Below are 52,792 nucleotides of genomic sequence, written 5' to 3'. Positions count from 1 at the left end.
CGGAGGGGAAACCGACGAGCGCCACCGTTGCGTCCCCGTGCTGCTTCACGGAGTACCCGCCACCGCCGCCCGACCCGGACTGCTGGGCTTCCAGTTTCTCCTTCTTGTCCGCGAGCTTCGACTTCAGGCGGCCGATGTGGGCTTCAGTGGACTTGTTGTACGGAGTGTTGGCTATCTCTTCCTCCAACTCATCGATCTCCTCCTCCAGTCCCATTACGCCGCCCTACGCCTGTCCCGCCTTTATTCCTGTTCATAAGGCCCGCCACCGCCGACCTCGCGTGGTTTCGACACGTTAAAGCCCCCAACTCCTGCATGTCCGCGTGATGCCCGACCCCGAGAGTCTGCGCGACAGCACCCAGATCGTCCTCCCCGCGGACGACCTCCGGGAGCACCGCGCGGACGTCGAGGAACGGTTCGTCGTCACGGTCGTGGACGACTCCGGTGTCGCCCGCATCATCGGCAGCCCCGTCGAAATCAAGGCTGTCAACGACTACCTCTCCCGGCAGGGACTGAGCCTCCCCTGAAAGGTAATCCTTAAAACTGCGGCGACAGTTCGGATAGGTATGGCTGAGACTATCGAAGTGCTCGTACCCGGCGGTCAGGCCAACCCCGGCCCGCCGCTCGGTCCCGAGCTCGGGCCGACGCCCGTCGACGTGCAGGCAGTCGTCGAACAGATTAACGACCAGACCGCCGCGTTCGACGGGACGGAAGTCCCTGTCACCATCGAGTACGAGGAGGACGGCTCCTTCAGCATCGAAGTCGGTGTCCCGCCGACGGCGGAGCTCATCAAGGACGAGGCCGGCTTCGAGACCGGGAGCGGCGAACCCCAGACGGACTTCGTCGCCGACCTCTCCATCGAACAGCTCAAGAGCATCGCGAAGCAGAAGAAGTCCGACCTCCTCTCGTACGACACGAAGAACGCCGCGAAGGAAGTCGCCGGCACGTGCGCCAGCCTCGGTGTCACCATCGAAGGCGAGGACGCACGCGGCTTCAAGAAGCGTGTCGACAGCGGCGAGTTCGACGACGCGCTGGCTGAAGCGTAAGCGAAGCCAGCGGCAGCAAATCTCTGATTTGCGCTGCCCTCGCCGAGGCGTAACGGGGCGAGAGCGAGCGAATCTTCGATTCGCCCCCGCGCTGGCTGAAGCGTAACTCTCGGACGCGTACTCCGAGGAATACTGACTTCCGTTCTTCCGTTCTCCCGGTCAGTAGCCGAGTCTGTCGAGTCTGTTTTCGGCCCAGTTGTCGTAGTCTTCACTCGGGAAGTGGTAGGCGTGGTCGAGGGCGAAGTAGAGTTCGTAGAGGGGGCGGCGGTCCTCGAACGCGGGGTCGATGTCGCGGACGGTCTCGTAGCCGTCTCGGAATGCGTTCCCCAGACCGCACCAGTCGGCGTAGGCGAGTTCGACTTCGTGGTGGCCGTACCAGGGCGCGGGGTCGATGAGCGCGCGCACGTCGGTTTCGCCGGGGACAGCGTTGTTCTGCCAGAGGTCGCCGTGGAGGAGGCGGGGCGTGGGCGCGTCGGGGAGGAGTGCGTGGGTGTCGTCGGCGAGCGCGTGGACGCGCGCTCGGGTGTCGGTGGTGACGGCGTCGTTGCGGTGGGCGGCGTCGGCGACGGCGCGGAGGCGGTAGTCGCCGAAGAACGTCGGCCAGTCGTCAGTGCGGGGGTTCGGCTGTTCGAACCGTCCCTTCCACGTGGGTTCGGGCCAGCCGTAAGCCTCGTGCGTGTGGTCGTGGAGGCGAGCGGTCAGGCGGCCGAGCGCGCGTTCGATGGAGGGCGTCCAGTCGGCTCCGGGGACGTATTCGAGGACGAGCACGTCCTCGGTGGCGGCGAGAACGGTCGGAACGGGGAGGCCGTGGTCGGCGAGCACGCGGAGGCTTCGCGCCTCGACGTTGAGCGGTGCGGGGCCGGTCTTCACGGCGACGGCGCGACCGGAGTCCAGGCCGGCTCGCCACACCCGGCCGATTTCGCCGCCCGAGAGCTCGGTGAGGCGGACGACGATGGCGTCGGTCGCGGCCTCGACGCACTCCGTTGGAAACTCGCTCACGGGCCCGTTCGGCGTTCCGCACGGGTGAATCCTCCGCCTGCTTCTCGCGTAACGACGGCCTTAAGTGCGGCATGGTCGTTTTTCGAGACGAGACAGGCGTAGCCTGTTTCACTGACCCGTAGGAGCTCCCCGAGAGGGGGCACGTACACTACGGAGGTGAAAGATGGCAGATGACATAGACGAGGCAGTCTCTCAAGCGATCGACGAGGCCCCTGAGCGGAATTTCCGCGAGACGGTGGACCTCGCCGTGAACCTTCGAGACCTAGACCTCAACGACCCGTCGAATCGTGTCGACGAGAGCGTCGTGCTGCCGTCGGGAACCGGACAGGAGACACAGATCGTGGTATTCGCCGAGGGCGAGACCGCCGTTCGCGCCGAGGACGTCGCCGACGACGTGCTCAGCGGGGACGAGCTCTCCGACCTCGGGGACGACGATGACGCTGCGAAGGACCTCGCCGACGAAACCGACTTCTTCGTCGCCGAAGCGTCCATGATGCAGGACATCGGTCGCTACCTCGGTACTGTGCTCGGTCCGCGCGGGAAGATGCCGACCCCGCTTCAGCCCGACGACGACGTTGTCGAGACCGTAAATCGCATGAAGAACACCGTGCAGCTGCGTTCGCGCGACCGGCGCACCTTCCACACCCGCGTGGGTGCCGAGGATATGACGCCGGAAGACATCGCGGACAACATCGACGTTATCGTGCGTCGACTGCACGCAACGCTCGAGAAAGGCCCACTGAACGTGGACTCCATCTACGTGAAGACCACGATGGGGCCGTCCGTCGAGGTGGCCTAAATGTCCGCAGAAACTGAGCGAACCACGGACAAGGTTCCGGAGTGGAAGCAGGAAGAGGTCGACGCGCTCGTCGACCTCATCGAGTCCTACGACAGCATCGGCGTCGTGAACGTCGCCGGTATCCCGAGCCGACAGCTCCAGGACATGCGTCGCGCGCTCCACGGGAGCGCCGAACTCCGCATGAGCCGGAACACCTTGCTCGTGCGTGCGCTCGACGAGGTGGACAGCGGCCTCGAAGACCTCACGGAGTACGTGAGCAATCAGGTCGGGCTCGTCGGAACGAACGACAACCCGTTCGGGCTGTTCAAGCAGCTCGAAGCCTCGAAGACCCCCGCGCCCATCAACGCTGGCGAAGTCGCGCCGAACGACATCGTCATCCCGGAGGGCGACACGGGCGTCGACCCGGGTCCGTTCGTCGGCGAACTCCAGCAGATTGGTGCCGACGCGCGGATTCAGGAGGGCTCCATTCAGGTGCTCTCCGACTCCGTGGTCGTGGAGGAAGGCGAGGTCGTCAGCGACGACGTCGCGAACGTCCTCTCCGAGCTCGGTATCGAGCCGAAGGAAGTCGGTCTCGACCTCCGCGCGGTGTACTCCGAGGGCGTGCTGTTCATGCCCGACGAGCTCGCCATCGACGTGGACGAGTACCGCGCGGACATCCAGTCCGCCGCGGCCGCCGCTCGGAACCTCTCCATCAACGCGGAGTACCCGACGGCGCAGACCGCGCCGACGATGCTCGCGAAGGCCGCCGGCGAGGCGAAGAGCCTCGGCATCCACGCGGCCGTCGAGAGCCCCGAGCTCGCGGACGACCTCGTCGCGAAGGCGGACGCACAGGTGCGTGCGCTCGCGGCGCAGATCGACGACGACGAGGCGCTCCCGGAGGAACTCCGTGGCGTCGAAGTCGAGCAGTCCACGGTCGAGGAGACCGAGGACGAAGACGAGGACGAACAGGCTACTGAAGAAGCGGAATCCGAGGAAGGCGACTCCAGCGAGGACGAGGACGACGAGTCCGGCGCCGAAGGTCTCGGAAACATGTTTGGTGACTAATAATGGAGTACGTTTACGCAGCACTCATCCTGAACGAATCGGGCGAGGAGATCAACGAAGACAACCTCACGTCGGTCCTCGAAGCGGCCGGCGTCGACGTCGAGGAATCCCGCGTTAAGGCGCTCGTCGCCGCGCTGGAGGACGTCGACATCGAGGAAGCCATCGAGACGGCCGCCGCAGCGCCCGCCGCGGGCGGCGCGGCCGCCGGTGGATCCGACGAGAGTAGCGCGGACGAGGACGAGTCCGAGGAGGAGGCCGACGAGGCCGAGGCCGAGGAAGACGAAGCGGAAGAAGAGGACGAAGAGGCCAGCGGCGAGGGTCTCGGCGACCTCTTCGGCTAAGTTCGTCCCGTAACTCACGTTCTTTCTTTCGACGCACGCCGGAGAGCCGCGCGTAGGTTCAAGTACGAACGGGCGGCCAGCGGTGGGTGATGCTGGAAGGCTTGCGTGTGCTCGTCGACCCTGCGCTCGCCGGGAGCGTGCTCGCCGCCGCGCTCTGCGGCGTCCTCCTCGGCACGCTCTCGGGGTTGACGCCGGGCTTGCACGTGAACACGCTCGCCGTCTTGCTCGCAGCGCTCGCGAGCGAAGTCCCGGGCGACCCGGTGCTCGTCGGTGTGGTCGTGCTCGCGGCGGGCGTGACGCACTCCTTCCTCGACATCGTGCCGGCGCTCGCGCTCGGCGTGCCGGACGCCGCGATGGCCGTCACCGCACTCCCGGGACATCGTCTCGTGCTCGCGGGCCGCGGCCGCGAAGCACTCCGGTTGTCCGCGCTCGGGAGCGCGACCGCGGTCGCGCTCGCGTTCGTGCTCGGCGTCCCGGTGACGATGGGGATGCGGTACGTCAGTCCGTGGCTGGACGCGCACCTGCCGCTCGTGCTCGCTGGGGTCGCGTGCGCGCTCGTCGCGAGCGAACGCACGCCTCTCGCGCGGGTCGGCGCTGCGCTCGGCGTTACGCTGTCCGGCCTGCTGGGGGTTCTCGTGCTGGACGCCACGCTCGCCGCGCCGCTCGGCGACGGCGACGTGCTCCTCCCGCTCTTCGCGGGGTTGTTCGGCGTGCCGGTGTTGCTCGCCGCGCTCCACGGCGCGGGCGTCCCCGAACAGGGTGACGCGATTGTCGAGTCGACGCCGCGCAACGTCGGCGTGTCCGCGCTCGCAGGCTCACTCGCGGGCGCGGCGGTCGCGTACGTCTCTGGCGTGTCGAGCGCCATCGCCGCCACCGCCGCGCTCGGCGTGCTCCCGCGCCGCGAGAACCCGGACCGCGCGTACGTCGTCGCCACCAGCGGCGTCAACACCTCGAACACCATCTTTGCTCTCTACGCGTTCGTGTCGCTCGGCGCGCCGCACACGGGCGTGCTGGTGGCGCTCGACCGGTCGGGCGCACCGCTCGACCTTCCCGTGTTCCTGCTCGCGGTCGCGCTCGCGGCCGCTATCGCGGTCTGTCTCGTCGTCACGGTCGGCGATACCTACCTCCGCGTGGTCGGGGATATGGACCACCGGCGCGTCGTCGCCGCCGTTCTCGTGCTCGTCGCGTCGCTTACGTACGTGCTCTCGGGCGCGTTCGGCGTGGCCGTACTCGCGGCTGCAAGTCTGCTCGGACATCTGCCCGTATGGTTCGGCGCGCGCCGCACGTGCCTGATGGGCGTGCTGCTCGTTCCGCTCGCCCTATAGCCAGTCCTGCTCGCGGAAGTACCAGACGAGGATGACGGAGAGCAAGCCCATACCGAGGAGGGTCGCGTGGTAGGCGTACGGCCAGCCGAGTTCGGGCATCGTCTCGAAGTTCATGCCGTAGACGCCGACGACGAACGTCAGGGGGAGGACGATGGTCGCGACGACGGTGAGTCGTTTCATCACCTCGTTCGTCGACTGGCTGAGCGCGTTCAGGTAGATGTCGCGCGAGCTCGACGCGAGGTCGCGGTAGGTCTCCACGAGATCGACTTGCTGGACAACGTGGTCGTACACGTCCCGGTAGTACTTCTCGGTCTCCACGGCGACTTCGGGCGGGTCGCCGCGCGCGAACCCGCTGATGGCGTCCCGGGTCGGCCAGAGGAGTTTCCGGACGGCGAGAAGTTCACGGCGCACCTCGTTGATATCTTCGAGGAGGTCGCTGCGGGCGGCTTCGACGATTTCGCCCTCGATGGCTTCGATGCGGTCCTCGATGCCGTCGAGCAGCGCGAAGTAGTCGTCGACGACGCGGTCGAGCACGCGGTACGCCGTGAAATCGGGGCCGCGGCCGAGAATTCGGCCGTCCTCGCGCTGGACGGCGTCCCAGGTGGCGTCGATGGCGTCGACGTCGCCGTTGGTGAGCGTCACCACCCAGTCGGTGCCGACGAACACGCCGACGGGTCGGGTGTCGAGTTCCTGGTCGAACGTCGTCTCGCCCGCGCGGAACCGGGCGTCCGTGACGAGGAGGAACGTGTGCGTGTCGAACTCCTCCGTCTTCGGGCGGACGCCGTTCTGCACGTCCTCGACGGCGAGCGAGTGAATCCCGCAGGCCTCCCGGACGGCGTCGAGTTCGTCGGGGGCGGGGCTGTCGGCGCGAATCCACGTCGTTCCCTGCGCGGCCTTCGCGGTCTCGATGTCGTCGTAGGCGGTGACGCCCGCGTCCGTGTAGACGATGGCGTTCACGGTCACGGCGACTCACCCCGGGTCGGGCGGCCGACGGCGGCGAGCGTCACGCCGACCATCACGCCGGTGATGGAGAGGGCGCGTCCCGGATACGGCTGGAGGACGCCGACTACGTACGCGAGGAGGGAGAGAGCGGTCAGCAGACTCCCGGCCGTGCGAACGCTGTCCATACCGACTCGTCTCGGGATGTCGAAAAAAGCCTTCGCGTTAGGAGGCGTGTTCGAGGTTCTGGAGGAGCGTCACCACGTGCTCTTCCTCGCCGTCCAACTGCTGGGGGTAGACGCCGACTGCGGCGACGATGTCACCGCCGTCGTTCACCTTCGTGACGTGCACGAACACGTCGATGCTCTGCCCGTCGAAGTTCGCCGTGCCGGAGAACTTCGTCACGGTCGTGCTGTGCCCGAGCACGCTCAGCGTCGTGTTCGACACCGCCGTGAGGTCGCTGATGGTGCCGTACTGCTGCTGGATGAGCTGAACGAGTTCGCGGTTGTCGTAGTCGTTGAGGGGATTGAAGCTCTGCCCGAGCACGCTCACCTCGGGCGAGGAGAACGTCCCGAACACGGCGGCGCGTCGTTCGACGCCGAGCACGCTCACCTGTTTCTCGTACTGGGCGACCCAGTTCGTTATCTCGACGGTCTTCGACTGGCCGGCCGCTTCGAAGGTCCGGTTCACCTGCATCTCCTCGACGCTGACTTCCTCGTAGCCGGAGGATTCGAGCGTCGAGTCCTCGACCGTGACCTGGTTCGCGCTGAACGTCACGGGTCCGCTGAGGAATCCGAGACAGCCGCTCGCGAGCACGAGCGCGGCGAGCGCGACTGCGACCGCTGTTCGTCGTGACATAGGGTTCCGTTGGCTCGAAGACGGGATAAAGACGGTGGCTACGTGTCAGAGACGGTACGTGGGGCCGTCGTCGGTGTCCTCGACGGTGACGCCGAGCGCTTCGAGGCCGTCCCGGAGGGCGTCCGCGCGTTCGTACTCGCCAGTCTCGCGTGCGTCCTCGCGGAGGTCGAGGACGAGTTCGACGAGGTCGCCGGCGAGGTCTGCGTTCCCGGCGGTAACGGTCTCGAACTGGAGGCCGAGCACGCCGCCGCCGAGGTCGTCGAACGCCTCGATGGCCTCGCGGAGGCCCGCGTAGTCGTACTCGTCGGTGGCGTCCACGTGGGCGTTCACGGCGGACGCCACGTCGCCGAGCGCGCTCAGCGCCTCCCGGGTGTTGAAGTCGTCATTCATCGCCGCCGCGAAGTCCTCACGCGCGGTCTCGACGGCGTTCCGGAGGTTTTCGTCTGTCCGCGTCGCGTACGCGTCCGGGCTGTCCGCGGCGTCGACAGCGCGGTCGTACGCCCGGGAGAGGCGCTCCCAGCGCTCCTCCGCCTCGTCGATGGCGGCCTCGCTGTACGTCTGTCGACTGTTGTAGGTGCCGGAGACGAGGAACGTCCGCACCACGTTCGCGCCGAAGCGCTCGATGGCGTCCGCGGCGGTGATGAAGTTCCGGAGGCTCGAACTCATCTTCTCGTCGCCGATTTCGAAGAGCGCGCAGTGCAGCCAGTAGTTCGCGAACTGCTCGCCCGTCGCGGCTTCCGACTGCGCGATCTCGTTCTCGTGGTGGGGGAACACCAAATCGCGGCCGCCGACGTGGAGGTCGAGCGTCTCGCCGAGGTGGGTCATGCTCATCGCGGAGCACTCGATGTGCCAGCCGGGACGCCCCTCGCTCCACGGCGACTCCCACGTCTGTCCCTCGGGGTGCGCGGGCGTGCCCGAGTGCTCGTCCCCGCGGTGTTCGGCGACCGCGTCCGCGGAGACGCCGCCCGCCTTCCAGAGCGCGAAGTCCGCCGGATGCCGTTTCTCCGACAGCTCGTCCTCCTGGCCCTGTTCCTCGATGTCGTCCAGTCGCTGGTTGGAGAGTTTCCCGTACTCCTCGAACGAGGTCACGTCGAAGTAGACGGAGCCGTTCGACTCGTACGCGTACCCTCGCTCGACGAGCGTCTCCACGAGGTCGACGATTTCGGGGACGTGTTCGGAGACCCGGGGGTAGACTTCGGCGCGCTTGAGGTTCAGGCCGCGCATCGACTCGATTATCTCCCGGATGTAGTGGGTCGCTACGTCGTTCTCGTCGTCGCCCTGCTCGCCGACCCGCGCGACGATTTTCTCGTTCACGTCCGTGAAGTTCTCGACGTGTCGCACGTCGTAACCGAGGTGTTCGAGCCAGCGGTGCATCACGTCGACGTGCACCCACGAGCGCGCGTGCCCGAGGTGCGGCGGGTCCGACGTGGTGAGTCCGCAGTAGTAGAGAAGCACGTCCTCGGGGTCCTGAGGTTCGAATTCTTCTTTCTCCCCGGAGAGCGTGTTCGTCACGTGGAGCGTCATGCACGGGCGTACGCCGGCCCCGGTCTTAAATCACCGAATACGCGTCAGGCGTTGTCAGAACCCGCGCGCGCGACCGCGTCGAGCGCGCCCTCCACCGCCCGGAGCGCGTTCGGGCCGTCCCGGCGGTCGACCACGACGACGAGCGAGTGAGTGGTGTAGCCGGCGGCCTCGGGCGCGATACCCGCGGCGTCGAGGCGTCCGATCACCGACGCGAGCGCGCGGGCGTCCACGTCCCCGGTGGCGACGACGCCGGTCAGCGACCCCGCGCCCGACGCGTACGCAGTGTCGTTCACCGAGAGCAATCCCGTGTCGCTCTCGCCGAGGCCGCTCTCCATCGTCACCGTCGCGTCGGCGCGCGTCGTCTCGTACGTGATGTCGTCGGCGTGCCGGCGGAGCGCGGTCGCCACGGCGTCCTCCTCGCCGTCCACGTCGAGCAGGCGGGCGGCGGCGGCGTAGTTCACCACGCCGGCCGCAAGCGCCGTCCGGAGGAACGGACGCGCGTCCACCGCGTCCCGGGTTCGTTCCGCGAGCGAAGCCATCGAGCGAGGGGAGTCGCGGCGCGACGAAAAGCCTTCCCGTGTCTCGGGAACGCCCGACGGTTGCGAAGTCACTAAGGTCGACGCGGCCCTGTCTTCGTGTATGAGTCAGGCGCTCGTCATCGTCGGTCACGGCTCGCACCTGAACCCGGGGTCGAGCGAACCCGCGTTCACGCACGCGGACACGATTCGCGCGACCGGAGCGTTCGACGAGGTCCGTGAGGCGTTCTGGAAGGAGGAACCGTCCTTCCGGGAGGTCCTGCGGACGCTCGAATCCGATGAGGTGTTCGTCGTTCCGTTGTTCGTGAGCGAGGGGTACTTCACGGAGCAAGTGATTCCGCGCGAACTCCGTCTGGACGACTGGAGCGTCGAGGACTGGGAGTCGGACGGGACGGACGCCGACTACGTCACGCTCGAAGCGACCGACGTGGGGAAGACGATTCACTACTGCGGGCCGGTGGGGACGCACGATTCGATGAGCGACGTCATCGTGCAGCGCGCGAAGTCCGTCACCGGCAACGACGACGTGGGCGAAGGGTTCGGGCTCGCGGTCGTCGGGCACGGAACGGAGCGCAACGAGAACTCGGCGAAGGCCATCTACTACCACGCCGACCGCATCCGCGAGATGGGGCGGTTCGACGACGTGCAGGCGGTGTTCATGGACGAAGACCCGGAAGTTGACGACGTGACTGAGTTCTTCGACGCGCCCGACATCGTCGTCGTCCCGCTGTTCGTCGCGGACGGCTTCCACACGCAGGAGGACATCCCGGAGGACATGGGCATCACCGAGGACTACCGGACCGGCTGGGAGGTGCCCGAGACCGTGGACGGCCACCGCATCTGGTACGCGGGCGCGGTCGGCACGGAACCCCTAGTGGCGGACGTACTCTTGGAGCGCGCGGGCGAGGCCGGCGCGGACGTCGAGCGCGCCATCGCGGTCGTGCGCGAGGAGACGGGTGGCGTGAACGCGGTGAGCGACTAGTGAGCGAGACCGTGCAGGTCGCGGCGCTCATCGACGCCGCCACCGAGGGCGTCGCGTTCGACGGCCTCCACGTCGAGGACACGACGTACGGCTATCGGTTCGAGACGCCGGCGGAGAGCCACCGCGGGCTGTCGACGGACGAACTCGGGGACGTGGCGACCGGCAACGAATACGTCGCGAACTGGCACTACTGGCAGCACGAGGTCGCGGGCGAGGACACGCCGCGGCGGGCGTTCCTCCGGTGGGTCGAGCACGCGGACGGCGACGACACCGTCCCCGAACGCCTCGACGCGCTCCGCGGCGACGGCCTCACGCGGGAGTGGGGCGAACTCCTCGTTACCGCGCGTCTCCGCGGCGGCGAGCACGTCTACGAGGTCCGCCACCACGAGGACGCCGAAGAGGACGACTTGGAGGCGTACACGAACCCGCTGGACGCCCGCCAGCTGGTGAAGCACGACGACGACGACCGATACCGGCCGCTCTCCACGGCGCCGAGCCTCCCGCACGGCTGGGTGTTCACGGGGCTGTCCGGCGAGGAGCTGATGCGGACGGTGGACTTCGTGTATCCGGCGACAGTGGCGAACTGGCACCGCGAGCGCGAGGGCGAACTGGACGTGACGCACTACCGGGAGGCGGCGGAGCGCCAATCCGGTATCTACAGCATCGTGAGCCAGCTCACGCCCGAACAACTGGAGTGGGCGACCGAAGCATGTTGCGTGGACTCGCAGTGCCTGAAGCGCCGGGAGTGGGAGTACGACGAGGACACGGATATCGACACGCCGGCTGGTGAGGGCGCGTTCCCGTGCCGGGAGCCGTGCTCGCTGTTCGTCGCGGCGGCGCGGAAGTTCGTCACGCTCGAACGCGACGAGGAGCAGGAGTACACGTTCGAGTTGACGCCGACCGAGAAGGAACAGGTGGAGGACATCATCGGCGCGGTCGCGGACGGCCGCACCGACGAGATTCGGGAGGCGGACGTGAACGACGGCGCGAACCGGTATCGGGCGCGCTACCTCCGCGCGAAACGGATGGACGACCACGGCCTGTCGGGGACGCCGACGTACGACGACTAGGTGGCGCGCAGGAGGAAGCCGGCTATCGCGAGCGCACCGACGAGCGCGACGCCAGCGACGAACGATGCGACGAGTCCGTCGAGGAAGACGAGTGCGAGCGCGGCGGACAGCACGCCTACGGCGGAGACGACGCCGGGAACGAGCACGTCTGCCGTCGCCGTCTCCCCATCTCGGGCTGGCTTGTGTGCGAGGTCTTCGCCGACGGCGACTCCCTCGCTCGTCTCCGACGGCGCGTCGAGTCGCACCGGGACGTCGACCGATTCGGAGCCGTACCCGGTGAACACCGAGAGCGTGCCGGACAGCGGGCGCGGACCGCCGCGGACGATGACGTCGACCACGGTGGTTGCGTTGCGGTCGACGTAGTGGTTCGTGTCGTCGACCGCGGCGGCGCGGCGGAGGTCGTCGTCGAGTTTAACGTGGACGTGCGCGGGCGCTCCGGCGTTTTCGAGGACCAGCGCGAACGACCCCGTGGTCGCGAACCCGTCGGTGTCGGCGCTCACGGAGTGCGGGCCGTCGGCGTTCACGTGAACCGTGAGAGTGTCGGCCACACGCTCGCTTCGTGGCCCGAGGGAAAAAGCTCTAGGCTGCCTCCCGCATGTCCGGGGGGAGGAGGTTCGGGATGCCGTCCTTGATGGGGTAGGCTTCGCCGCACTCGGTGCACGTGAGGGTGCCCGAGACGATGTCGCCGTCGTCCTCCTCGTCGATGGCGAGTTCGAGATCGTGTTTGTCGAGCGGACAGCAGACGATGTCCAGGAGGTCCTCCTTCATACGCGAGTGGTGGGGAGCGCCCGGCAAAAGCGTGCGGGTTCCCTACTCGCGGAGGACGCCGACGGGGCTTGGGACGTCGAGTGTGGTGAGGTAGAGCGCGGACAGTCCGCCGACGAGGATTGTGGTTCCGTAGTCGGCGGCGCGGAAGAGGAGGGCGGCGACGACGACGGGGCCGGCGGCGTGCGGAGTGAGCGCGAGAATCAGGGCAGTGATGGCGGAGTCGACGACGCCGATACCGCCGGGCGTGCCGATGACCGCGGTGAGTCCGGCGATGGGGACGATGAAGAGGAGGGTGGGGTAGGCGACGGGGACGTCGACGGCGCGCAGGCAGAGGTAGAGCGGGAGGACGTAGAGCGCCCAGCCGAGGTGGCTGAAGGCGAGCGCGGTGGCGAGCGTGCGCGGGTTCTCGCGGAGGGTGCGTGCGACGTCGTTCGCGCGGTTGACGCGCTCGGCGACCCGGTCCTCCGCGGTGGCTTCGCGGACGCGACTGGAGACGCGACCGAGGGTGGCACGGACGACGCGCGCGAGGGCGTGGCTGACGGTGCCGACGGCGTCGAATCGCACGACGAGCACGTACGCGGCGATGAGCGCGGCGAGCATGCCCGCGATGGCGACGACGGCGACGAACCCGACGCCGGAGAGACTGCTGTGGCCGACGGTGAGAACGAACACCAGGCCGAACGTGGCGAGGGTGGCGGACGCGACGTTGTTCGCGAACTCGGTGGTGGAGATGGCGACGAGCGGGCGTTCGAACTCGCCGGAGCCGTACCGGGAGAGGACGTAGGAGACGATGCCGATGCCGCCGACGTGGCCGCCGGGGAGGATGGCGCGTCCGAACAATCCCGAGAAGTAGGCGGTGTGGAAGCCGACGCCGTCGAGGCGGCCGCCGACTGTGTGGAAGAGGCGGCGCGCGACCTGCGCCCATGCGAGGAGCGACCCGGCGGACGCGACGACGGCGAGCGCGTACAGGGGTTTGTTCGCTCGTTCGAGGCCGCGCGAGAACTCGTTCCAGCCGACGGCGTTCACGAGTAACGCGAGCGTCGCGACGGCGATGGCGATTCCGAGCGCGGCCCTAACCCCCCTTCGCATACACGAGTCGTGGGGACGGGGGTTCAGAAAAGTATGGGCCGACTACTCGAAGGGGTCGTGGCGGACGACAGTTTCCTCGCGCCCGGGGCCGACGCCGATGGCGTACGCGGGCGCGCCGAGTTCCTCCTCGACGTACTCGACGTAGGCCCGTGCGTTCGCGGGGAGGGCGTCGTAGCCGTCGTCGGCGACGGTCGCCCAGTCGACCTCGGGCCAGCCGTCGAACGTCTCGTAGACGGGGTCGCAGCGCGCCCACTCCTCGGTCGTGGCGGGCATCGTCTCCAGCACCTCGCCGTCCAGTTCGTAGGCGTGCCCGACCTTGACCTCGTCAAGGCCGGCGAGCACGTCGAGGTGGTTGAGGACGAAGCCCGTGAAGCCGCTGGTGCGCGCGGCGTGCCGGAGCATTGGCATGTCGAGCCAGGCGACCCGTCGCGGGCGGCCGGTGACGGTGCCGTACTCGCCGCCCTCCTCGCGGATGTATGTCGCGAGCTCCTCGTTCTCGCCTTCGCCCTGTTCGTCGTAGCCGGGGGTGTCGCCCTCGACGCCGCCGAGTTCGGTGGGCATCGGGCCGCTGCCGACGCGGGTGAGGTAGGATTTCACGATTCCCACGACGTCGCCGGACCCGACGACGCCGGGGCTGAGACCAGTGCCGGTCGCGGCGCCGCCCGCGGTCGGATTGGAGGAGGTGACGTAGGGGTAGTTGCCGTGGTCGATGTCGATGATGGTTCCCTGCGCGCCTTCCATCATCACGTTCTCGCCGTCGTCGATGGCGGCCGAGAGGAACTCCCCGGCGTTCACGAGCATGTCGTTCTCATCGAGGCGTTCGCCGATTGCAGTGAATTCGTCGTGGAGTGCGTCGACATCGAACGCGTCGGGGTTCTCCAGGTCGTCGATGTCGATGTCGTAGACGTTCTCGACGAGCGCGCGCTTCTGGGGGACGACGTATTCGAGGCGGTCGCGGAGCACGTCCGGGTTGAGGAGGTCCCCGACGCGGACGCCGCGGCGGCCGGCTTTGTCCTCGTAGGTCGGACCGATGCCGCGACCCGTGGTGCCGACTTCCTGGTCGTCCTCGCTCTTCGCTTCCTCTTCGATACCGTCGAGGACGCGGTGGTAGGGGAGGATGACGTGCGCGCGCTTGGCGACGCGAACGTCGGGGTCGAGGCCGCGCTCGCGGAGCGCGTCGAGTTCGTCGAAGAGCGTGCGGGGGTTGACGACGCATCCGTTTCCGAGGACGCCGGTCTTTCCGCGGACGGCGCCGGAGGGGACGAGCGAGAGCTTGTACTCGTCGCCCTCGTGGACGACGGTGTGGCCTGCGTTGTCGCCGCCCTGGTAGCGCGCGACGACGTCGACGGCGTCGCCGAAGATGTCGACGACGCCGCCCTTCCCTTCGTCGCCCAGTTGGGCGCCGACGATGGTGACGGTCATGGTCGGATAGTTCCGCGCCCCGGGTAAACCGATTACGGATTCGACGCCGAAAATACGCACGTTCGTGCCGTGTCGGGAAGGGTTCGTCTTCCGTGTAGGCACGTCCGGCCAATGTCGTCGGGCGCGCCCACAACGGTTATATCCGGGCGCATCGAAGCGTTCGAATTGAGAGAAGCAGGCGTTCGCGGAGAGTAACCTTTAAACTCCGTAAAGACAAGTTAACAAATGCCATGATAGACCGCCTTGAGAAGGAAGTCGACATGCTCGAACGGCACCTCCAGGTTCTGCGGATGGTCCTCGAGCGCGAACCCATCGGTATCGTCAAGATGTCGAACGAAACCGGCTACCCGCACCACAAGGTCCGGTACAGCCTTCGCGTCCTCGAAGAGGAAGACCTCATCGAGGCGTCCAGCCAGGGAGCGATTACCACCGAACGAACCGAGGAGTTCGTCGACGAACTCGACGACAAAGTAGACGAAATCATCGGGAAGCTCGAGTCGATGAAAATCGACACCGAAGAAGCCGAAGTTTAGAGTTCTGGGACCGTCACGTGGAACGTCTCGTTTCTGTCCTCGACTAGGCAGAGGTGGAACCCCGACTTCCGGGCGACTTTGACGTAGCTCTCCTTGTCGCTGCGTGAGAGGAATCCGCCGCCGTCGGTCGCGTCCTTCGCTGTCTCCAGCGCGTCGGGTTCGAAGAACGACGCGGTGACGTAGAACGCGCCGCCGAGCGTCTCCTGGGCGGACGCGACGACTTCGGCGTTCTCCACGAGGTCCGTCATCTCGTCGCCCGTGACCGGGTCGCGTTCGGGGTTGAGTTCGGCGACCAGGAGGGGGTTGCCCATGCGGTCGCGGAGCACCACGTCGAACGTCGAGCGCAGTTCCTCGCCGTCCTCGTCGCGGACGGAGACGGTGCCGTCGAGTTCGGCACGGTCGATATCGGGAATCGCGTCGAACACGTCCGCGATGTCCTTCGTTCGGCCGGTGTCGAGGAGTTCGTAGGGGAGGTCGCGGACGATCCAGGAGACGAACCGGTAGGCGGCGGTCTGCTGGAGGAAGTCGTCGAAGGGCTCACCGTCGACCGTCACGTCGTTCGCGTCGAACTGCGTGTGGTGTTCGAGTCGGAGGTTCGCGTTCACGGCCTCCCGGCTCGCGTCACCATCCGCGATGGCGTCCAGCGTCGGGTCAGCCTTCGAGCCGTACCGGACGAAGAGGTTCGTGCCGGCGAGCGCGTCCGCGGGCGTGCGGTCAGACGGCGCGGTCGCCTCGGACCCACCCGCTTTCTCCGCTCGCTCGCGCGCCGTCTCTAGGTCGGCGCGCAGTTCCTCGACTTCGTTCCGAAGCGTGTCACGCTCGTCTTCGAGTTCGCGGACCTTCGCCCGGAGCTTCTCGGTCTCGCTCTCGGCTTCCTGCGCGCGCGCTTCGAGTTCCTCGATGCGGTCCTCGCGCGCCGCCACCGCCTGCTTCAGCGTCGCCACCTGCTCGGATGCACTCGCGGACTGCTGGCTGCGGGACTGCGAGCGCCGCTGCGCACTCGTCTTCTTTTTCTTCGTTCGCTGAGCCGTACTCGACGACGACTTCGCACCTCCGGAAATCGGCCGAGTCGCCGCTTTCTCGGGGTCGAGCGACGGCACGGTCGTCGTCTCCCGCCACTCTTCTTCCTCGGAGAACACGCCGTCCTCCGCGTTTGCGGCGTTCGCCGCCTCCGCTGCGGTCGCTGTCTCCGCCGCGGTGTCCGTGGTCGACGACTCGGTGTCGTCGACTGCACGCGCGGACGGCGACTGCTCCACGCCCTCGACCTCCGGGCGCTCCGGCGACGGCCGAACCCCGCTACTCGCGTTCACGTCGGCCGCCTGCTCACCGCTCGGCTGGCGGTCCGACACCGATTCGTCCGACTCGTCGCCAGCGCCCTCTTTCTGGCTGATCGTGTCGGCCTCGACTTCCGTAATCGCGGATTCGTCTGTCGTCGGGTCGTCCGTCGCGGGCGCCGCCGACTCACTGGCGGTCTCGGCCTCTGAGGTAGCCTTGTCTGCGTCAGTGTCCGCCTGCTCCGCGTCCGGAATATCGGCTGTTCCCGTGGTCTCGTCCGTCGTGTCGGCTGTATCGGCTTCGTCAGTCGCACCGGCTGCCGCGCCAGCGGCCGCGGCGTCAGTCGCTGTCGAGTCGTCCGATTCGTCGGGTTCGGGCTCCGGTGGTTCGGGGACGTCGGTCACGTCGAGGTCGACTTTCACGACCTCGTACAGGCCGACTTCGTCGTCCGCGCGCTCGAACGCATCGTCGCCGGTGATGAGTTCCTCGCTTGACCCGACGAACGCCGCGCTCAGCGACCGACCGCCGTAGTACGCGGTGTAGTAGTCGCCGGAGAGAACGTTCTCCGAGAGTTCGACGTAGCCCGTGAACCCCGCGTCCGCGAGCGTTTCGTTCGTCTCCGAAAGCGGCGTGTCGTTCGTGTAGTAGGTCGCCTGCGTCTCCCCGCCTTCCTCCTGCATCGCGAACAACAACGGCAGGGAGAGGTGCGGTGCCTCGTAGACGTCGAGTGAGGCGTCCTCGAAGTCCTCGATACTCCCCTCGAACACCCCCACGACGCGGCCGTTCAACATGAACAGCCACGTGTCGTCCGCCACGACGGCACCCGAGAACTCTCGGTCAGCGAGCTCGTGCAGGCCGCGGTAGCCGTCGGCAGCGGACGCCGACGACCACGACCGCACGCGCTCGACCGTACGTGAATCCATATACGTGAGCGAGGAAGCCGCGACGTATAAAATCTCGCTCTCCACGAGACCGAACGGTTTTCGTGACCGTCGCTCCCACCCGAGAGCATGCACGTAACGGTCGTTGGCGCGGGACAGATGGGGAGCGGAATCGCACAGGTGTCGGCGATGGCCGGCCACGACGTGGTCGTTCGCGACATCGACGCGGACCGCGTCTCCGCGGGAATCGACGGAATCGAGGACACGCTCGCGGAGGGCGTCGACCGCGGAAAAGTCACGGAAGACGAGCGCAATGCCGCGCTCGACCGCATCGAGGGAATCGTCGACCTCGAGGACGCCGTCGCGAACGCCGACCTCGTCGTCGAAGCCGTCCCCGAGGACATGGACCTCAAACAGGACGTACTCACGGATGTCGAGGACGCCGCACCCGCCGACGCCGTCCTCGGCTCGAACACGTCCAGCCTCCCCGTCACCGAACTCGCGAGCGCCCTCGACGACCCCTCGCGCGCCATCGGCCTCCACTTCTTCAACCCCCCACACCTGATGGATCTCGTCGAAGTCGTCGTCGCCGAACAGACCAGCGACGACACCGAAACGCTCGCCATCGACTACGTCGACACCCTCGAAAAGGAATCCGTCGTCGTCCGCGACACCCCCGGATTCGCCACCTCCCGACTCGGCGTCGCACTCGGCCTCGAAGCCGCCCGCATGGTCGAAGAAGGCGTCGCCAGCCCCAGCGACATCGACGCCGGCATGCGCGAAGGCTACAACCACCCCATGGGCCCCCTCGAACTCACCGACCTCGTCGGCCTCGACGTCCGCCTCGACATCGCCGAAAGCCTCCGCGACGAACTCGGCGAACGCTTCAAACCCCCGCAGATACTCAAACGCAAAGTCCGCGCCGGCGACCTCGGCAAGAAAACCGGCACCGGATTCTACGAATACGACGACAACGGCAACAAAACCGGCCCCGCCGACTACTGAAACCCAAGCACCGCCGTGGTAAGATTTAGGAAGTTTAAGAGCTATCTATCGATGATGAAAGCGGTAATTAAGGGAGAGAATCACGCATCAAAAGCCGATAAAGACGCGTTTATAACGGAAGCACAACGTCCAGATCGATCTTTCCTCGTATACCCTTGATTTGTACCCCAGTGAGGCAAAAGAGCGATACGCTACAGAGCACGAGCAGCTTTGGATCGATTTCGCTGAAGAGGCCGTTGAACGTGTCGGACGCGCAGATCTGAAGAACGAACCTGCGTTGTCGAAGTCAGAGTTCGCAGGAAAAGTCAGGACGCTCAATTGAGCTGGTTGTTAGTCTTGGAGTGTGGCGACCGTCTTGCCTGCCTCTTCGGCTTGGCTGCTACGCTCCATGTCGAACGTAGCAAGTGCCTCGTCAACTGCCTCATCAAGGATCATTGTGTTTTACTATTAGCCTCGAAAGGTTAAAAACGCTTGGTTGGGCCAGATCAGTACTGGCAGATTCCCCTGAGTTGGTGGTCGGGCTGGATGAGTTACGCTAAGTCAAAACGGCTATCTGTACGGCTTTCGGAAAGTTGGGTGTAGCTTGGGTCAGCAAGCATCGTTCGGTACGCGTGGTCAATGTCGCGTCCGGAGAGATGGACATAACGGCCGGGAACGCGCGAACCAGGCACCCAGCCGAACCAGACACACATCTGTGCTTCGGTGAGATGATTCGCTAGGTAGGTTGCACGACTATGTCTGAAGTGGTGGGGGTTGACGGGTTTCTCAATCCCGACTTTCCCCCTCGCCTTGTCGAGAATCCGTAAGCGGATGTACTGGTAGCTAATCGTTTCGTCCGGCGACCCCTGACCCTCGTCTATTTTGCACCAGAGCGGTGCATCCGGCCGTCTGTTAGGATGAGTATCGAGCCACGCATTCAGGTGTGGCTCCGATTCAAGCAGGAGGAGCCGACGCGAGCCAGTTTTCCCGGAGACGACCACTTGCTTCCCTTGTGTGGTTTCCTCAATATGGCTGACTTGGAGGTCGATTAGCTCGCCGATCCTAGCCCCAGTTTCCCACAGTACGGCGATAAATGCCCGGTCACGCTCGTTGGGACATGCCTCAACTAACGCTTGAACATCGTGTGGTGTAAGCAGGCTTTGGGGCAGGATTCGTTTCTGTTCGATCGGTCCACGTCGAATCCACTTCGTTTCCTCGGGATCTTCGCCGTCGTTCAGCCATTTCCAAAACTGCTTGATCGCTTGTTTGTAATCGACGACAGTTGAGGCGCTCGTACCGCGAGTGTACAGCCACGCGACGAGCTCTACAAGGTCGTCTTTGTTGAGCTCCGTAAACGGCGTTTGACCGACGTGATCCGCGATGATCTTGAAATGGGCGAGGACTTTCTGTTGTTGTGCAGCGCTAATGTCTGCCAGCACCATATCGCGGTGATACTCTCGAATAAGCCGCTTGTTCTCTGGGTGGAGGTGTGCGGCGGATTCGACGTATGTCAGTGTTCGATCTGCCGCTGCCTCGTAATCCATCGTCGGCATGCCGTCCATAGAGGGCTCCGATGGGCATAACCCATCCGTGTTCGGTTACGCATCGGCTTGGCTCTTGAAGAGGGTGGTTAGCGCATTCTCTCTCCACCCGGTATACAACGATAGCTTCGTCACCAGAGCACCATCACTGGGTTTCTCCGCGTAACCGAACACGGATGCTGATGGAACCTGGTTCCGAAGTTCCTGCTCTCCGCTACCTGTTGGCTTCGATACCGTAGTCCGCTGGTTCAAGTACAGCTGGGACTGGTTCATCTCGTTTGCCGCGAATATCGTTGAGAACCTCTTTGAGGTACTCGGGGAAGAGACGGGGGCGTTCAGCCATCGGGAAGTGACCGGTGGCTTTCATTTCGTGGGCGGATGCACCTTCCCCAATCGCGTCGGCGGCTTCGCGTGCGGCATCAGGGTTCGTGAGATAATCGTACTCCCCGTTCATCAGGTACATCGGAACCTGTGTCGCATCAATATCGCTTGCAGTCTCTCGATAGTCGTGTTCCATGGAGTAGTAGTAGAGATCGCCTTTGAGCACCCCATTCGCGCCTTGCTCGTAGAGGTAAAGGGTCTCACGTCGTGCCCACTCTGGGCTCTGTGGGGCCATCAGCCCCCAGGTGGTGTAGGAGATGACGTCGTTGGCGTTGACATGTGGATGGTCGAGCCACTGGATGTAGAATCCGGGAGTAAACAACCCTGCTTCGAGTCCGATGAGAGCCCGGAAACGGTCAGGGTACCAGTCACCGAGTTCGAGTGTTATCGTGCCACCCATGCTGGATCCGATGAAGATGGGGTTGTCGAGTTCGAGCGCGTCTGCGATGGAGACGATGGTGTCTGTGAATCGCTCGGCAGTGAGGTCGTATTGGTCTGCCCACCATGATTCGCTCGACGGGGGAATGGATTTGCCGTGTCGTGGGAGGTCGTAGGCGATAACTCGGAAATTCTCGGTAATCTCGTCGTCATTAAGGATGTGACGCCACTGCTGGTTGTTGCAGCCAGCGGTGTGTTGGCACAGCAATGGAATACCATCCTTCGGCCCAGCAGCCTCGTAGTAAATCCGGTGGTTAACTCCGTCTAATTCGACAGTAACGTATCGGCCTTCGATTTGGTCCCCCGATTCGTGAGGGCGTGTAGTTCCAGCTGTTCGAGGGTCGGCTCCGGTTTGGACGGTCCGCATCAGCTCAATCGCTCTCTGAAAGGCGCGAAAATTCTGGAATATTTTCTTGTGATCCCCGATGAGGTCGAAATACCCATCTTCTCGCTTAACGGCCGTTCGGTAGAACGATGCAAACACCTCGTTGTGGTGCGCAGATGGAACTTCGGCAACGAACTCCTCCCACGCACCGGGTTCTCCGATCACGCCGAACGACCACGAGTCGTTTAGTCCAGGGGTTCGAATATCAGTGATTTCTCCGTTCACCATCTCGATGAGGGTCTGATCGTCTCCGATGCCGATTACAAAGTTCTCATTGAATGCATCCCGTCCATGGAGAGTCATCTCCGGATCGTCGTTCACTACGTCCTGGTACTCGTCCCACCATTGGTCACTGGCTAGCTCGTATTCTGGCATCATTCAGTCCCTTAGGGTTGCTGCGTGGAGTCTCGTTAACGCCACGTGTTTAGAAATTCACTAGTAGCACCCATAAGTGTGTGGGGGAAGTTAACTTAGGACACTATTTGTGTTCGGTTAAGCCCGAGCCGACGGTTTTGAGAGTCTTTTTCGAAACAGGCTACTCTACCGCGTGCGCCCGCCACGGGCGTTTTGGACCGTGTATCTCTGTTGAAATCCTCAGTAGGTGACAAGACCTAGCCCCGTTGCGGTCAATACAGTTCCTCCATCGAACAGTAGTTTTTCCGGCGAATCTGGAGAGATACCGAGCTACCAACTCTTGCTACCGGTTCCGCGCAATCCATTCACAGAATGCGTCAAAGTCATTCGCGCCAGCTTGGTCGGCAACATCGTGGAGCGTCCCGATAGCCACATGGTCATGCTGTGGAACGACGACCGTTCGCGGTTCCGTATCATGGCTCTCCGGGGGATTCCACGTCAGGATAGCGTGATCACCGTTGAATCGGGCCAGTGAGTAATTCCCAGTGTTCACGAGAACGTTCACGATTTCTTTCCCGGAGAAGTCGCGCGTGACCATTCGAGATGGCGTTACTGGAGAACGTCGGGGAGTTCCCCGGATTCGTTCTCTTTCGGGTCGATCCCGAGTTCTCGAAGCTCCTGTTCGGTCGGTGACCGCCCAGCACCGTGGTACCCGGCCACCGCTTCGTCGAGGTTCTCCAGCGCGGCTTCCCGCGTGTCACCCTGGGAAGCCACACCTGTATCTTCGTCGCGGGCCACCCACATCTCACTGTCCTCTTCGTACGTGAGGGTGATCTCCCGCGGTGGTGTGGGTTTTTCCCCGCCACTCTTCCCGGCGTCGGCACTCATACGTCTACGAATGAGCGAGAGCAAGATAAGTGCTTGCCACAGAGGATTCCTAACTGCTTCTCCCGTATCAGGCGTTGGTAGTACGGTTCATTTAATCAGTCCTGATTCAGTATTCGAAGCCGTGAATTCGGAAAATAGCCAGTAGCTACCTAACGGCTGTTTCAACGGAGAAAAAGCCGAACGATAGGCGTTCACAGAACCGACCGTGTAGTATATTACTGAGAGTGTTAGCAGAACACAGGTGGACAGGGGATATCTCGTTGATGATTGGGCCTGTGAGATCTTGCGCATAACCTTAGGAAGTGATATACGACTTTTTATGTGACTTCCCTCACCATAGTTAGTTGCCGTGGACCGTTCCACACGGCGACAGAGAGTGTCTCTGTGTTCCCCAACTGCCGCCCCATCGTGTAGTGTGGTGGCTATCACGATAGGGGCACGGCAGTGACTCAAACGAGACGCCGGCCTACAGAACAACCCACTGCAGCGTTCGATAGTTTTGGCGGATGTTGAGCACACGGATAACGTAGATCGGAACAACTGACTCTCAAACAGTACGTCTCGTTGGATATCCAAGGAAGTTCAAACACCCTGTAGCCGGTTAATCCTCATTCACCCCGGGTATCGTAGCGAGAGACAGCGGTGGTACCTCGGAATCCTCATTTTGTTGGTTTTTATATAACTCCTCAAAACCAAGTGGGAACACTCCTTTCAGCCGGATGATGGTTCAAGATTCGACGACTGATCGCGCAGTCGTAGTAACCGAGCACGATCCGGTGACTGTCGTTGATGAACTCCCGCAGTGTGTGTTCCCAGTGACGGCCACAGTCGAGTTACAGCGATCAATTGCTGATGACGATCCGTACGAAGACGTACATCCACCGGAGTATCCGGTTGAGGTTCGAGAGCCGCAGTCGGTTCCATACGTACCGGAAACAACGGTGTATTTTGATAACCCAGCGGAGCGTGCGCCGGGTGGTGAACAGACGTGGAATCCACGGGAGTTTGTGACCGCAATGAGCGAGGTAACGACGCAGCTCGGTGAGTCACCAGCGGATCCGGATGAACTTCGCTTGACCGGACTCGTCATCGCCGAACTCACTGGACACGGTGTTGATTCGGCATATGAGTACTTGTATCTCTCACCCAGTTTTAGCATCTTTAGAGGAGTCTAATGGAGCCACAACCACTCCCTGGTCAGGGTTACGAGTCTGTATATTCGTTCACGATTTCCTCAATAGGCTCACCAACCAGACTGTGGAGCTGTTGGATCTCCTCAGTCGCCGCTTGAATCGACGCCTGTGGGTTCTCGATATCAAGGGGGAGTGACTTCGCAACGAGTGCGTAGGCACCGTTGACGTACTCCCAGCCCGCGTCCTCGAATGTCTCCTGACTCACTCTCGAAGACAGCTTCTCCCGGAGTTCCGCTTTGCCCGTATGCTCGATGTCCAGCCGGAGTCTGATTGTCGGCTGTTTCTGATTCAGCGAGAGGTGTGGCTCGTATTCGATGTTGGTTCCGGACCCGACATCTCGCCACTCCGGCTTGTAAAGTTGAATATACGTATTCGGCCGGGTGTTCGAAACCCATCCCTCATGGCCGAACTCCGCGAAGAACGTCTCCTCAAGCGAATTGTAGAGTCGCTCTTTGTCACGTTCGAATGCGTCTCGCACTCGATTGATGGTCTCGGCGTATTCGGTGTACAGTACAGTCTCGTCAGAAATCTGGTTGATGTCGCCCATGTTCAGTTCGAGTTGAATCGTATCGATGAAATCCGCCAGCTGTGCGCTGCTCTTCGTGGGGTATTTTCCGAACCCGTCGGTCAATACGGTCTCAAGCTCCGCGACTATCTGCTCCCAAGAGATATCAACAAAGTCCTCCGAGACTGAGTCAGGGGCGTCTTTAGGAGCGATATAGACGTACTCGTCAGTCCCGCTATATTGGCGGGTGTCGATATCACCGAGTCTCGTCGCGTCGGCGTATCGCTCCGTTTGTGCGTTGGTCTCCGGCGAGTCAACCTTCAGCTCAATACAGACGAACCATTCGTCTGGTTGTCGAAGAAGGATATCGAAAATACCGTCGTCGGTAGACACCTGCGATGAAACCTCGACAGTTTCCAAGCTCCGTAGGGGCCCGGACATGGAGGTGTCGCCGTGGGAGTGGACGGCTCTCAGGAAGGCTCGGAGCACGTCTGTGTCGAACCTATGCGGGTTGGTGGAGTCAAGGAAATAGACGAGTAGTTCTTCCCAGCGTTGTTCGACCCTTGATTGGCCCAAGATTTCTAACGTTGTTTCCGGGGGTCTTTCGATGTTGTTGAGCTTCCCCCGAAGCCCCTCTAGTTGCGCTTGGTAATCTGTTTCATCCACTAGCACCACAATATCTGTAATATCAGAAGTAGCTTTGGCTGGTTCTACCTTTCCGAACTACAGGGGAGTTCGCTCGGTTCGCAACTGTACTGGACAGGGGTTTCACACCACTGAATAAAGAAACCGTATTGGCAACTACTGCTAGATTTGTTGTGTTGGCTCATCTTACGTTACCTGCGGGTGTGGAAGTTTCTGTAATCGATGCGGTGGCTCGACGATCTCGGTTGGTTGTGCTGGTTGTCCCGCCGGATAGAGTCATCTCCCTAACTTTTTTGCTGACAGTTGTTCGATAATCTGGTATGAAACGACGGCGTTTTGTTGGAGGGTGTCTGCTCCCTGTAGTTGGACTGGCAGGCTGTGTAGGGCAGACAGACTCAGAGACGACATCTTCGACAAGTATCGGGGCAGGGACACAGACGGACGCAAAGACTACGTCCCAGAGGATTGGGAGTCAGGCGGTGCCTGGATGGGATGGTGAAGCGCTAGATACGGCCGCGCTGCTTGATGCCCATGTGGAGACGCTTAGCACGGCGGGATCGTATACTGTAGACATTCAGGTAACCGGGGCGGATAGTGCAGACCTCACATTCCAGTTGAATTCTAGTCAACAGCGTATATTCGGTGTATTGGAGGCGTCCAGTCGCCCCGACCGTGAAGCGTATCTCACGGCTAGCGAGTCCGTCATCCAGATTACGGGGGAGGAAACCGAGTATCAGACACAGTCCGGGTTGTCGGTTGACCAGCAATTCGAAGTGATCGCAACCTACCAGAATGACGATTTCAACCTTGACTTCAGTAATTCTGTGGAGTCATTTGAGTACACCGCTGAGGGCACGACAAGATTCAACGAGGACACGGTCGTCAAGTTGGTTTCCAGTAGTACAACTCTCGACACGGACGCCAAAGCAGTCCTCCTCGTTGATGCCAACGGCGTGATTCGATCTGCCGAGTTCACTGTTGGGAACACGACTAAAACATACGAGTTCATTGCGCTCGGAGAGACAACCGTCGGTTCACCGGACTGGATTGACAACGTTCCGCAAGCGACAACTGAAGAACCGGCAAATGGCTCGGAGGAGATAACAATCCAAGAGTCGGATCTGGTTGTTGACGTTGAAGCGCTTCAGTGGTACTGGCAGTTCACCTACCCGGAAAGTGGGATTCAAGCAATGGATCGCTTGGTGGTTCCAGTTGGGCAACCAATTGTGCTCCGGGCGACCTCGTCGGATGTCCCTCACGCACTGACGATTCCTGAATTCGACACAACAGTAGACGCGAAACCGAACGAAACCAACATTACACGATTCACCCCATCAGAGACCGGAGAGGTTTCCTTCGAGTGTACAGAGTACTGTGGGGTCGGCCACAGCAAGCATACGGGCACTATTGTGGTTATGGAGCAAGACGCATACGAGGACTGGAAGTCGAACAATTGATCGCGGCTACTGAGCGGCGAGAGAATAAACTTCGCTATCGACGGAGAGGGGGGTCATCAAGTTGGTCCTTGGTCCAGTCGTGGACCTTGATACTCGGCATGGGTTATCCATTTGACCGATGTGGTAAATCGTTTACCACTGAGTGCCTCGCTCGTTAACTCGGAGTGTCGTACTGTACCACCCGACCGGGAGATGCTAACAGGGACGGGAGCCCCCCATAGCCGACGCCGGTGTATGACTTTGTGGAGATTTCAATCGGTGACGTGAGCTTTCCAACATTGTTGTTAGGAAGGGGTGGGGTGTCTTGTTAGGTAGCGACTCCTCAGTAACGGGCCCAACACACCGCCTACTAGCGAATGAAGCGAATTGAAGAAGGTAGACCCTATTCTAATCGAGTGTTATTTACTATCCCCGCCCCTCCGAAATTAACTGCCGCTCCTATCCTGGGGACGCACCTCCGGTAGTGGCCTCCACTCTACCTAACGCAGTATGTATCGCCCCGCCAACAACGATGTTGGATAGAACCTCCATCATTGATTCCCCTCGGTGACATCGTTGTACACTTCTTCCATCGCATCCCGGAACGTCTCCTTGGGCGCTGCGAGGGCGTTCGGACGCCCAGAACGGAAACGGACCGTCGCGTGACTGCAGCCGTCGATGTCCTCACACTCACAGTTCTCGAACTTAGACAGCCGTGCAGCGTCACGCATCGCCCGGGACACGACCTGCGACCGGCTCGCTTCTTTCACGCCACTCAACAGGTTCTCATCCTCTGCATCGAACTTCCCCAAGAGGATCTCCTTGGCTGCGCCTGAGCTCAGTGAGTACATCTGACCTGACGCATCCACTCTGGTCGCTTCATTGCTGACGACACGATCAACGAATTCACCGTACAATCGGGCCGCGCGTTTTTGCGTTGCGCTTAACGAGCGATCTGCTCCCGTACGAAGGTCGCCGTACATTCGGTGAATCGGGAGCATCTCGTCACGGGCACCGCCAAGTTGAGCGCGATCGTCATCGTCGTGGGCGACTGTTTGTAGTTCCTCGGTTCGCTGGCGGTTCCTGTCGATCAACACGCCAGCTGCAGAACCGGCGAGCGTCACGTCCGTGAGCGCTGCGTCATCTGCAGGTGTGTCTCCGAGCGTCCCGATGAGGGATTCAAGTCTATCGACACGGGATTCTAGCTTGCGCAACCGGGAGACTTCCTGTTCGAGTTCCTCACGACTGAGCTCTTCGGGCGCGCGTGAACTCGCTCCCATCAACACGCACCTCCGTTGGGGGCGAGCGTGTTGTCGGTCACAGGACTGCGTAGCTGGAGTGGTGTTGGTTCCTGGGTGAACTGCGCGGAGGGTTTACCTCTGGTTAGTAGAGGCAACACTCTCCGAAATTTTAATATATGGTATGGGGCCGGAGGGATTTGAACCCCCGATCGACTGATATCTCCGGTGCGCCTCGGAACTCCAGAGGGTCGTCGTCGCGAGCCGATGATCAGTCGGTCGCTCGGTATACCAGTCTGGAATTTCGTCCCGGGCGCGTGGCCTCTGGAGTCAGTCGCCATCCCTGGCTTGGCCACAGCCCCGTGCACTCGTTCGTTGGGGGATTTGTAGTAAATGGGTTTCGGTTCAGGTGAGGTCGAGGTAGTGGTGGGTGGTGTCGTCGAGGGTGCGGGTGACGGTGTCGCCGTGGTCGAATTGGATGGGGTGGTCGAAGTGGGGGCCGTCGTGGACGAAGGTGTGGAATTCGCCGTTTTCGCCGCAGGGGTCGGCGTCGCTGGGGAGGTCGGCGAGAAAGTCGCGGTCGTAGGTGCGGCCGAGGTAGTCGGGGCCGAGGTGGTCGGTGACGCAGACGACGGTCGCTTGGTAGCCGAGGTCGATGAACTCGCGGGCGATGTCCTGGGTGAGTTCGTTCCAGAGCGGCCAGCGGCCGGTGAGCGGCGTGTTGGCGAGGAGGCGTTCGCGGTACTGGCGGATGTCTTCGAGGTAGAGGTCGGCGTACGCGACCTCGGTGACGCCCCGTTCGGCGTAGTCCTGGAAGTGCTCGCGCATCGTGGCTTCGTAGGCGTCGTTCCCGGCGTCAGTGGGGATGTCGATTCGCTGGAGGTCGAACCCGAGCGCGTCCTCTTGGGCCCGAATCAGCCGCCAGCGGACGCCGTGCATGCTCGTGCGGTCGGTCTCCCGGATTCCGGTAGTGTAGAGTTCGAGCGGCGGGTCGCCGGTTTCGATGAGTCGGTGGAGGGCGAGCGTGGCGTCTTTCCCGCCGCTCCACGCGAGGACGGTCGTCACGCCTCGGTTCGCTCGCTCCAGTCGCAGTCCTGGCACTTGTAGGCGGTGGCGAGCTCGGTGACCGAGGGCATGTAGGTGACGGAGATGACGTCGCCGCCGCAGTCGGGGCAGTCGCGGTCGGCGTCCTCGATGGCTTCGGCCTCCATCACGGAGTCGCCTTCGACGAGTTCGGCGAGTTTCTTCGGAGTGACCATGCGGCCTTGAACGACGCGGTTTTCGGACATACTCGGGGAAAACGCGTGGAGCGTCCTAAGACCTCCGTTACAGCCAGGGCGCGCGTTCCTCGCCAGCGTCCTCGCCGGGGTACGCGCGACCTGAGTCCTCGGAATCGCTGTCGCCGCCGTCCGTGGCGGCGGCCTGTTTCGCGGGCTGGTCTACGGGCGGGTCAGCGGGTGGGTTTGCAGGCGAGTCCGCGGACGTCTGGCCGTGCGCGAGTTCGTCGGCGGCGTCGGGGTCGACGGCGAGCACGCCGGCGATGGCGAAGACGACGATAGGTGCTTCGGGCGGGATGGTGGCGGGGACGAACAGGCTGAGCGCGAGCGTCGCGAGCGCGACCGCGCTGCCGAACCGGAAGCGGTCGATGTCGATGAGCCGGTAGAGGTAGGGCTGGGCGAACACGACGCCGAGCGCGAACGCGACGGCGACGAGTCCGGCCGCGGCCGCGTGCAGCATCAGCGTCGGGTTCGTCTGGACGGAGAGCGTCACGTCGCCGAGGCTGATGGCGGCGACGAATCCGAGGCCGACGATGACGCCGGGACTGGGTAGGTACTCGCCGATGGTGGCGCTCGCGGTCTTCGCGGCGATGGCGAGGATGACGAGGGCGGCGAACCGCTCGAACACCTGAATGTCGAGCAGGCTCTCGATGGTTGGCGCGAGCGCCGCTTCGAGGACGGCGAGCGCGACGAGCGGGACGCCGACAGTGAGGACGGCGCGTGCCTGCGTGCGAACGTCGGTTTCGAGCTCGGCTAGGATGACGGCGACCGTGGCGCTCCCGCCGAAGACGAGCAGGCCGACCTGGAGGACGCCGGCCCAGGTGTCGAGTGCGCCCGCGAGCACGAGCGCTGGGAAGATACCGTCGACGAGCGGGAGGAGCATCACGGTCGCGAGGAGGCGGGTCGCGCCGCCGACCTGTCGCTCCAGGCGGAGCGCGATTGGGTGGCGTGAGCTACTCATCAGGGATGATGGCCGTGACCGGGGGCCGTCCGGTGGTAGCGGGGACGCGACGACTGTGACGCGTCGTGTCGACCGGCTGGCTGCCAGTCGAATTTCGGTCCCGTTGTCCCAAATTTCGCGCACACGAGTGTCTGGATGCCGGAGGGGAGGGCGTGGTTGCCGGCGGTGCGCGCGATGCTGGGACTGTGGGAGTCCATACGTTCGCGTATCCAAGACAAACGCATAAGTATTGTGTGAGAAACGGCGACACACACCGATGATAGTTTCGCTCTTTTTTAAACAATGCCGTGGGTTCGTGGGTCCGGAATCCCATATCCCGACGATTGTTCACTTTCACGGCGGTCGTTTCGGGCTGCCATTCCACGAGCGTGTGGCATCGTGGTGCACATCGAGAGGAGTCTCGGAACGCTTTTCCCCCACGAACGTGTGCGGTTTACATGGCGCGAGACGATTCCAGCGACGGACACTTCTCCGAGAAACTCCAGGTACCGGAAGCGCTGACCTTCGACGACGTTCTTCTCCGCCCGAAGGAGAGCCGCGTTGAGCCCGACGCAGCGGATGTCTCCACGCGCGTCTCCAAGAACGTGGAACTCAACGCGCCCGTGCTCTCCGCGGCGATGGACACCGTCACCGAAAGCGGCCTCGCCATCGCGCTCGCCCGCGAAGGCGGCCTCGGCGTCCTCCACCAGAACATGGACGCAGAGGAGATGGCAGCCGAAGTCGAGCGCGTGAAGCGCGCGGACGAACTCGTCATCCGCCGCGAGGACGTGGTCACCGCGCGCCCCGGCCAGACCATTAGCGAAGTGGACGCGATGATGGCGCGCGAGGGCGTGAGCGGCGCGCCTGTCGTCGACGACGCGGACGAAGTCCTCGGCATCATCTCGAACACGGACATCCGGCCGTACCTCGGCGTGAACGAGGACGACCTCGTGGAGGAGGCGATGACGGACGAAGTCATCACCGCCGGCCCCGAAGTCGAGGCGCGCGAGGCGCTCGACCTGATGTACGACCACAAGGTCGAACGCATCCCCATCGTCGAGGACGGCGCGCTCGCCGGTCTCGTGACGATGCAGAGCATCCTCGAACGCCGGGAACACGACGACGCCGCGCGGGACGAGAACGGCGAACTCGTCGTCGGCGTCGCCGTCGGCCCGTTCGACGTGGAGCGCGCGAAAACCGCGGACGATGCGGGTGCAGACGTCGTGTTCATCGACTGCGCGCACGCGCACAACCTCAACGTCATCGACTCCGCGCGCGAAATCCGCGAGACTATCGACGCGGACGTGGTCGTCGGGAACGTCGGCACGAAGGAGGCCGCCGAGGAAATCGTGGACTTCGCGGACGGCATCAAGGTCGGCATCGGCCCCGGCTCAATCTGCACGACGCGCGTCGTCACGGGCGCCGGGATGCCCCAGATTACCGCGGTCGCCGAGGTCGCTGACGTGGCCGCGGAGTACGACGTGCCCGTCATCGCGGACGGCGGCATCCGGTACTCCGGGGACGCCGCGAAGGCCATTGCCGCGGGCGCGGACGCCGTGATGCTCGGTTCCTACTTCGCCGGTACGGACGAAGCCCCCGGCCGCGTCATCACCGTGGACGGCAAGAAGTACAAGCAGTACCGGGGAATGGGCTCCGTCGGCGCGATGCAGTCCGGCGGCGGCGAACGCTACCTCAAGGAAGAACAGGAAGACGAGGAGTTCGTTCCTGAAGGTGTCGAGGCCGCGACCCCCTACAAGGGCAGCGTCGCGTCCGAACTCCACCAGCTCGTCGGCGGCATCCAGTCCGGCATGGGGTACGTCGGCGCGGAGACCATTCCGGACTACAAGGAGCGCGCGGAGTTCGTCCGAGTGTCCCAGGCCGGGCAGACCGAAGGCCACCCGCACGACGTGATGATTACGGACGAAGCGCCGAACTACAGCCCGCAGAACTAGGTCGTCTGACAGCGCGGACTACAGAATCCCGTTTTCGCTGCCTTCGCGTCCGGGTATGCCTTGAACTCGCCACCACACGTGTCGCACTCGTAGGTGTCGAAGTCCGACATACTCGGGGATATCGCTGCGAGTCAAAAAATCGTTGTGGCGCTACCGGGATTCAGTGCGGACGTACTCGCGGAACGCGTCCCTCGCCGCCCCCACGTCCGGCACCTCGATGAGGGTGCTGCGGACGCTGCGTTCGTCGTCCTCGGGGGACGGGTCGTAGCTGTCAGTGAGGATTTTCGCCTCGTACTGCCCTCCCTTCTTCACGATGAATACTCCATCCGTCTTCTCCCCGAGCGTCCAGCGGCCGGCGCGGTGTCGTACAGTCACTGTTCTCACCTGAACGTTCCTGACATTCGACGCCACCACCATATATCTTTGGTAGGTGGTAACTACTAACATGGCAGGTGCGAAAAAGGGGGGCGGCCGTCAGGGCGCGCAGATGTCGTGCAGGTCGTCCAGCCCGTCGATGTCGTGGGTCGGCTCCACGTTCAGATACCAGTCCTCGCGGTGCGGGCGGCGGATGAACGCCGAGTCGATGCCCGCGTTGTTCGCCGCGTGGATGTCGGACTCGTTGTCCCCGACGAACAGCGCGTTCGTCGTCCCCAGGTCCTCCAGCGCGCGGTGGAGGTAGTATGGGTTCGGCTTCCGGCGTCGCAGGCTTTCCAGCGTCGGTTCGCGGCCGTACACCGCGCCGAATCGGTCGGAGACTCCGTAGTGGTCGAGCACGAACTCGACGGTCGCCTGCTGGTTCGAACTCACGACCCCGTAATCGAGGTCGAGGTCGTCCAGCACGTGCAGGTCGTCGTAGAGGGTTTTGCGGCCCTCGTGGACCTCAGTGCGTTGCGCGAGCGTTCCCGCTCGGTCGCGAATCTCCCAGAGTTGATGGGGGTTCAAGTCGTACGCGTTACAGATATCGTCGATGTCCGACGGGTCCACACCCGCGGCCATCGTCTCGATGTGCTCGGGGTCGGGGTCGGTCACACCGAACTGCTTGAAGGTCGTCTCAGCGGCCTCGCGCAGCACGTTGTAACTCGTCCGACCGACGAGAACCCCGTCGTTGTCGAACACGACGGCGTCGTAGCTCATATCAATGCTTGGGACTCAGCGCGTATAAGGGTTTCATCGGCCGTGGCGTTCCACCGCGCACCACGGGCCTCGCGCCCTGTGTCCCGCGACAGCACTGCGATACCACTGGCGAACGAGCGCGGCGTTCGGGACTCCGGCGAGTCGCGGGGTATAAACACCGGACGCGCGTTCTCCGAACTATGCACCCGGACGACGTTCGCGAGGACTGGGCGGAGCGCTCCGGGGAGTTCTCGCCGGAGTACTACGCCCACCTCGGACCGAACGACGTGAGCGAGACGCTCGCCGACGCGTTCACGCACTACCTCGCGGACGACGCGTCGATTCTCGAACTCGGCTGTGGCTCCGGCCGCCACCTTTCGCACCTCCACGAGCGCGGGTTCGAGAACCTCCACGGCATCGACATCAACGCCGAGTCGTTCGACGTGATGGCCGAGCACTTCCCGCGACTCCACGACACCGGGACCTTCCACGCGGGCGCGCTCGAAGACCGGTTACCCGAGTTCGACGAGGGTACGTTCGACGCCGTGTACAGTGTGGAAACACTCCAACACGTCCATCCCGCGGACGACTGGGTGTTCGAGGAGGTCGTGCGCGTCACCGACGACTTGCTCGCCACCGCGGAGAACGAGGGGAACAATCCGACCGCCGGCGACCAAGACGTGAGTTACGTGAACGACGACTTCCCGCTCTACCACCGCGACTGGAAGCGCGTGTTCAGCGACCTCGGCGCCGCACAGCTCTTGGCGGAATCCACGTCTCGCGACACGATTCGCGTGTTTCGCGTGCTCTGACCGCCGCGAAACCCCGGCCGGCGAACACGTATTCGTTCTGACCAAATACTAATGGGGGTGTCCGTGATGGGTTAGCGCAGAGTCGCACGAGCAGTGCGCCATCACGATGGATTGTTATCGCTGCAGACGCGCCGCCGACTACGACCGAATCGCCGTGGGTCGCGCATCCGGGACGGTGGCGGGAAGCCTCTGCCTCGACTGTGAGGACGGCTGGCTGACCCCGCAGACGCCCGCGTCGATGACGACGTGCTTCGACTGCGGGGGCTCCCCCGACCTCTTCTTCCCCAGGTGGGACTCCATCGTGGAGAGCGACGACGGCACCGGCCCCGTCGAGACAGAGTACCGGATTCACCTCACCACGCCGGCCGCCTGCCACCTCTGCCTCGACAGATAGTCCGGCGGCCTGGACTCCAGACAGTGTGCTCGATAGTGGCAACGCGCAGAACTGGCGAGGCGGTCGGAGCGCGGCCGTCGGTTCGGTATCCTGAGTTGATTTTGCGTTTTCGGACAACCTAAATTCTTAGAGTCGAAAAAATAGTTGTTTCTGTGGAAAACGTTTAAGTCAATTCCGTGCGTTCGTACGAACGCAATGAGCACCCAGGAGACCGTTCGTCGGAAGGCCGGTAGCGTCGAGGAGAACGCGGTCCGCATCGAGACCGCGAAGGCCGAACAGATCGTGGAAGCGCTGAACGTCGACCTCGCGGCGACGTACGTGCTCTACCACCAGCTCCGCAAGCACCACTGGAACGTCGAGGGCGCCGAGTTCAACGACCTCCACGAGTTCCTCGGCGAGCGAGCGGAGGAAGCAGAAGCCGCCGCGGACGAACTCGCGGAGCGCGCACAGGCGCTCGGCGGCGTCCCCATCAGCGGCCCCGCGAACCTCGAAGAGCACGCACCCGTCGAATTCGAGGGCGAGGACGTCTACGACATCCGCACGTCGCTCGAACACGACCGCGAGCTGTACGGCGACGTCATCGAGACCGTCCGCGAACACGTCGGTCTCGCCGAGGACCTCGAGGACTACGCGACGAGCGAACTCCTCCGCGACGTCCTCGAAAACCTCGAAAACGCCGCACACGAAATCGACCACTACCTCGAGGACGACACGCTCGTCCGCACGAACTGACGATGGCGAACCCGCAAACCGGCCGCCTCGTCCAGCCGCTCGACGGCGCGACCGTCCGCCAGGAGTGGGGGACGGTCGAGGAGAACGCACTCCGCATCAACCGCGAGGACGCGGCGCGCGTCGTGGAGGCGTTGAACGCCGACCACGCGGGCGCGTTCAACCTCTTCTACCTCCTGCGCAAGCACTACTGGACGGCCGCCGGCGCGGAACACGAACAGGTCGCGGACGTGCTCAAGGACGGCTACGAGCGAGCGCGCGACCTGAACGACACCATCGCCGAACGCATCACCGAACTCGGCGGCGTCCCGGCGAGCACACCGCCCCAGATTCAGGACTACTCGCCCGTCCACCTGGAGGCCGAACACCTCTTCGACCTCCGCGCGTCTCTCGAGGGCGACCTGGAGGCGTACGCGACGCTCGCCGCGAGCATGCGCGACCACGTCACGCTCGCGAAACAGGTCGGTGACGAGGCGACTGTCGACCTGCTTCAGGACGAACTGGAAGACCTCGAAGACGCCGCGCACGACCTCGAAGAACTGCTCGCGGACGACACGCTCGTGGAGGTGTCGCGATGAGCGCACCCCACCTCCGCCATCCCGGTGAGGACGCGCTCCGCCAGGAGTGGGGAACGGTCGGAGAGAACGCGCTCCGCCTCGACACCGCCACGACCGAGGAACTGGTGGCGGCGCTGAACCGCGACCTCTCCGGACTCTACATCCTGTTCAACCAACTCCGCAAGCAGTACTGGACGCTCAGCGGCCGCGATGTCGGCCAAGTCGTGGAGTTCCTAGAGGACGCGGCGGACCGACTCGCGGAGATGACGGACGAGCTCGCCATCCGCGTCGTCGCCCTCGGCGGCGTGCCCGTGAACGGACCGAAGGGCATCCGCGAGCACGCGCCGCTCCGCATCGAAGCCGGCGACGTCTACGACCTCCGGTCGTCGCTCTCGAACGACCTCGACGGGTACGCGACGCTCGCCGTGCAGTTCCGCGACCACATCACGCTGGCCGACGAACTGGGCGACAACGGAACCTCCGACGTGCTCCGAGACCACATCAGAACCATCGAAGACGACGCGCACGACCTCGAGAAGTTCCTCGCGGACGACACGCTCGTCCGCGACGACTGACGGAACAGTATTTTTCGCGACGCCGAAGTCCCGTGAGAGTTTTCAAGACCGTTACTCGCCGGTGATGATGGCCGCGACCTCGTCGCGGTCGAAGAACTGCTCTTCCGCGGGAATATCAGGGTACGGGCCCTCTGTGTACTCGGGCCACTCGCCGTACACGTCGGGGTAGAGCTGTTTCGCGGTCATTTCGAGTTGGAAGAGGTTCAGAATCGGCCCCTGGTAGCGGCCGCCCTGCGGGTAGATGCGGTCGTTCTGCACGGCGGTGAGCGTCTGTCCGACGGGGTCGTCCTTGAGCGTCGTGCGGATTTCGCTCATGTTGTAGGACGGGTGCAGGCCGCCGAAGACGAGGATGACGTCGGGGTCAGCCTGCGCGAGCGCTTCCATGTCGACCCGGGAGCCGGATTTCACGTCGTCGCCGAACGCGTCGACGGGATTGAACGGGCGGACGTGCGCGGTGAGGAAGCCGGGAGTGTCGACGTTGTAGATGTAGGGCGCACTCGGGTCGCTGAACCCGCCCATGACGATGCTCGGACTGTCCGACGCGTCGGGGAGGTCGGCCTCGATGGTGGCGAGGACGTCGTCGTGGATGGCAGCGAGTGCCTCGTACTTCTTCTCGTCCTTGAAGACCTGCGCGACCTTCTCGAACATCTCCCAGAGCGTGTAGTACTCGTAGGAGTCGGCGTAGGCCGCCGGCGGTTCGGTGTGGCGGTGACTGTACTGATTGCCGAACCACGGGCTGATATTGGTCTCGACCTCCTCGATGTCCGCCATGTCCCAGTTGTCGAGCGCGAGCACGCTCGCGGGGTCGGCGAGGTGAACGTCGCTGTCGAGGCTGTAGAGTTTCTCCTTCGACGTGGTCCACGACGAGTAGAGGCCGGTCCAGTCGAGTTCGACGCCGGGGAGACGGGGCGTGAACTGGTTCCAGAGAGCGTCGTAGTAGCCGGGGGCGTGCATCGCGTTCACGTCGTTTCCGCGACCGAGCGCGAACGCCATTCCCGCGAGATGCGTGAGCCGGGTGAAGATCGTCTCCGGGACCTCTTCGAATTCGACCTCACCCATCGGCGCCATCGACACCGAGTACGGTCCACCCGCCGCGGTCGTGTTGTCGGTGGTTCCGGTCGTGGTCTCCGTGGACGTTCCGGCGGTCGTCGTGGTGTCGCCGCTGCCGCTGGAACAACCGGCGAGCAAACCGCCGACGAGGAGGCCGCTACCGCCCTTGAGGTAGTCTCTGCGTGTCGCGTTCGGGAGCGCGTCTGAGTCGCGAACCATACTTTTAGGCCAACCTAATACACCATAAGTGCTACGAGTTTTAGGTAGCCCTAAACCTTTCGGGAGTCAACTAGAACGTCCGGAAATAAGACATCGAGCGCTACAACAGCGGCTTTTCGAAGTGAGTGCAACGGCGAGAAACGACGATGGACTCGTCGGGATTTGAACCCGAGGCCTTCCCCGTGCCAGGGGGATGATCTACCACTGATCTACGAGCCCTCGCGTTCATTCGTTGGGCAGGGTTTTCATATAAGACTCTCGGTTCGGAGTGCAACGCGGGAAGTGAAACCCTTTAGAGTCTCGGTCCAGTCCTATTCCGTAGGGAACAGCACGGCCGTACTTCCGACCTGCCATCCGATTGGGTGGCTTGGGAATGCGGTAGTGCCGGCACACCAGCGTGCCGCTTGCGGTTCGTGCGGTTCCAATCATCAACAATGGCACGAATGCATACGCGACGCCGCGGGCAATCCGGTTCGGAGAAGCCCGTGGCCGACGAGCCGCCGGAGTGGAGTGACGTTGACGAGGACGCTATCGAAGAGCGTATCGTCGAACTCGCGGAGCAGGGGTTCGACCCGAGCCAGATCGGATTGAAGCTCCGTGACGAGGGCGTGCAGGGCACGCCGGTTCCGGACGTCTCCCTGGCGACGGGGAAGAGCGTCACGGAAATCCTCGAGGAGAACGACGCGCGCGCGGACGTTCCGGAGGACCTCCGGAACCTGATGGAGAAGGCTGTTCGTCTCCGCGACCACGTGAACGAGAACGGACAGGACCACCAGAACCGTCGCGCGCTCCAGAACACGGAGTCGAAGATTCGCCGCCTCGTGGACTACTACCAGGGCGACGAGTTGGACGAGGACTTCAAGTACTCGTACGACGTCGCGGTCGACATCCTCGAATAGATGGCTGCGACGGGCCGGACTGCATCGTTCGAGTCGGCGGCGCTCGCCGAGCGCGTGCGTGACGCGGCGTTCGTATACGCTGTCGCGCACGCGGACGGCGATAGCCTCGCCGCCGCGAGCCAGCTCGCTCGGGCGTGTGACGCGCTGGGGACGCCGTATCAGCTGTCGCTCGTGCGGTCGCGTTCGAGCGCGCGCTCGCGGGTCGCGTCGGTGGCCGCGTCGGACACGGCGCTCGCCATCGGTGTCGACGCCGGCGAGGACGCGCATCCGCTCGATACGGACGGCCCGCACGCGCTCGCGGCGCACGAGGTCGCGGACCGGCTCGCGCCGGAGTCCGCTGACCCCGCGCTCGCGCTCGCGGGCGCTGTCTCGACGGACTGGACGCCGCAGGGCGACGTGCTCGACGCGGCCGCCGTCTCGCGACGGCCCGGCGTCGGGATTCCGGTCGCCGACCTCGCGGACGGCCTCGCGCACTCGACGCGCCTCTCGGGTCCGTTCTCGGGCGACGAGGGAATGGCGGGTGCATTGCTCACCGAACTCGGCCTGCCCGCGGAACTCGACGCGGACGCGCACCGCCGACTCGCCTCGCGAGTCGCGCTCGACGTTACGGACGACGCGCCCGCGAGCGCCGCGGACGCGCTCTCTCGCGTTCTTCGTCCGCACGTCCTCGACGACGATTCCTTCGAGACGGTCGAGGGGTACGCGGACGTGCTCGACACGGTCGCGCGCGTCGCGCCCGGCGTCGGGACGGCGTTCGCGCTCGGTCGCGGCGACCGCGCGGACGTGCTCGACGCGTGGCGGGACGCCGCGTCCGCGGCGCACGCCGCGCTCGCCGCGACCGAGTTGAAGCGGTACAGCGGCCTCGTCACCGTCGACGCGGGCGACGCCGACCCGTGGCTAGTCGCGCGCCTCGCGCGGGACTTCCACGGCGTGGAACCCGCGGCGCTCGCGCTCGGCGACGAGTCGGCCGCGCTCGCGACGACCGACGCCGACGCCCGCCGCAATCTTGCGGCCGTCGTCGGCGCGGACCACGTCGGCGGCCGCGCCACGCTCGCAGCGAGCACCCGTCTCACCGAGGACCTCGCGGAGACCGTTCGGGGTGAACTATGACGCGGAGCGCCACCGTGCGCACTCGCGTCGAACACCCCGAACTCGTCGCCGCCGCAGTCCGCCCCGACAACACCGCCCAGATGCGGACGAAGGTCAGTGACGGCTCGGTCGTTACGCACATCGAACGCCCGAGCGTCGGCGGCCTCCGCACCACTCTGGACGACTACACGGTCAACGTCACCGTCGCATCCGAAGTCGCACAGCACGCACACCGATTCAACACTACACAACAATGAGCGAACGATCCGTCTCCAAGAAGAACCAGCAGAAGCGGTGGTACACCGTTCTCGCGCCCGAGCAGTTCGACCGCGCGGAACTCGGTGAAACCCTCGCTTCCGAACCCGAACAGGTCATCGACCGAACCATCGAAACGACGCTCGGCGAAATCACCGACCAGAGCGGCGAGAACAACGTCAAGCTCACCTTCCAGGTGGACGACGTTGGGAGCGACACTGCCTACACGAACTTCGTGAAGCACGAGCTCTCCCGCGACTACAAGCGCAGTCTCGTCCGCCACGGCTCCTCGAAGATTCACGCGGTCATCGTCGCGCGCACCCCCGACGACTACCGCATCAAGATTCAGCCCGAGGCGTACACGACGAAGCAGGCCGACGAGTCCCAGCGCAAGGCCATCCGTCGCACGATGATCGACATCGTCGAGACGGCCGCGACCGAGCGCGCGTTCGAGGACGTCATCGACTCCATCGTCGAAGGCCGGCTCTCCTCGGCTATCTACAACGACGCGAAGACCATCTACCCGCTCCGCCGGGTCGAAATCGGGAAGACGACGCTCGAAGCGCGCCCCGAAGAAGTCTACGAGGAAGAGGAGACCTCCGTCGACGTCGACGAAGGCGAAGAGTAGCTACTTTTCGACGACTTTCACGTTTCCGACCATATTCGCGGGCTCGTGCGGGATACAGTAGTAGTAGTACCAGCCCGGAACGTCGAAGACGTGCGTGTACGACTCGCTCGGCGGGATAGCGCCGCCGCCACCGACCTTGCGCTCGAAGTTCTCGAGCGCCGCCGATTCGGTGTCGTACCCGCCGGACGCGAAGTACTCGGCGCCGTCCGGCATCGCGGCGGCGACGCCGGTGACGGTGTGGTAGCGGGTGCCCGTGTTCTCCCACGTCACGGGTTCGCCGACCGTCACTTCGAGCGTCGGCACGCCGTCGGGGATGTATCCCGGGGCGTCCGCGGGCACGTCGATGGCTTTGTCGTCGACGGGGTCGAACGCGTTCGAACGCATCGCCACGTCGTAGTCGGAGGAGTCCACGAGCACGTTCGCCGCACCGGCGATGACGCCCGTCGCACCGGTCGCGCCGACTGCCGCGAGGAACGAACGACGGTCCATACACGACGTTTCGCGGCCGACCTAATAGGCGACCCGGTCCCGTCGTCCGATATAAACACGTAAGGACGCCGCTGGTGGACGAGTGGGTATGCGACCGCGTCCACGATTCGCGGGCCGGCTGGGAGCCGCGGACGTCGCGACCAGCGTGAACGCCGGCCTCGGGTTCGCTGCGGTGGCGGCGGCGACGGTGAGCGTGTCGCTCGCCGCGCGCGTCCTCCTGCTCGCAGCTATCGTGGACGCCATCGACGGCTTGCTCGCTCGACGATACGGCGGTACGCCTGTCGGCGAGTACCTCGACTCGCTCGCGGACGTGGCGTCGTTCGGCGTCGCGCCCGCGGCGCTGGTGTTCGTCGCGGTGTCGGACGCGAACCAGGACGAGTCGGTGCTCGTGCTCGCGTCCGTCGTCGCGGGCGCGCTGTTCGTCGCGGCGGCAGTGGTTCGCCTCGGTCTCTACACCGCCTACGACACGGGACGCGCGGAGACACGGGGCGTGCAGACGACGCTCGCCGGGACGATTCTCGCCGCCGCCCTGCTCGCGGGCGCGACTCCGCTCGTGTTGCTCGGCGCGCTCACCGCGTTCGTCGTGTTGATGGTGAGTCGAATCCCGTATCCCGACCTCCGTCCGGCGCACGCGCTCGCGATGGGCGTCGTACAGGCGCTCGCGCTCCTTGCGCCCAACGTCGCCACGCACGCGTTCCCCCGACTCCTGTTGGCGTTCGCGCTCGCGTACCTCCTTCTCGCCCCTCGGTTCTATCCGCGCACCGAAGGGAAACCCTCATAGGCGTACTGGCGGAACGAACCTGTATGAGCGACGAGGACGCGGATTCGGCCGACCAACCGGCCGAGAACGACGCTGAGGCGGAGGCGGAGACCGACGCCGAGGAACCCGAACTGGGGGACGTCGAGGCGTTCGAAGACCGCCTGGACGAGGCCGAATCGGCGCTGGAGGCGGCGGAGACCGAGGCGGACCTCGACGACGTCGATGAAACGCTCGACAACATCGAGGCGGACCTCGACGACGCCGACCTCCCCGAACCCGACGAGGACGAGGAGGACGCCGACGACCCCCGTGAAGAGCTAGAGAGCCGGCTCTCCGACATCCGGAGCGGCGTTGACGACCAGCGCGGCCCCTACGCCGACGACGTGGTGAGTGACGTGAACGGCGTGAAGTCCACGGTGGACGGGACGCGGTGGACGGCCGACGGCGCGGACGCCGTCGTCGAGACCGTGCAGACGTTCGCGGCGACCGTGAACGACACGCTCGGCGCGGACGTGAGCGCGCCGGACGACCTCGACACGAGCGCGTTCGACGACCTCGTCGACGCTATCGAGGCCGCCGACCTGGACGCCGACGAGGACGCCGAGGAAATCGCGGAACTGCTCGACGCGACGGACGCCCTCGAAGCCGGCGTCAAGGACGCAGAAGAGTGGACGGACCTCTCCGTGCGCGAACAACTGCGCCGGGACGGCTACTACGACTCGCTCGGCGGGAAGTTCAAGGACTTCCCGCCAGAGTGGAGCGCGCTCAAGGAGTGGCAGAAGCGCGACGACGCCGACATGGTGCTCCTGCTCATCGAGAAGATGGGGGACTCGGAGTTCATGAAGCGCCACGCCCTCGACGCCCTGAAGCACATGGGGAACGAGAACGCCATGGAGAAACTGCGCGAACTCGCGAACCGCCGCGAGATTCCCGCCATCGAAGCAATCGGAAAAATCGGGAGCGAGGACGGATTGGACGCGGTCCAGGAGTACACGGCGTCCGACTCGAACCCGCAGCTCCAGAAAGCGGGGCTGCGAGCGGTCGCCGAAATCGGGTCCGCGGCGGCGACGCAGGACGTGGCGAACCAGCTCGTCGCGGAGAACGAGAGCGTGCGCAGCGTCGCGGCGCGCTCGCTCGGACTGCTCGGTGACACGCGCGCAATCGACCCGCTCGCGGACGTGCTCGCGGACGAGGACGAGTCCGAGAGCGTGCGCGCGAGCGCGGCGTGGGCGCTCGTCCAGATCGGAACCGAGCGCGCGCTCGACGCCGCCGCGGGGTACGCGGACGAGCGGAGTTTCATCGTCCAGCAGGAAGCGCAGAAGGCCGCGCGCGCGCTCGACGCCTAGAGGAAGGTCGCGACGAACAGGCCGGCGAACGCGAGCGCGACGAGGAGGAAGCCGATTCTACCGACCCACGTGTACTCGCTCGCCTCCTGTGGGTTGAGTTGGACGCTGTACGACCCGAAGTCGGTGTCGTACTCGACGTAGCTCGGGAGTTGGAACGTTTCGACGAACAGCAGCGCGCCGCCGAGCGCGCCGGCGGCGTAGCTTGCGAGATGCAGCGTTTCTACGAGGTCGACCATGCCGGGTTCGAGGGACGCGACCGCAAAAACCCTGAGGGTTCATACCGGAAGCCGCGCCCAGACGGGTCGTGTTCCGCCTGCTCACGCTCGCGCTCGTGCTCTCCGTCTCCGTCGCGGGTGTCGTTCCGAATCCCGTGACGGACGGCGACCGCGGCGAGTACGTCACGCTCTCCGTCCCCGAGAACACTAGTCTCGGCGGGTACACGCTCTCTGACGGCGAAACCACTGTCAGTCTACCGAATGTCACCGTTTCCGGGCGGGTCGCGCTCGCCGCGGACACTGCGCTCGCCCGCAATCTCACGGACGCCCGAGTGGTTCGCGTTCCGGGGTTCCCGCGGTTGGCGAACGGCGGGGAGACGCTCGTCCTCCGACGCAACGGCACCGTCGTAGACCGAGTGACGTACGCGGACGCCCCCGAGGGGGAGGTCTTCATCAATGGGGAGTGGCGGCCGCTCGGCGCGACCGACGTGCGGACGGCGAGCGGGACCGACGTGGACGTGTCGGCGTTCACGCTTCCGGACGCCCCGGAGCGAGTACGTGCGGCGCTCCGCGGCGCGGACGACCGCGTGCTCCTCGCGGGGTACACGTTCTCGTCGCCGCGGGTCGCGCGCCTGCTCGCGGCCGCTGCGGACCGCGGCGCGACCGTGCGCGTGCTCGTGGAGGGCGGGCCGGTCGGCGGCGTCACCGACGCCTCGGCGCGCGTGCTCGACCGGCTCGTGGCGAGCGAGGTGGCCGTGCGAGTGCTCAACGGGCCGCGGGCGCGGTACGCGTACCACCACGCGAAGTACGCCGTCGCGGACGACCGCGCGCTCGTCACCTCGGAGAACTGGAAACCGGGCGGGGTCGGCGGGCACGCCACGCGCGGCTGGGGCGTCGTCCTCCGCGACCGCGGACTCGCCGACCACCTCGCGGCGGTGCACGCCGCGGACAGCACGTGGCGCGACGGAATCCCGTGGCGCGAGTACCGCGCGAACGCGACGTTCCAGGACGGCGCGCCCGCGACCGACACGTATCGGAGCGACTTTGACGCGTGGAACGGCACCGCAGAGGCGTCCGTGTTCGTCACGCCCGACGACGGACACCAAACCACGCTCTCCGTGCTTCGGAACGCGACCGACCGGCTGCTCGTCCAGCAGGTCCGCATCGACGACGACCGCTTCCTGAACGCCACGCTCGACGCCGCCCGTCGCGGCGTTCACACGCGCGTGCTGCTCGGGGGCGCGTGGTACGTCCGCGAGGAGAACAGGAAACTCGTGGACAGACTCCGAAAAACGGCGCGCGCGGAAGGCCTGCCGCTGCGGGCGCGCGTCGTCGACCCGCGGTCGCGCTTCGACCACCTGCACGTGAAGGGCGTCGTCACCGAGAACGCGGTGCTCGTCGGCAGCCTCAACTGGAACCACGAGTCCGTGGAGAACAATCGGGAGGTGATGGTCGCGTTGCGAGGAAGAGCGGTCGCGGACTACTACGCGGATGTGTTCCGCGCGGACTGGCGTGGTGGCGTGTGGCGGCTTCCGCTCGTCGCGCTCGCGGGGACGCTGCTCGTCGTTCTCGCCGCGGGCGGCGTGCTGTGGCGGCGGGTGTCGTTCAGCGGGTCGGGGCGGAGCGGAGTTCCTCGTCGAGTTCCGCGTCCGCCATCTTCTCGATGAGCGCGTCCAGCACTTGCTCGCGCATCCCGGGGACGAACCGGATGGAGCCGACGACGAGGTGGCCGCCGCCGGAGACGCCGGCGCCGGGGAGTTCGTCGTTCAGGTCGGACACCATCTGGGGGATGTCGAGGCGCACGCCATCGCTGCGGAGGACGGCGAAGTCGGGGCCGACGCCGATGGTGATGACGGGTTCGCCGGTCTCCACGACCTTCTCGTCGTGAATTTCGCCTGTCGTCTTCCCGGGCGCGGGGTACTGGAAGCGGTGGGCGTGTTCCTCCACGTCGATGGTGTAGAGGTTCGCGTCGTTCGCGACCGTGCGGTGTTCGACGTGCGGCATCGCCGCCTCCAGCTGCCGGTCGACGGCCGTCTCCGCCTTCTCGGCGAGGAACGGCACGAGGTCGCGGTGACGGTCGGCGTCCCCGCCGACGTTGAGCACGTCGTTCACGAGGGTCGCGCCGGAGTCGTAGCGGAGCATGTACGCCTCGTAGTCGAGGGCTTCGCTGATGTCGTGCAGGAAGTCCTCGTCGTAGCCGGCGTCCCGGGCGAGCGAGAGGTAGTCCGACATCGCGTCCGCCTTCGAGCGGTCGGAGAGACCGGCGACGGCGGGGACGTGGTCGAGTTCGCCGTCGAGTTCGGGCGAAATCATGCGCGCGAGTTCGACGCACATCATGCCCGTGGTGATGCGGTAGTCCTCGCCGTGCAGGTAGGGGTTGACGTGCGCGTCGACGAACGGGTCGACGGCCTCCGGGTCTGGGTGGTGGTGGTCAACGACGAGGATGGGGATGTCGTAGTGGTCGAGCGCCTCGTACGCGGGCGTGTCCTCCTCGGTGCTGCCGTTGTCGAGCATGAGGAGGAGCGGGAGTTTCTGGCCGTGGCGCGCCTGGTCTTCCAGGCCGAAGTTGAGGTCGCGGGTCGCGTCCTCCATCTCGTAGTACGGCGCCTTGCTGGGGAGGCGCTTGAGGAGGTGGCGTTTCGCGTCGTCGTCCTGGTGGGTGGCGTCGATGAACTGTTCGAGCGCGAGCTGGACCGGGACGCTCGCACACATCCCGTCGCCGTCCGCGTGGTGACGCATCCGGATGGGGCGGGATTCGAGCACGGTCTTACGGAGTTGCCGTGCGACCTCGCGGAGGTCGTCGCGGAGGCCGGAGAGCGCCGGCCACTCGACGAGCGGTTCGGTGTCGATGGGTTCGGCGCGTTCGGCGACGGCGGCGTCGAGGCGGTCGCGGAGGTCGGCCGCCGCGGGGTCGGTCAGGACTTCGATGTCCTCGATTTCGACCTGAATGCTTCCCTCCCGGGTTTCGACTTCGCCCGTGACGTGGACGACGTCTTCGAGGTCAACCCCAGGGTGCGCGCGCACGCCAGCCTCCTCGAAGGCCGTGCAGGGCGCGATACCGGTTTCGTCGCGCACGCGGAAGATAGTCGGGCCGCCGGTCTGCTTCACCTGCGCGACCTCGCCTTCGAGGTGGACGGTGTCGCCGACGCGGTCGTCGAGGGTTTCGACCGCCACTATGTCGTACTGGACGGAGCGCTCGACCGTCTCGTACTCGTCACCCGTGACGGGTTCGAAGGAGAGGTCGCCGTTGTCGCGGACGGCCGCGAGTTCGACGACGAGGTCGTCGCCCACGTCGTAGGACGCGTCCTCGGACATGTCGGACTCGTGGACGAGACCGGAGACGTGCTTGGAAGCGTCGACGAACACGCCGTACTCGACCACGCCGTTCACGCGGGCGTGGTAGCGTTCGCCGACCTCGATGTCGTCCGACGTGCAGTCGGGGGAGAGCCGATAGACGACTTCTCGGTCGTCAGAACGAGACTCACTCATTAGGACACAGGTGGGTGTCGCGGCTTTTAACTCTCCCGAAAGGCCGACTCGGGGGTATCGCAACCCTTAGAGTCGACGCGCCGCGACTACTTCGTATGTTGTTCCGTTCGCGGCGGGAGGTCGTCGGCATCGCGGCCGACACGCTCTCGTTCGCGCTGTCGGCGGCCGCCGACACGCATCCCGACGAGTACCTCGGCGTGCTGCGCGGCACGCCCGCGGGCGAACTCGGCGTCGACGCCGACGGCGACATCATCACGGACGTGCTCGTCGTCCCCGGCACCGAATCCAGTCCCGTGCAGGCAACCCTCCAGTCGAACCTCGTGCCGAACGACTCGCACACCGTCGGGAGCATTCACTCGCATCCGAACGGCGTCCTCGAACCGAGCGCGGCGGACCGTTCGATGTTCGGGAAGTGGTCGGTTCACGTCATCATGGGCGCGCCCTACGAGTCGGACTGCTGGCGGGCGTTCGACCGCGACGGCGAACCGCGGCCGCTCGACGTGCTGGACGTCGACCTCCCCGACCCCGAATCGTTCTTCGACTTCACGCAAGCGGACATCGACGAGGAGCTATGAAGGTCGTCGCGCAAGGCACGTTCGACATCATCCACCCCGGCCACGTCCACTACCTCAGCGACGCCGCGGACATGGGCGACGAGCTCCACGTCATCATCGCGCGCCGCGAGAACGTCGGCCACAAGGAAAAGCCGGTGCTGTCGAACGAGCAGCGACGGGACGTGGTCGCCGCGCTCGACGTAGTGGACCACGCCCGCATCGGCCACGAATCCGACATCTTCGCCCCCATCGAGGACATCGACCCCGACATCATCGCGCTCGGCTACGACCAACACCACGACGCCGACGGGATTCAGGCGGAACTCGACAACCGCGGCATCGACTGCACCGTCGAACGCGCGTCCCCCCGCGACCCCCAGTACGAGGACGAACTGCTCTCCACGGGCGACATCATCGACCGCATCATCGACCAGCGCTGCTGACCGACCTGTCGCTCTCGTCCCGTTCTGCGCTCGTGAAGAAGTCAATACCTACTCCTCTCGTGGCTGCGCGTCCAGCAACCGCACCACGTCCTCCGCCACCTGCTCCGGCGGCACGTCCGACTGCATGGAGAACGACTCCACGTGCGCCGCCAACAGACTCAACGCCCGCAACCCCGTCGTCTCCGCATCCTCGAACTCGTGCGACAACACGTAATCCAACTCCTCCCCATCCACCACACCAACGAAGAACCCATCCAACCCCTCGCGGCCGAGAATCTCCCGCGCAGTCTCCAAATCAGCCTCGAACTCGGACATACGTCCCACGACAAAACCCAGCCACAAAGGTACCGCGACAAAACATACACCGACCGGGATTTTGAACAGCGTCAGACGGTCGCCCGCCGGGCGCTGCGACTGACTGGCTCAAATCCCGAGATGGCTTTCGTCTCACTACGTTCGACAGAAAGTGCACCGACCGGGACTTTGAACCTCAGTCGGACGTGCTCAGGTCCCGGCGCGCGCCCTCCTTGGTTCAGAATCCACGGCTGATTCTACTGCTCACGTGGTTCGCAGAAGAATGCACCGACCGGGATTTGAACCCGGGCCATGAGCTTGGAAGGCTCAGGTCCTACCACTAGACCATCGGTGCTCGCTTCGCTCACACCGTGCATCGCAAACCATCGGTTTGCTCAACATCGGTGCGCGTTTCGCTCTATCCGGCGGTCGTTTATTGATGTTTCCTTTCGTGGAAGGGTTCACGTGTGATGACGGGCGCAACGGTGGGTGTTGCTGTAGTCGGCCGTCGCGCGGACTGGTGAACGTTCGGACGCCGCGCGACGCGTAGGGAGTCCGGACTGTCAGCCCTTCGTGACGGTCGCGTAGCAGTTCCCGCTCGACAGTTCGAAGTCGACGAGTTCGAGCGCCGAGTCGTCGATGTCCGCGCGGAACTCGTCTGGCGCGTAAATGTGGTAGAACCGCGGGACGGTGTCGCCGCCGGGAAGCGTCCAGTCTACGGTGGTGTCGAACCCGTCCGTTCGGTCGAACTTCGAGTGCGCGGTGCTCCACGCACTCACGAGCGCGCGACCATCCGCGGAGAGGACGCGGGCCAGTTCGTCGAGGCTCGCGCGTCTCGCGTCCCGCGTCGGCAGGTGGTGGATGGTCGCGACGTACACCGCGAGGTCGCATCCGCTCTCTCGTAGTGGGAGGCGGGCGGCGTCCCCTTGCACGAACGCCGCGTCGAACCCTCGTTCCGCGGCGCGAGCGACGGCCTCGTCGAGCAGGCCGCGGCTCGCGTCGACACCGACGGCGGCGTCCGCGTGCGCCGCGAGCAGTTCGGTGTGCCGGCCGTTCCCGCAACCGATGTCGAGCGCGCGCGTCGCGGGTTCCTCGTCGTCGACGAACGATTCGACTTCGGTCCACGCGTACTCCCGCGTCTGGGAGAAGTGGTGTGCGATGCGGTCGTAGGTCTCGTGGACGTGCCGGGTCATGCGAGCGTGATGAAGACGACGTACGCGATGAGAAGCATCACTGTTGCGTGTTTCGCGCCGGATTTCACGCTTCCTTCACCCATCTGCCCGGCGACGAACCCTGAGCAGACGGCTTGAACGGCGCTCGTGTGGAAGAACACGAGGCTGTAGGCGTCCTTGTCGACGTTCGCGCCGCCGAGACCGATGTTTCCGATGCCGGTGGCAGACCCGCCCGCGGGCGAGCTAGCGGAGAACAGTTCGCCGGACGGGAGGCTGGGGATGAACATCGTGTCGAGCGCGATGACGATGGTGAGGAAGACGAAGAACGCGAGGTAGATGACGACGAGGTAGGTGAGGAGTTCGTTCCGGCGTTCGCGCCGCAGCCGCTGCGTCGCCTTCGCCTCGTCCGCGGCGATGCGGAGGACGGGACCGATGTCGCCGCTCGCGTTCATCGCGTTCGTGATGAGCGTGACGACCCGGGTCACGGTCGTGGTTTGCAGGCGTTCCTCGAAGCGTTCGAGCGCGGGTTCGACGCGGCCGTTCCACGTGATGTCCGTCCACGTCTTCTTCAGTTCCGCGGAGAGCGAGCCGAGCTGGCTGCCGACGACGCGCCCGAAGCTCGCGACGATAGGCATCCCGGCCTCGTTCGTGCTGGCGAGGCGTTCGAGGAGGTCGGGGATGGCGGCCTCGATGTTCTTGATGCGGCGGCGTTCGACTTCGTAGACGGCGGCGTACGTCCCGAGCACGCCGACCGACGCGATGATGAGTGGGTCGTCGATGGAGCGCAGTCCGAGGTCGCCCGCGGTGTAGGAGAGCCACGCGTCGATACCGACGTAGAGGAGCGCGAGCGGAATCGTCACCAGGAGGAGTGATTCAGGGTGTGCGCGGACGCGCTCGACGGGGTTCCGGAGCCGGTGTTTGATGGGTGCGAGGCGGCGGTGGATGGCGAGGCGCGCGACGTTGTCGTGCTGTCCGCCGTCCGTCACCGCAGTGTCGCTCCGCCGGGGGATGTCTCGGAATCGCGTTTCGTCGGTCTCGTCGCGTGAGCCACGCGTGATGTACGAGTCCTCGGTGACGCTGTCGAGGTAGACGACGAACCCGAGCGTCGCGAGCGGGAGGACGAGGTAGGCGATGGCGCGGAGGACGGGAAGCATCCCGCCGGAGACCAGGCCGACGATGACGAGGATGGTGATGAGGAAAAGCGGGCCCGCGACGAACACGGTGACGTAGGCTTCGGCGAGCGTCGCGAGCAGTTCGAGGAACTGCTGTTGTTGGGACTCCGATTCCTCCTTGTAGTACTCGTACTCGTCGTGGAGGAAGTCCGGGAGGCTCTGTCCGCTCTGAAGCACACTGACGAGGTTTTCGCAGAGTTCGCTGAACTCGTCGCTGGGCGTGCGATTTGCCATGCGTCGCATCGCGCCGATGACGTCCGCGCCGAACAGGTCGATGTCCTTCACGGCGACGGATATCTCGGTCGCGGTCTCGCCGTACACGTCGCGGTTGCGTGCGAGGATGCGGAGGATTTCGGGGAACGCCATCCCGCTTCGGGAGAGCGCGTACATGAACGCGACGTTCCGTTCGAGTGTTGCGTCGATGCGGCGACTGCGTTCGCTCGCGCGGTAGGAGAGCATCGACCACCGGAACCGGTAGGTGGCGAGCGCGATGGCGACGCCGACGGTTGCGGCGCTCAACAGGAAGACGACGAACAACTGGAGCGGGGAGAGCGCGCCGCTCCCGACGAGCGAGGAGATGGCGGCGGGGAGGCGTGCGCGGAGCGCCGCGCCGCTCGGTGCGAGCAGGAGGATGAGGACGCCGGCGACGAGGTAGACGGTGAGGAGGCTCGCGGCGAGCGCGGCGATGGTGGCGTAGAGGAAGGTCTTCGCGGCGTACACGCGGTACGTGGTGTCGACGTGCGCGCCGTGTAGCGTCTGGACCTGTCGGGTGTTCACGTGTTCTCGCTGGCGGGCGTACGACCCGAAGAGACCGAGCGAAATCCGCGTGAGGACGCGGTCGATGCGGGGGACGACCGGGCCGAGCGCGACCACGCTGAGCCCGAGGAGGACGGCGAACAGCGGGAGGAGTTCGAGAATCATCCCTCGTCGGCGACCACGTCGGCGTCGGTGATGTCCGCGTCGACGCGGCCTTCGATGCGGGAGACGGTGCGTTCGGGGTGCGCGTAGTACTCGTTGACGAGCGCGGTGAACTGCCGGTAGTCGGTGACGCTGCTCTCGACGAGGTACTGGAGGACTTTCTTCCGGTTCCGGAGTTCGCGGAGGAGTTCGCCGCGCGACCAGCCGCGTTCGTCGCGAATTTCGTCGAGGACGACGCTGTCGAACTGCCGGAAGCTGTCGTCGCTCGCCCGCCACTCGAACGCCGTGGAGTAGTCGAGGTCGCCGGTACGCTGGTCGATACCCTCGATTTCGGCGATGGTGCGGTTGCGGCGCACGCGGTCGTCACCGACGTAGGTGAGCGTCTGTACGCAGAGGATGTCGAGGCTCTGAATCATCGCGCGCGGAACGTTGATCGGTTCGTTTTCGAGGCGGTTGATGACGGTCTGCACGCTGTCGGCGTGCATCGTGGAGTACGTCGTGTGACCGGTGTTCATCGCCTGGAAGAGCGTCATCGCTTCGTTCCCGCGGACCTCGCCGACGATGATGTACTCGGGGCGGTGGCGGAGCGCGGACCGCAGGAGGTCGTACATCGTGATGTCGTCACCCTCTCCGAGGGATTCGCGGGTCACGCTGGACAGCCAGTTGTCGTGGTAGAGCGTGAGTTCGCGCGTGTCCTCGATGGTGAGGACTTTCGAGCGCGGCGGGACGAACATCGAGATGGCGTTCATCGACGTGGTCTTTCCGGACGCCGTGCCGCCCGCGAAGATGAGGGATTTGTTGGATTCGATGGCGAGCCAGAGGTACGCCATCTGGTTCAGGTCGAACGTGTTGAAGTCGATGAGGCGGGCGGGCGTGAACGGCTCCTCGTCGTACTGGCGGATGGTGAACGCGCTCCCGCGCGGCGTCACTTCTTGGCCGAGCGCGAGTTCGGCGCGGGAGCCGTCGGGGAGCGTGGTTTCGGTGACCGGGTCGCCGATGCTGATGTGGCGACCGGACTGCTGGGCGAGGCGGACGACGAAGGAGTCGAGTTCGTCCTCGGCGAACTCGACCGTAGTCTGGATGTCGTTGTACTCGTCGTGATAGACGAATATCGGGATGTCGTAGCCGTCGCAGGACACGTCCTCGATGTGGTTGTCCTGCATCAGGGGGTCTATCTTCTCGAATCCCTCGAACGCACGGTAGAGGTAGTAGAACAGCCGATGGAAGCTCTCCGTGTCGACGACGACGCCGTACTCGGAGACCAGGTCCCGCATCTGGTCGCGGAGGACGCGCTCGGGGTTGTCGGCGTCGTAGCGCGCGCTGAAGATGAGCGTGTCGCGGATGTCCTCGAACAGTTGATCGAGGAGGTCGCGTTCGAACTCGTCGAGGCTCGGTTCGACGACGGCGTATCGGTGTTCGTTGTCGTCGTCGTTGTAGTTGATGCTGATGAACGCGTAGGGCGCGTTCACCCAGTAGCGTTCGATCTCCTCGTAGCCGTCGAGGCCGTCGAAGTCGACGAGTGGGTCGTGTTCGCTGGGGCGGTAGTCTTCGACGGAGATGTGCGTGCCGCGCAGGACGTCCGTGAGCCGCTGGAGTCGCCACTTGAGGTCGGCGGCGTGCGTCGAGAGGGAGTCGGAGAGTCCGTCGAAGAGTTCGCTCGACATTCACTCAGGGTTCGGGGGCCGTGCGCTTAAATCCTGTCGGCGACCGTCCGCGGAATCAGCGTCACGTTCAAGCCGTGTGAACACGTAGCGTACGACATAGTGCAAATGAGGAGACAGGAGTTCACCCTGGACGTGACCGACATCGACTGGGTCGAGGACGACGATGCGACGCCCGAACGCCCGACCGTCACCATCGACTTCACCGGGAGCGCTGCGCTCGAAGACCGTCTCACCGACGCCGACGGCGACCTGCTCGACGGCGACGAGATAGACGTGGCGTTCCGCCTGCAGGGCGACATCGAGGACATGGACGCGACCGGCGTCGTCGCCGTCACCCACCGTCTCACCGGTGACTTCGTGCTCGAACTCAA

59 protein-coding genes and 3 tRNA genes (1 of these 62 cut by a window edge) are annotated in these 52,792 nt (G+C 64.7%); 28 read left to right on the top strand and 34 right to left on the bottom strand.

The features are described from left to right. Positions 1-214, bottom strand: the beginning of a protein-coding gene (locus ACOZ4O_RS01920) for an OBG GTPase family GTP-binding protein (protein ID WP_424523627.1). 899 nt of this gene lie to the left of the window's left edge; only the first 214 of its 1,113 coding nucleotides appear in the window; its start codon is at positions 212-214; its stop codon lies beyond the left edge, outside the window. A 109-nt stretch (positions 215-323) separates the two neighbouring features. On the opposite strand from ACOZ4O_RS01920, the gene ACOZ4O_RS01915 reads away from it, so the two are divergent. Together ACOZ4O_RS01915 and ACOZ4O_RS01910 are read left to right on the top strand one after the other, a co-directional pair. After that, positions 324-524 (top strand): hypothetical protein, encoded by a 201-nt coding sequence (locus tag ACOZ4O_RS01915; RefSeq protein WP_424523626.1) that lies wholly within the window; start codon positions 324-326, stop codon positions 522-524. Positions 525-563: 39 nt separating this feature from the next. Further along, positions 564-1,043, top strand: coding sequence for a 50S ribosomal protein L11 (locus ACOZ4O_RS01910; RefSeq protein WP_424523625.1), 480 nt, complete (start codon positions 564-566; stop codon positions 1,041-1,043). A gap of 159 nt (positions 1,044-1,202) precedes the next feature. Here the strand turns inward: ACOZ4O_RS01910 and ACOZ4O_RS01905 are convergent, their stop codons facing one another. After that, positions 1,203-2,042, bottom strand: coding sequence for a fructosamine kinase family protein (locus ACOZ4O_RS01905; RefSeq protein ID WP_424523624.1), 840 nt, complete (start codon positions 2,040-2,042; stop codon positions 1,203-1,205). Positions 2,043-2,205: 163 nt separating this feature from the next. On the opposite strand from ACOZ4O_RS01905, the gene ACOZ4O_RS01900 reads away from it, so the two are divergent. From ACOZ4O_RS01900 to ACOZ4O_RS01885, 4 genes are all read left to right on the top strand, one after another. Further along, complete coding sequence (locus ACOZ4O_RS01900) at positions 2,206-2,841, top strand: 50S ribosomal protein L1 (protein WP_424523623.1); 636 nt, start codon at positions 2,206-2,208, stop codon at positions 2,839-2,841. Beyond that, complete coding sequence (locus tag ACOZ4O_RS01895) at positions 2,842-3,885, top strand: 50S ribosomal protein L10 (protein WP_424523622.1); 1,044 nt, start codon at positions 2,842-2,844, stop codon at positions 3,883-3,885. Positions 3,886-3,887: 2 nt separating this feature from the next. Continuing rightward, positions 3,888-4,226: a 50S ribosomal protein P1 gene (gene rpl12p, locus ACOZ4O_RS01890; RefSeq protein WP_424523621.1), complete on the top strand. Its 339-nt coding sequence runs from the start codon at positions 3,888-3,890 to the stop codon at positions 4,224-4,226. 89 nt (positions 4,227-4,315) lie between these two features. After that, on the top strand, positions 4,316-5,551 hold the full coding sequence (locus ACOZ4O_RS01885) for a tripartite tricarboxylate transporter permease (RefSeq protein ID WP_424523620.1): 1,236 nt from the start codon (positions 4,316-4,318) through the stop codon (positions 5,549-5,551). On the opposite strand, the gene corA is transcribed toward ACOZ4O_RS01885, so the two are convergent. Genes corA through ACOZ4O_RS01860 form a run of 5 tightly spaced genes read right to left on the bottom strand, consistent with a single transcriptional unit; the run spans position 5,546 to position 9,411 of the window. Then, positions 5,546-6,514: a magnesium/cobalt transporter CorA gene (corA, locus tag ACOZ4O_RS01880; protein ID WP_424523619.1), complete on the bottom strand. Its 969-nt coding sequence runs from the start codon at positions 6,512-6,514 to the stop codon at positions 5,546-5,548. The genes ACOZ4O_RS01885 and corA overlap by 6 nt on opposite strands. Beyond that, positions 6,511-6,678, bottom strand: coding sequence for a hypothetical protein (locus ACOZ4O_RS01875; protein WP_424523618.1), 168 nt, complete (start codon positions 6,676-6,678; stop codon positions 6,511-6,513). The genes corA and ACOZ4O_RS01875 overlap by 4 nt, the downstream gene beginning before the upstream one ends. A 37-nt stretch (positions 6,679-6,715) precedes the next feature. After that, positions 6,716-7,348, bottom strand: coding sequence for a DUF6517 family protein (locus tag ACOZ4O_RS01870; RefSeq protein ID WP_424523617.1), 633 nt, complete (start codon positions 7,346-7,348; stop codon positions 6,716-6,718). A 45-nt stretch (positions 7,349-7,393) separates the two neighbouring features. After that, positions 7,394-8,872 (bottom strand): cysteine--tRNA ligase, encoded by a 1,479-nt coding sequence (gene cysS, locus ACOZ4O_RS01865; protein WP_424523616.1) that lies wholly within the window; start codon positions 8,870-8,872, stop codon positions 7,394-7,396. A gap of 44 nt (positions 8,873-8,916) precedes the next feature. Then, positions 8,917-9,411, bottom strand: coding sequence for a DUF7523 family protein (locus ACOZ4O_RS01860; RefSeq protein WP_424523615.1), 495 nt, complete (start codon positions 9,409-9,411; stop codon positions 8,917-8,919). 100 nt (positions 9,412-9,511) lie between these two features. On the opposite strand from ACOZ4O_RS01860, the gene ACOZ4O_RS01855 reads away from it, so the two are divergent. Both ACOZ4O_RS01855 and ACOZ4O_RS01850 read left to right on the top strand, forming a co-directional pair. Beyond that, positions 9,512-10,390, top strand: coding sequence for a CbiX/SirB N-terminal domain-containing protein (locus ACOZ4O_RS01855; protein ID WP_424523614.1), 879 nt, complete (start codon positions 9,512-9,514; stop codon positions 10,388-10,390). Next, positions 10,390-11,460, top strand: coding sequence for a DR2241 family protein (locus ACOZ4O_RS01850; protein WP_424523613.1), 1,071 nt, complete (start codon positions 10,390-10,392; stop codon positions 11,458-11,460). Before ACOZ4O_RS01855 ends, ACOZ4O_RS01850 begins: the two co-directional genes overlap by 1 nt. Here the strand turns inward: ACOZ4O_RS01850 and ACOZ4O_RS01845 are convergent. Genes ACOZ4O_RS01845 through ACOZ4O_RS01830 form a run of 4 tightly spaced genes read right to left on the bottom strand, consistent with a single transcriptional unit; the run spans position 11,457 to position 14,739 of the window. Next, positions 11,457-12,008 (bottom strand): DUF7524 family protein, encoded by a 552-nt coding sequence (locus ACOZ4O_RS01845; protein WP_424523612.1) that lies wholly within the window; start codon positions 12,006-12,008, stop codon positions 11,457-11,459. The genes ACOZ4O_RS01850 and ACOZ4O_RS01845 overlap by 4 nt on opposite strands. 31 nt (positions 12,009-12,039) lie before the next feature. Beyond that, positions 12,040-12,228, bottom strand: a complete 189-nt coding sequence (locus ACOZ4O_RS01840; protein WP_424523611.1) for a methytransferase partner Trm112 — start codon at positions 12,226-12,228, stop codon at positions 12,040-12,042. 42 nt (positions 12,229-12,270) lie between these two features. Continuing rightward, positions 12,271-13,317, bottom strand: coding sequence for a lysylphosphatidylglycerol synthase transmembrane domain-containing protein (locus ACOZ4O_RS01835; protein ID WP_424523610.1), 1,047 nt, complete (start codon positions 13,315-13,317; stop codon positions 12,271-12,273). Positions 13,318-13,359: 42 nt separating this feature from the next. Further along, positions 13,360-14,739: an adenylosuccinate synthase gene (locus ACOZ4O_RS01830; RefSeq protein ID WP_424523609.1), complete on the bottom strand. Its 1,380-nt coding sequence runs from the start codon at positions 14,737-14,739 to the stop codon at positions 13,360-13,362. A 230-nt stretch (positions 14,740-14,969) separates the two neighbouring features. On the opposite strand from ACOZ4O_RS01830, the gene ACOZ4O_RS01825 reads away from it, so the two are divergent. After that, positions 14,970-15,272, top strand: coding sequence for a hypothetical protein (locus tag ACOZ4O_RS01825; protein ID WP_424523608.1), 303 nt, complete (start codon positions 14,970-14,972; stop codon positions 15,270-15,272). Here the strand turns inward: ACOZ4O_RS01825 and ACOZ4O_RS01820 are convergent. Beyond that, the gene (locus tag ACOZ4O_RS01820) at positions 15,269-17,470 is read right to left on the bottom strand and encodes a DUF7527 domain-containing protein (protein ID WP_424523607.1); all 2,202 of its coding nucleotides are present in this window, start codon (positions 17,468-17,470) and stop codon (positions 15,269-15,271) included. The two genes, ACOZ4O_RS01825 and ACOZ4O_RS01820, sit on opposite strands and share 4 nt — an antisense overlap. An 87-nt stretch (positions 17,471-17,557) precedes the next feature. On the opposite strand from ACOZ4O_RS01820, the gene ACOZ4O_RS01815 reads away from it, so the two are divergent. Continuing rightward, complete coding sequence (locus tag ACOZ4O_RS01815; RefSeq protein ID WP_424523606.1) at positions 17,558-18,433, top strand: 3-hydroxyacyl-CoA dehydrogenase family protein; 876 nt, start codon at positions 17,558-17,560, stop codon at positions 18,431-18,433. Positions 18,434-18,963: 530 nt separating this feature from the next. On the opposite strand, the gene ACOZ4O_RS01810 is transcribed toward ACOZ4O_RS01815, so the two are convergent. The 3 genes from ACOZ4O_RS01810 to ACOZ4O_RS01800 form a co-directional block, all read right to left on the bottom strand. After that, on the bottom strand, positions 18,964-19,974 hold the full coding sequence (locus tag ACOZ4O_RS01810; RefSeq protein WP_424523605.1) for a tyrosine-type recombinase/integrase: 1,011 nt from the start codon (positions 19,972-19,974) through the stop codon (positions 18,964-18,966). A 193-nt stretch (positions 19,975-20,167) separates the two neighbouring features. Next, positions 20,168-21,532: an alpha/beta fold hydrolase gene (locus ACOZ4O_RS01805; RefSeq protein WP_424523604.1), complete on the bottom strand. Its 1,365-nt coding sequence runs from the start codon at positions 21,530-21,532 to the stop codon at positions 20,168-20,170. Between the two features lie 588 nt (positions 21,533-22,120). Further along, positions 22,121-22,399, bottom strand: coding sequence for a type II toxin-antitoxin system HicB family antitoxin (locus tag ACOZ4O_RS01800; protein ID WP_424523603.1), 279 nt, complete (start codon positions 22,397-22,399; stop codon positions 22,121-22,123). Positions 22,400-23,121: 722 nt separating this feature from the next. On the opposite strand from ACOZ4O_RS01800, the gene ACOZ4O_RS01795 reads away from it, so the two are divergent. Next, the gene (locus ACOZ4O_RS01795; RefSeq protein ID WP_424523602.1) at positions 23,122-23,574 is read left to right on the top strand and encodes a hypothetical protein; all 453 of its coding nucleotides are present in this window, start codon (positions 23,122-23,124) and stop codon (positions 23,572-23,574) included. A gap of 28 nt (positions 23,575-23,602) precedes the next feature. Here ACOZ4O_RS01795 and ACOZ4O_RS01790 read toward each other — a convergent pair whose 3' ends face one another. Next, positions 23,603-24,763, bottom strand: a complete 1,161-nt coding sequence (locus tag ACOZ4O_RS01790) for a PD-(D/E)XK nuclease family protein (protein WP_424523601.1) — start codon at positions 24,761-24,763, stop codon at positions 23,603-23,605. Between the two features lie 299 nt (positions 24,764-25,062). Between ACOZ4O_RS01790 and ACOZ4O_RS01785 the strand changes: the two genes are divergently transcribed. Beyond that, on the top strand, positions 25,063-26,199 hold the full coding sequence (locus tag ACOZ4O_RS01785; RefSeq protein ID WP_424523600.1) for a hypothetical protein: 1,137 nt from the start codon (positions 25,063-25,065) through the stop codon (positions 26,197-26,199). Between the two features lie 530 nt (positions 26,200-26,729). Here the strand turns inward: ACOZ4O_RS01785 and ACOZ4O_RS01780 are convergent. The 6 genes from ACOZ4O_RS01780 to ACOZ4O_RS01755 form a co-directional block, all read right to left on the bottom strand. After that, entirely contained in the window at positions 26,730-27,458 is a 729-nt protein-coding gene (locus tag ACOZ4O_RS01780; RefSeq protein WP_424523599.1) for a hypothetical protein, read from the bottom strand. Positions 27,459-27,601: 143 nt separating this feature from the next. Further along, positions 27,602-27,778: transfer RNA gene (locus ACOZ4O_RS01775), tRNA-Trp, on the bottom strand. A gap of 43 nt (positions 27,779-27,821) precedes the next feature. Then, complete coding sequence (locus ACOZ4O_RS01770; RefSeq protein WP_424523598.1) at positions 27,822-28,481, bottom strand: ATP-binding protein; 660 nt, start codon at positions 28,479-28,481, stop codon at positions 27,822-27,824. Continuing rightward, positions 28,478-28,705, bottom strand: a complete 228-nt coding sequence (locus ACOZ4O_RS01765) for a DUF5795 family protein (RefSeq protein ID WP_424523597.1) — start codon at positions 28,703-28,705, stop codon at positions 28,478-28,480. Before ACOZ4O_RS01765 ends, ACOZ4O_RS01770 begins: the two co-directional genes overlap by 4 nt. A 37-nt stretch (positions 28,706-28,742) precedes the next feature. Then, positions 28,743-29,654, bottom strand: coding sequence for a DUF5794 domain-containing protein (locus ACOZ4O_RS01760; protein WP_424523596.1), 912 nt, complete (start codon positions 29,652-29,654; stop codon positions 28,743-28,745). Beyond that, positions 29,654-29,851, bottom strand: coding sequence for a hypothetical protein (locus ACOZ4O_RS01755; RefSeq protein ID WP_424523595.1), 198 nt, complete (start codon positions 29,849-29,851; stop codon positions 29,654-29,656). The genes ACOZ4O_RS01760 and ACOZ4O_RS01755 overlap by 1 nt, the downstream gene beginning before the upstream one ends. A 240-nt stretch (positions 29,852-30,091) precedes the next feature. On the opposite strand from ACOZ4O_RS01755, the gene guaB reads away from it, so the two are divergent. After that, complete coding sequence (guaB, locus tag ACOZ4O_RS01750; protein ID WP_424523594.1) at positions 30,092-31,585, top strand: IMP dehydrogenase; 1,494 nt, start codon at positions 30,092-30,094, stop codon at positions 31,583-31,585. Positions 31,586-31,735: 150 nt separating this feature from the next. Here the strand turns inward: guaB and ACOZ4O_RS01745 are convergent, their stop codons facing one another. After that, positions 31,736-31,960 carry a hypothetical protein gene (locus ACOZ4O_RS01745; RefSeq protein ID WP_424523593.1) on the bottom strand — a complete coding sequence of 75 codons (225 nt, stop codon included), beginning with the start codon at positions 31,958-31,960 and terminating at the stop codon, positions 31,736-31,738. Between the two features lie 99 nt (positions 31,961-32,059). Continuing rightward, positions 32,060-32,719: an HAD family hydrolase gene (locus ACOZ4O_RS01740; protein ID WP_424523592.1), complete on the bottom strand. Its 660-nt coding sequence runs from the start codon at positions 32,717-32,719 to the stop codon at positions 32,060-32,062. A 179-nt stretch (positions 32,720-32,898) separates the two neighbouring features. Here ACOZ4O_RS01740 and ACOZ4O_RS01735 point away from each other — a divergent pair, with 179 nt between their 5' ends. The 5 genes from ACOZ4O_RS01735 (at position 32,899) to dpsA (ACOZ4O_RS01715) (ending at position 35,765) form a co-directional block, all read left to right on the top strand. Continuing rightward, on the top strand, positions 32,899-33,510 hold the full coding sequence (locus ACOZ4O_RS01735; RefSeq protein ID WP_424523591.1) for a class I SAM-dependent methyltransferase: 612 nt from the start codon (positions 32,899-32,901) through the stop codon (positions 33,508-33,510). Between the two features lie 106 nt (positions 33,511-33,616). Continuing rightward, positions 33,617-33,904: a hypothetical protein gene (locus ACOZ4O_RS01730; protein WP_424523590.1), complete on the top strand. Its 288-nt coding sequence runs from the start codon at positions 33,617-33,619 to the stop codon at positions 33,902-33,904. Between the two features lie 195 nt (positions 33,905-34,099). After that, the gene (dpsA, locus tag ACOZ4O_RS01725) at positions 34,100-34,636 is read left to right on the top strand and encodes a DNA starvation/stationary phase protection protein DpsA (RefSeq protein WP_424523589.1); all 537 of its coding nucleotides are present in this window, start codon (positions 34,100-34,102) and stop codon (positions 34,634-34,636) included. Positions 34,637-34,638: 2 nt separating this feature from the next. Continuing rightward, positions 34,639-35,211 (top strand): DNA starvation/stationary phase protection protein DpsA, encoded by a 573-nt coding sequence (dpsA, locus tag ACOZ4O_RS01720; RefSeq protein ID WP_424523588.1) that lies wholly within the window; start codon positions 34,639-34,641, stop codon positions 35,209-35,211. Next, complete coding sequence (gene dpsA / locus ACOZ4O_RS01715) at positions 35,208-35,765, top strand: DNA starvation/stationary phase protection protein DpsA (protein ID WP_424523587.1); 558 nt, start codon at positions 35,208-35,210, stop codon at positions 35,763-35,765. The genes dpsA (ACOZ4O_RS01720) and dpsA (ACOZ4O_RS01715) overlap by 4 nt, the downstream gene beginning before the upstream one ends. 51 nt (positions 35,766-35,816) lie before the next feature. Here the strand turns inward: dpsA (ACOZ4O_RS01715) and ACOZ4O_RS01710 are convergent, their stop codons facing one another. Both ACOZ4O_RS01710 and ACOZ4O_RS01705 read right to left on the bottom strand, forming a co-directional pair. Then, on the bottom strand, positions 35,817-37,034 hold the full coding sequence (locus ACOZ4O_RS01710) for an ABC transporter substrate-binding protein (protein WP_424523586.1): 1,218 nt from the start codon (positions 37,032-37,034) through the stop codon (positions 35,817-35,819). Between the two features lie 147 nt (positions 37,035-37,181). Further along, positions 37,182-37,253, bottom strand: a tRNA-Ala gene (locus tag ACOZ4O_RS01705). Between the two features lie 215 nt (positions 37,254-37,468). Here ACOZ4O_RS01705 and ACOZ4O_RS01700 point away from each other — a divergent pair. From ACOZ4O_RS01700 to ACOZ4O_RS01685, 4 genes are read left to right on the top strand one after another with little or no spacing between them, the layout of a single operon-like run. Continuing rightward, positions 37,469-37,933 (top strand): 30S ribosomal protein S15, encoded by a 465-nt coding sequence (locus ACOZ4O_RS01700; RefSeq protein ID WP_424523585.1) that lies wholly within the window; start codon positions 37,469-37,471, stop codon positions 37,931-37,933. After that, positions 37,934-39,043 carry a hypothetical protein gene (locus ACOZ4O_RS01695; protein WP_424523584.1) on the top strand — a complete coding sequence of 370 codons (1,110 nt, stop codon included), beginning with the start codon at positions 37,934-37,936 and terminating at the stop codon, positions 39,041-39,043. Then, entirely contained in the window at positions 39,040-39,279 is a 240-nt protein-coding gene (locus ACOZ4O_RS01690) for a KEOPS complex subunit Pcc1 (protein ID WP_424523583.1), read from the top strand. Before ACOZ4O_RS01695 ends, ACOZ4O_RS01690 begins: the two co-directional genes overlap by 4 nt. After that, the gene (locus ACOZ4O_RS01685) at positions 39,276-39,905 is read left to right on the top strand and encodes a 30S ribosomal protein S3ae (RefSeq protein WP_424523582.1); all 630 of its coding nucleotides are present in this window, start codon (positions 39,276-39,278) and stop codon (positions 39,903-39,905) included. Before ACOZ4O_RS01690 ends, ACOZ4O_RS01685 begins: the two co-directional genes overlap by 4 nt. On the opposite strand, the gene ACOZ4O_RS01680 is transcribed toward ACOZ4O_RS01685, so the two are convergent. After that, positions 39,906-40,394: a cupredoxin domain-containing protein gene (locus tag ACOZ4O_RS01680; RefSeq protein ID WP_424523581.1), complete on the bottom strand. Its 489-nt coding sequence runs from the start codon at positions 40,392-40,394 to the stop codon at positions 39,906-39,908. A gap of 88 nt (positions 40,395-40,482) precedes the next feature. Between ACOZ4O_RS01680 and ACOZ4O_RS01675 the strand changes: the two genes are divergently transcribed. Next, positions 40,483-41,175, top strand: coding sequence for a protein sorting system archaetidylserine synthase (locus tag ACOZ4O_RS01675; protein ID WP_424523580.1), 693 nt, complete (start codon positions 40,483-40,485; stop codon positions 41,173-41,175). Positions 41,176-41,198: 23 nt separating this feature from the next. Continuing rightward, entirely contained in the window at positions 41,199-42,500 is a 1,302-nt protein-coding gene (locus ACOZ4O_RS01670) for a HEAT repeat domain-containing protein (RefSeq protein WP_424523579.1), read from the top strand. On the opposite strand, the gene ACOZ4O_RS01665 is transcribed toward ACOZ4O_RS01670, so the two are convergent. Beyond that, positions 42,497-42,736, bottom strand: a complete 240-nt coding sequence (locus tag ACOZ4O_RS01665) for a hypothetical protein (protein ID WP_424523578.1) — start codon at positions 42,734-42,736, stop codon at positions 42,497-42,499. The two genes, ACOZ4O_RS01670 and ACOZ4O_RS01665, sit on opposite strands and share 4 nt — an antisense overlap. A 68-nt stretch (positions 42,737-42,804) precedes the next feature. Between ACOZ4O_RS01665 and ACOZ4O_RS01660 the strand changes: the two genes are divergently transcribed. Next, a complete protein-coding gene (locus ACOZ4O_RS01660) occupies positions 42,805-44,382 on the top strand; it encodes a phospholipase D-like domain-containing protein (protein WP_424523577.1) in 1,578 nt (525 codons plus the stop codon). Here the strand turns inward: ACOZ4O_RS01660 and ACOZ4O_RS01655 are convergent. After that, a complete protein-coding gene (locus tag ACOZ4O_RS01655) occupies positions 44,321-46,204 on the bottom strand; it encodes a DHH family phosphoesterase (protein WP_424523576.1) in 1,884 nt (627 codons plus the stop codon). The two genes, ACOZ4O_RS01660 and ACOZ4O_RS01655, sit on opposite strands and share 62 nt — an antisense overlap. Positions 46,205-46,299: 95 nt before the next feature. On the opposite strand from ACOZ4O_RS01655, the gene ACOZ4O_RS01650 reads away from it, so the two are divergent. Further along, positions 46,300-46,779: a Mov34/MPN/PAD-1 family protein gene (locus tag ACOZ4O_RS01650; RefSeq protein WP_424523575.1), complete on the top strand. Its 480-nt coding sequence runs from the start codon at positions 46,300-46,302 to the stop codon at positions 46,777-46,779. Then, the gene (locus tag ACOZ4O_RS01645; protein WP_424523574.1) at positions 46,776-47,201 is read left to right on the top strand and encodes an adenylyltransferase/cytidyltransferase family protein; all 426 of its coding nucleotides are present in this window, start codon (positions 46,776-46,778) and stop codon (positions 47,199-47,201) included. Before ACOZ4O_RS01650 ends, ACOZ4O_RS01645 begins: the two co-directional genes overlap by 4 nt. A 48-nt stretch (positions 47,202-47,249) precedes the next feature. On the opposite strand, the gene ACOZ4O_RS01640 is transcribed toward ACOZ4O_RS01645, so the two are convergent. The 5 genes from ACOZ4O_RS01640 to ACOZ4O_RS01620 form a co-directional block, all read right to left on the bottom strand. Beyond that, on the bottom strand, positions 47,250-47,516 hold the full coding sequence (locus tag ACOZ4O_RS01640; protein WP_424523573.1) for a hypothetical protein: 267 nt from the start codon (positions 47,514-47,516) through the stop codon (positions 47,250-47,252). 263 nt (positions 47,517-47,779) lie between these two features. Further along, positions 47,780-47,850 (bottom strand) — tRNA-Gly (locus ACOZ4O_RS01635). Positions 47,851-48,058: 208 nt separating this feature from the next. Then, the gene (locus ACOZ4O_RS01630; protein WP_424523572.1) at positions 48,059-48,688 is read right to left on the bottom strand and encodes a class I SAM-dependent methyltransferase; all 630 of its coding nucleotides are present in this window, start codon (positions 48,686-48,688) and stop codon (positions 48,059-48,061) included. Beyond that, positions 48,685-50,760, bottom strand: coding sequence for a type II secretion system F family protein (locus ACOZ4O_RS01625; RefSeq protein ID WP_424523571.1), 2,076 nt, complete (start codon positions 50,758-50,760; stop codon positions 48,685-48,687). The genes ACOZ4O_RS01630 and ACOZ4O_RS01625 overlap by 4 nt, the downstream gene beginning before the upstream one ends. Further along, the gene (locus tag ACOZ4O_RS01620; protein ID WP_424523570.1) at positions 50,757-52,421 is read right to left on the bottom strand and encodes a type II/IV secretion system ATPase subunit; all 1,665 of its coding nucleotides are present in this window, start codon (positions 52,419-52,421) and stop codon (positions 50,757-50,759) included. The genes ACOZ4O_RS01625 and ACOZ4O_RS01620 overlap by 4 nt, the downstream gene beginning before the upstream one ends. Positions 52,422-52,526: 105 nt before the next feature. Between ACOZ4O_RS01620 and ACOZ4O_RS01615 the strand changes: the two genes are divergently transcribed. After that, on the top strand, positions 52,527-52,792 hold a 266-nt coding region (locus ACOZ4O_RS01615; RefSeq protein ID WP_424523569.1), incomplete at its 3' end, for a DUF5793 family protein.

The organism is Salarchaeum japonicum, assembly GCF_049705945.1.
Lineage (GTDB): Archaea > Halobacteriota > Halobacteria > Halobacteriales > Halobacteriaceae > Salarchaeum > Salarchaeum japonicum_A.
Note: the sequence above shows the minus strand (reverse complement) of the source record. Positions and strands in the feature narration are given on the sequence as shown.

What these genes read in the sequence shown, in the direction of transcription:
- ACOZ4O_RS01825 (WP_424523608.1), top strand. Translation starts at nt 14,970, where the DNA reads ATGATAGACCGCCTTGAGAAGGAAGTCGACATGCTCGAACGGCACCTC.
- ACOZ4O_RS01800 (WP_424523603.1), bottom strand. Translation starts at nt 22,399, where the DNA reads ATGAGTGCCGACGCCGGGAAGAGTGGCGGGGAAAAACCCACACCACCG.
- ACOZ4O_RS01815 (WP_424523606.1), top strand. Translation starts at nt 17,558, where the DNA reads ATGCACGTAACGGTCGTTGGCGCGGGACAGATGGGGAGCGGAATCGCA.
- ACOZ4O_RS01675 (WP_424523580.1), top strand. Translation starts at nt 40,483, where the DNA reads ATGCGACCGCGTCCACGATTCGCGGGCCGGCTGGGAGCCGCGGACGTC.
- ACOZ4O_RS01885 (WP_424523620.1), top strand. Translation starts at nt 4,316, where the DNA reads ATGCTGGAAGGCTTGCGTGTGCTCGTCGACCCTGCGCTCGCCGGGAGC.
- ACOZ4O_RS01625 (WP_424523571.1), bottom strand. Translation starts at nt 50,760, where the DNA reads ATGATTCTCGAACTCCTCCCGCTGTTCGCCGTCCTCCTCGGGCTCAGC.
- ACOZ4O_RS01760 (WP_424523596.1), bottom strand. Translation starts at nt 29,654, where the DNA reads ATGAGTAGCTCACGCCACCCAATCGCGCTCCGCCTGGAGCGACAGGTC.
- ACOZ4O_RS01895 (WP_424523622.1), top strand. Translation starts at nt 2,842, where the DNA reads ATGTCCGCAGAAACTGAGCGAACCACGGACAAGGTTCCGGAGTGGAAG.
- ACOZ4O_RS01695 (WP_424523584.1), top strand. Translation starts at nt 37,934, where the DNA reads ATGGCTGCGACGGGCCGGACTGCATCGTTCGAGTCGGCGGCGCTCGCC.
- ACOZ4O_RS01805 (WP_424523604.1), bottom strand. Translation starts at nt 21,532, where the DNA reads ATGCCAGAATACGAGCTAGCCAGTGACCAATGGTGGGACGAGTACCAG.
- ACOZ4O_RS01795 (WP_424523602.1), top strand. Translation starts at nt 23,122, where the DNA reads ATGGTTCAAGATTCGACGACTGATCGCGCAGTCGTAGTAACCGAGCAC.
- ACOZ4O_RS01855 (WP_424523614.1), top strand. Translation starts at nt 9,512, where the DNA reads ATGAGTCAGGCGCTCGTCATCGTCGGTCACGGCTCGCACCTGAACCCG.
- ACOZ4O_RS01765 (WP_424523597.1), bottom strand. Translation starts at nt 28,705, where the DNA reads ATGTCCGAAAACCGCGTCGTTCAAGGCCGCATGGTCACTCCGAAGAAA.
- guaB (WP_424523594.1), top strand. Translation starts at nt 30,092, where the DNA reads ATGGCGCGAGACGATTCCAGCGACGGACACTTCTCCGAGAAACTCCAG.
- dpsA (WP_424523588.1), top strand. Translation starts at nt 34,639, where the DNA reads ATGGCGAACCCGCAAACCGGCCGCCTCGTCCAGCCGCTCGACGGCGCG.
- ACOZ4O_RS01730 (WP_424523590.1), top strand. Translation starts at nt 33,617, where the DNA reads ATGGATTGTTATCGCTGCAGACGCGCCGCCGACTACGACCGAATCGCC.
- ACOZ4O_RS01655 (WP_424523576.1), bottom strand. Translation starts at nt 46,204, where the DNA reads ATGAGTGAGTCTCGTTCTGACGACCGAGAAGTCGTCTATCGGCTCTCC.
- ACOZ4O_RS01835 (WP_424523610.1), bottom strand. Translation starts at nt 13,317, where the DNA reads ATGCGAAGGGGGGTTAGGGCCGCGCTCGGAATCGCCATCGCCGTCGCG.
- ACOZ4O_RS01620 (WP_424523570.1), bottom strand. Translation starts at nt 52,421, where the DNA reads ATGTCGAGCGAACTCTTCGACGGACTCTCCGACTCCCTCTCGACGCAC.
- ACOZ4O_RS01870 (WP_424523617.1), bottom strand. Translation starts at nt 7,348, where the DNA reads ATGTCACGACGAACAGCGGTCGCAGTCGCGCTCGCCGCGCTCGTGCTC.
- ACOZ4O_RS01810 (WP_424523605.1), bottom strand. Translation starts at nt 19,974, where the DNA reads ATGGACGGCATGCCGACGATGGATTACGAGGCAGCGGCAGATCGAACA.
- ACOZ4O_RS01690 (WP_424523583.1), top strand. Translation starts at nt 39,040, where the DNA reads ATGACGCGGAGCGCCACCGTGCGCACTCGCGTCGAACACCCCGAACTC.
- ACOZ4O_RS01860 (WP_424523615.1), bottom strand. Translation starts at nt 9,411, where the DNA reads ATGGCTTCGCTCGCGGAACGAACCCGGGACGCGGTGGACGCGCGTCCG.
- ACOZ4O_RS01650 (WP_424523575.1), top strand. Translation starts at nt 46,300, where the DNA reads ATGTTGTTCCGTTCGCGGCGGGAGGTCGTCGGCATCGCGGCCGACACG.
- ACOZ4O_RS01740 (WP_424523592.1), bottom strand. Translation starts at nt 32,719, where the DNA reads ATGAGCTACGACGCCGTCGTGTTCGACAACGACGGGGTTCTCGTCGGT.
- ACOZ4O_RS01735 (WP_424523591.1), top strand. Translation starts at nt 32,899, where the DNA reads ATGCACCCGGACGACGTTCGCGAGGACTGGGCGGAGCGCTCCGGGGAG.
- ACOZ4O_RS01645 (WP_424523574.1), top strand. Translation starts at nt 46,776, where the DNA reads ATGAAGGTCGTCGCGCAAGGCACGTTCGACATCATCCACCCCGGCCAC.
- ACOZ4O_RS01670 (WP_424523579.1), top strand. Translation starts at nt 41,199, where the DNA reads ATGAGCGACGAGGACGCGGATTCGGCCGACCAACCGGCCGAGAACGAC.
- ACOZ4O_RS01680 (WP_424523581.1), bottom strand. Translation starts at nt 40,394, where the DNA reads ATGGACCGTCGTTCGTTCCTCGCGGCAGTCGGCGCGACCGGTGCGACG.
- ACOZ4O_RS01910 (WP_424523625.1), top strand. Translation starts at nt 564, where the DNA reads ATGGCTGAGACTATCGAAGTGCTCGTACCCGGCGGTCAGGCCAACCCC.
- ACOZ4O_RS01640 (WP_424523573.1), bottom strand. Translation starts at nt 47,516, where the DNA reads ATGTCCGAGTTCGAGGCTGATTTGGAGACTGCGCGGGAGATTCTCGGC.
- ACOZ4O_RS01755 (WP_424523595.1), bottom strand. Translation starts at nt 29,851, where the DNA reads ATGGACTCCCACAGTCCCAGCATCGCGCGCACCGCCGGCAACCACGCC.
- rpl12p (WP_424523621.1), top strand. Translation starts at nt 3,888, where the DNA reads ATGGAGTACGTTTACGCAGCACTCATCCTGAACGAATCGGGCGAGGAG.
- ACOZ4O_RS01915 (WP_424523626.1), top strand. Translation starts at nt 324, where the DNA reads ATGCCCGACCCCGAGAGTCTGCGCGACAGCACCCAGATCGTCCTCCCC.
- ACOZ4O_RS01875 (WP_424523618.1), bottom strand. Translation starts at nt 6,678, where the DNA reads ATGGACAGCGTTCGCACGGCCGGGAGTCTGCTGACCGCTCTCTCCCTC.
- ACOZ4O_RS01830 (WP_424523609.1), bottom strand. Translation starts at nt 14,739, where the DNA reads ATGACCGTCACCATCGTCGGCGCCCAACTGGGCGACGAAGGGAAGGGC.
- ACOZ4O_RS01785 (WP_424523600.1), top strand. Translation starts at nt 25,063, where the DNA reads ATGAAACGACGGCGTTTTGTTGGAGGGTGTCTGCTCCCTGTAGTTGGA.
- dpsA (WP_424523587.1), top strand. Translation starts at nt 35,208, where the DNA reads ATGAGCGCACCCCACCTCCGCCATCCCGGTGAGGACGCGCTCCGCCAG.
- cysS (WP_424523616.1), bottom strand. Translation starts at nt 8,872, where the DNA reads ATGACGCTCCACGTGACGAACACGCTCTCCGGGGAGAAAGAAGAATTC.
- ACOZ4O_RS01685 (WP_424523582.1), top strand. Translation starts at nt 39,276, where the DNA reads ATGAGCGAACGATCCGTCTCCAAGAAGAACCAGCAGAAGCGGTGGTAC.
- ACOZ4O_RS01665 (WP_424523578.1), bottom strand. Translation starts at nt 42,736, where the DNA reads ATGGTCGACCTCGTAGAAACGCTGCATCTCGCAAGCTACGCCGCCGGC.
- ACOZ4O_RS01780 (WP_424523599.1), bottom strand. Translation starts at nt 27,458, where the DNA reads ATGGGAGCGAGTTCACGCGCGCCCGAAGAGCTCAGTCGTGAGGAACTC.
- dpsA (WP_424523589.1), top strand. Translation starts at nt 34,100, where the DNA reads ATGAGCACCCAGGAGACCGTTCGTCGGAAGGCCGGTAGCGTCGAGGAG.
- ACOZ4O_RS01700 (WP_424523585.1), top strand. Translation starts at nt 37,469, where the DNA reads ATGGCACGAATGCATACGCGACGCCGCGGGCAATCCGGTTCGGAGAAG.
- ACOZ4O_RS01710 (WP_424523586.1), bottom strand. Translation starts at nt 37,034, where the DNA reads ATGGTTCGCGACTCAGACGCGCTCCCGAACGCGACACGCAGAGACTAC.
- ACOZ4O_RS01820 (WP_424523607.1), bottom strand. Translation starts at nt 17,470, where the DNA reads ATGGATTCACGTACGGTCGAGCGCGTGCGGTCGTGGTCGTCGGCGTCC.
- ACOZ4O_RS01840 (WP_424523611.1), bottom strand. Translation starts at nt 12,228, where the DNA reads ATGAAGGAGGACCTCCTGGACATCGTCTGCTGTCCGCTCGACAAACAC.
- ACOZ4O_RS01900 (WP_424523623.1), top strand. Translation starts at nt 2,206, where the DNA reads ATGGCAGATGACATAGACGAGGCAGTCTCTCAAGCGATCGACGAGGCC.
- ACOZ4O_RS01630 (WP_424523572.1), bottom strand. Translation starts at nt 48,688, where the DNA reads ATGACCCGGCACGTCCACGAGACCTACGACCGCATCGCACACCACTTC.